Origin of the sequence: Streptomyces sp. NPDC017448, from assembly GCF_044330565.1 — a bacterium.
Classification (GTDB): Bacteria; Actinomycetota; Actinomycetes; order Streptomycetales; family Streptomycetaceae; genus Streptomyces.
Map to the genome: position 1 here is coordinate 148,454 of NZ_JBIRLM010000014.1, position 52,257 is coordinate 200,710.

Annotated in this window: 44 protein-coding genes (1 of these 44 running past the window's edge); 20 read left to right on the forward strand and 24 right to left on the reverse strand. The window is 72.8% G+C overall.

From position 1 onward, the window contains the following. The 3 genes in view from ACH4K1_RS22695 to ACH4K1_RS22705 are tightly spaced (at most 32 nt apart) and all read right to left on the reverse strand, a layout consistent with a single transcriptional unit that may run on beyond the window. Positions 1–31 carry the 5' end (the start) of a 3-oxoacyl-ACP reductase gene (locus tag ACH4K1_RS22695; protein ID WP_398091095.1) on the reverse strand. It extends 755 nt beyond the left edge of the window, so only the first 31 of its 786 coding nucleotides appear in the window; its start codon is at positions 29–31; its stop codon lies beyond the left edge, outside the window. A gap of 5 nt (positions 32–36) precedes the next feature. Continuing rightward, positions 37–1,419: an aldehyde dehydrogenase family protein gene (locus ACH4K1_RS22700; RefSeq protein ID WP_398091096.1), complete on the reverse strand. Its 1,383-nt coding sequence runs from the start codon at positions 1,417–1,419 to the stop codon at positions 37–39. Between the two features lie 32 nt (positions 1,420–1,451). Further along, the gene (locus tag ACH4K1_RS22705) at positions 1,452–2,816 is read right to left on the reverse strand and encodes a glutamine synthetase family protein (protein WP_398091097.1); all 1,365 of its coding nucleotides are present in this window, start codon (positions 2,814–2,816) and stop codon (positions 1,452–1,454) included. Positions 2,817–3,024: 208 nt separating this feature from the next. Here ACH4K1_RS22705 and ACH4K1_RS22710 point away from each other — a divergent pair, with 208 nt between their 5' ends. The 3 genes from ACH4K1_RS22710 to ACH4K1_RS22720 all read left to right on the forward strand — a co-directional run bounded on the left by ACH4K1_RS22710 (position 3,025) and on the right by ACH4K1_RS22720 (position 6,201). Continuing rightward, on the forward strand, positions 3,025–3,723 hold the full coding sequence (locus tag ACH4K1_RS22710) for a FadR/GntR family transcriptional regulator (RefSeq protein ID WP_398091133.1): 699 nt from the start codon (positions 3,025–3,027) through the stop codon (positions 3,721–3,723). A 203-nt stretch (positions 3,724–3,926) separates the two neighbouring features. Beyond that, positions 3,927–5,396, forward strand: a complete 1,470-nt coding sequence (eat, locus tag ACH4K1_RS22715) for an ethanolamine permease (RefSeq protein WP_398091098.1) — start codon at positions 3,927–3,929, stop codon at positions 5,394–5,396. Positions 5,397–5,451: 55 nt separating this feature from the next. Continuing rightward, the gene (locus ACH4K1_RS22720) at positions 5,452–6,201 is read left to right on the forward strand and encodes a gamma-glutamyl-gamma-aminobutyrate hydrolase family protein (RefSeq protein WP_398091099.1); all 750 of its coding nucleotides are present in this window, start codon (positions 5,452–5,454) and stop codon (positions 6,199–6,201) included. Between the two features lie 87 nt (positions 6,202–6,288). On the opposite strand, the gene ACH4K1_RS22725 is transcribed toward ACH4K1_RS22720, so the two are convergent. From ACH4K1_RS22725 to ACH4K1_RS22745, 5 genes are all read right to left on the reverse strand, one after another. After that, positions 6,289–7,476 carry a winged helix DNA-binding domain-containing protein gene (locus ACH4K1_RS22725; protein ID WP_398091134.1) on the reverse strand — a complete coding sequence of 396 codons (1,188 nt, stop codon included), beginning with the start codon at positions 7,474–7,476 and terminating at the stop codon, positions 6,289–6,291. Between the two features lie 216 nt (positions 7,477–7,692). Continuing rightward, on the reverse strand, positions 7,693–9,063 hold the full coding sequence (locus ACH4K1_RS22730) for a geranylgeranyl reductase family protein (RefSeq protein WP_398091100.1): 1,371 nt from the start codon (positions 9,061–9,063) through the stop codon (positions 7,693–7,695). Between the two features lie 177 nt (positions 9,064–9,240). Beyond that, complete coding sequence (locus ACH4K1_RS22735; protein WP_398091101.1) at positions 9,241–10,425, reverse strand: protein kinase; 1,185 nt, start codon at positions 10,423–10,425, stop codon at positions 9,241–9,243. Positions 10,426–10,774: 349 nt separating this feature from the next. Then, positions 10,775–11,479, reverse strand: coding sequence for an HAD family hydrolase (locus ACH4K1_RS22740; RefSeq protein ID WP_398091102.1), 705 nt, complete (start codon positions 11,477–11,479; stop codon positions 10,775–10,777). Between the two features lie 37 nt (positions 11,480–11,516). Continuing rightward, entirely contained in the window at positions 11,517–11,999 is a 483-nt protein-coding gene (locus tag ACH4K1_RS22745) for an Lrp/AsnC family transcriptional regulator (RefSeq protein ID WP_228993541.1), read from the reverse strand. A 265-nt stretch (positions 12,000–12,264) separates the two neighbouring features. On the opposite strand from ACH4K1_RS22745, the gene ACH4K1_RS22750 reads away from it, so the two are divergent. The 3 genes from ACH4K1_RS22750 (at position 12,265) to ACH4K1_RS22760 (ending at position 17,466) form a co-directional block, all read left to right on the forward strand. Then, positions 12,265–13,770, forward strand: a complete 1,506-nt coding sequence (locus ACH4K1_RS22750; protein ID WP_398091103.1) for an FUSC family protein — start codon at positions 12,265–12,267, stop codon at positions 13,768–13,770. Positions 13,771–14,224: 454 nt separating this feature from the next. Then, positions 14,225–14,656, forward strand: a complete 432-nt coding sequence (locus ACH4K1_RS22755) for a hypothetical protein (protein ID WP_398091104.1) — start codon at positions 14,225–14,227, stop codon at positions 14,654–14,656. Next, the gene (locus ACH4K1_RS22760) at positions 14,653–17,466 is read left to right on the forward strand and encodes a tetratricopeptide repeat protein (RefSeq protein WP_398091105.1); all 2,814 of its coding nucleotides are present in this window, start codon (positions 14,653–14,655) and stop codon (positions 17,464–17,466) included. The genes ACH4K1_RS22755 and ACH4K1_RS22760 overlap by 4 nt, the downstream gene beginning before the upstream one ends. Before the next feature lie 268 nt (positions 17,467–17,734). On the opposite strand, the gene ACH4K1_RS22765 is transcribed toward ACH4K1_RS22760, so the two are convergent. The 4 genes from ACH4K1_RS22765 to ACH4K1_RS22780 all read right to left on the reverse strand — a co-directional run bounded on the left by ACH4K1_RS22765 (position 17,735) and on the right by ACH4K1_RS22780 (position 23,506). Then, a complete protein-coding gene (locus ACH4K1_RS22765; RefSeq protein WP_398091106.1) occupies positions 17,735–18,781 on the reverse strand; it encodes a hypothetical protein in 1,047 nt (348 codons plus the stop codon). Between the two features lie 26 nt (positions 18,782–18,807). Next, positions 18,808–20,478, reverse strand: coding sequence for a DNA/RNA non-specific endonuclease (locus ACH4K1_RS22770; protein ID WP_398091107.1), 1,671 nt, complete (start codon positions 20,476–20,478; stop codon positions 18,808–18,810). Positions 20,479–21,143: 665 nt separating this feature from the next. Continuing rightward, positions 21,144–22,658 carry an FG-GAP-like repeat-containing protein gene (locus ACH4K1_RS22775; protein WP_398091108.1) on the reverse strand — a complete coding sequence of 505 codons (1,515 nt, stop codon included), beginning with the start codon at positions 22,656–22,658 and terminating at the stop codon, positions 21,144–21,146. Between the two features lie 482 nt (positions 22,659–23,140). Next, a complete protein-coding gene (locus ACH4K1_RS22780) occupies positions 23,141–23,506 on the reverse strand; it encodes a hypothetical protein (RefSeq protein WP_398091109.1) in 366 nt (121 codons plus the stop codon). Positions 23,507–24,369: 863 nt separating this feature from the next. On the opposite strand from ACH4K1_RS22780, the gene ACH4K1_RS22785 reads away from it, so the two are divergent. Both ACH4K1_RS22785 and ACH4K1_RS22790 read left to right on the forward strand, forming a co-directional pair. Next, positions 24,370–27,729 carry an ALF repeat-containing protein gene (locus ACH4K1_RS22785; protein WP_398091110.1) on the forward strand — a complete coding sequence of 1,120 codons (3,360 nt, stop codon included), beginning with the start codon at positions 24,370–24,372 and terminating at the stop codon, positions 27,727–27,729. 850 nt (positions 27,730–28,579) lie between these two features. Next, on the forward strand, positions 28,580–29,641 hold the full coding sequence (locus ACH4K1_RS22790; RefSeq protein WP_398091111.1) for a lactonase family protein: 1,062 nt from the start codon (positions 28,580–28,582) through the stop codon (positions 29,639–29,641). Positions 29,642–29,840: 199 nt separating this feature from the next. Here ACH4K1_RS22790 and ACH4K1_RS22795 read toward each other — a convergent pair whose 3' ends face one another. From ACH4K1_RS22795 to ACH4K1_RS22810, 4 genes are all read right to left on the reverse strand, one after another. After that, complete coding sequence (locus ACH4K1_RS22795) at positions 29,841–30,764, reverse strand: sirohydrochlorin chelatase (protein WP_398091112.1); 924 nt, start codon at positions 30,762–30,764, stop codon at positions 29,841–29,843. A gap of 165 nt (positions 30,765–30,929) precedes the next feature. Further along, the gene (locus ACH4K1_RS22800) at positions 30,930–32,021 is read right to left on the reverse strand and encodes an N-acetylglucosamine kinase (RefSeq protein WP_398091113.1); all 1,092 of its coding nucleotides are present in this window, start codon (positions 32,019–32,021) and stop codon (positions 30,930–30,932) included. Then, positions 32,018–32,695 carry a uracil-DNA glycosylase gene (locus tag ACH4K1_RS22805; RefSeq protein ID WP_073770582.1) on the reverse strand — a complete coding sequence of 226 codons (678 nt, stop codon included), beginning with the start codon at positions 32,693–32,695 and terminating at the stop codon, positions 32,018–32,020. The genes ACH4K1_RS22800 and ACH4K1_RS22805 overlap by 4 nt, the downstream gene beginning before the upstream one ends. A 103-nt stretch (positions 32,696–32,798) precedes the next feature. Next, entirely contained in the window at positions 32,799–33,884 is a 1,086-nt protein-coding gene (locus tag ACH4K1_RS22810) for a WD40/YVTN/BNR-like repeat-containing protein (protein WP_398091114.1), read from the reverse strand. A 382-nt stretch (positions 33,885–34,266) separates the two neighbouring features. Between ACH4K1_RS22810 and ACH4K1_RS22815 the strand changes: the two genes are divergently transcribed. Together ACH4K1_RS22815 and ACH4K1_RS22820 are read left to right on the forward strand one after the other, a co-directional pair. Then, the gene (locus ACH4K1_RS22815; RefSeq protein ID WP_398091115.1) at positions 34,267–34,779 is read left to right on the forward strand and encodes a hypothetical protein; all 513 of its coding nucleotides are present in this window, start codon (positions 34,267–34,269) and stop codon (positions 34,777–34,779) included. A gap of 83 nt (positions 34,780–34,862) precedes the next feature. Continuing rightward, positions 34,863–35,594 carry a class I SAM-dependent methyltransferase gene (locus ACH4K1_RS22820; RefSeq protein ID WP_398091116.1) on the forward strand — a complete coding sequence of 244 codons (732 nt, stop codon included), beginning with the start codon at positions 34,863–34,865 and terminating at the stop codon, positions 35,592–35,594. A 180-nt stretch (positions 35,595–35,774) separates the two neighbouring features. Here ACH4K1_RS22820 and ACH4K1_RS22825 read toward each other — a convergent pair whose 3' ends face one another. Both ACH4K1_RS22825 and ACH4K1_RS22830 read right to left on the reverse strand, forming a co-directional pair. Continuing rightward, positions 35,775–37,184: an FAD-dependent oxidoreductase gene (locus ACH4K1_RS22825; protein WP_398091135.1), complete on the reverse strand. Its 1,410-nt coding sequence runs from the start codon at positions 37,182–37,184 to the stop codon at positions 35,775–35,777. Between the two features lie 149 nt (positions 37,185–37,333). Continuing rightward, positions 37,334–38,020, reverse strand: coding sequence for a DUF305 domain-containing protein (locus tag ACH4K1_RS22830; RefSeq protein ID WP_398091117.1), 687 nt, complete (start codon positions 38,018–38,020; stop codon positions 37,334–37,336). A 160-nt stretch (positions 38,021–38,180) separates the two neighbouring features. Between ACH4K1_RS22830 and ACH4K1_RS22835 the strand changes: the two genes are divergently transcribed. Next, positions 38,181–39,674 (forward strand): LVIVD repeat-containing protein, encoded by a 1,494-nt coding sequence (locus ACH4K1_RS22835; protein ID WP_398091118.1) that lies wholly within the window; start codon positions 38,181–38,183, stop codon positions 39,672–39,674. 322 nt (positions 39,675–39,996) lie between these two features. Here ACH4K1_RS22835 and ACH4K1_RS22840 read toward each other — a convergent pair whose 3' ends face one another. From ACH4K1_RS22840 to ACH4K1_RS22855, 4 genes are all read right to left on the reverse strand, one after another. Then, a complete protein-coding gene (locus ACH4K1_RS22840; protein ID WP_199876478.1) occupies positions 39,997–40,173 on the reverse strand; it encodes a hypothetical protein in 177 nt (58 codons plus the stop codon). A 289-nt stretch (positions 40,174–40,462) separates the two neighbouring features. Beyond that, a complete protein-coding gene (locus ACH4K1_RS22845) occupies positions 40,463–41,155 on the reverse strand; it encodes a phosphatase PAP2 family protein (RefSeq protein ID WP_398091119.1) in 693 nt (230 codons plus the stop codon). A 156-nt stretch (positions 41,156–41,311) separates the two neighbouring features. Continuing rightward, positions 41,312–42,247 carry a M56 family metallopeptidase gene (locus ACH4K1_RS22850; RefSeq protein ID WP_398091120.1) on the reverse strand — a complete coding sequence of 312 codons (936 nt, stop codon included), beginning with the start codon at positions 42,245–42,247 and terminating at the stop codon, positions 41,312–41,314. A 98-nt stretch (positions 42,248–42,345) separates the two neighbouring features. After that, entirely contained in the window at positions 42,346–42,987 is a 642-nt protein-coding gene (locus ACH4K1_RS22855) for a DUF5134 domain-containing protein (RefSeq protein ID WP_398091121.1), read from the reverse strand. Positions 42,988–43,237: 250 nt separating this feature from the next. Here ACH4K1_RS22855 and ACH4K1_RS22860 point away from each other — a divergent pair, with 250 nt between their 5' ends. Further along, positions 43,238–43,786 carry a GNAT family N-acetyltransferase gene (locus ACH4K1_RS22860; RefSeq protein WP_398091122.1) on the forward strand — a complete coding sequence of 183 codons (549 nt, stop codon included), beginning with the start codon at positions 43,238–43,240 and terminating at the stop codon, positions 43,784–43,786. A gap of 79 nt (positions 43,787–43,865) precedes the next feature. On the opposite strand, the gene ACH4K1_RS22865 is transcribed toward ACH4K1_RS22860, so the two are convergent. After that, a complete protein-coding gene (locus tag ACH4K1_RS22865; RefSeq protein ID WP_398091123.1) occupies positions 43,866–44,549 on the reverse strand; it encodes a glycerophosphodiester phosphodiesterase in 684 nt (227 codons plus the stop codon). A 293-nt stretch (positions 44,550–44,842) separates the two neighbouring features. On the opposite strand from ACH4K1_RS22865, the gene ACH4K1_RS22870 reads away from it, so the two are divergent. The 5 genes from ACH4K1_RS22870 to ACH4K1_RS22890 all read left to right on the forward strand — a co-directional run bounded on the left by ACH4K1_RS22870 (position 44,843) and on the right by ACH4K1_RS22890 (position 49,560). After that, entirely contained in the window at positions 44,843–46,240 is a 1,398-nt protein-coding gene (locus tag ACH4K1_RS22870) for a DUF6421 family protein (RefSeq protein WP_398091124.1), read from the forward strand. Between the two features lie 26 nt (positions 46,241–46,266). Beyond that, positions 46,267–47,034: an SDR family NAD(P)-dependent oxidoreductase gene (locus ACH4K1_RS22875; protein WP_398091125.1), complete on the forward strand. Its 768-nt coding sequence runs from the start codon at positions 46,267–46,269 to the stop codon at positions 47,032–47,034. Next, entirely contained in the window at positions 47,031–48,092 is a 1,062-nt protein-coding gene (locus ACH4K1_RS22880; protein WP_398091136.1) for a threonine aldolase family protein, read from the forward strand. Before ACH4K1_RS22875 ends, ACH4K1_RS22880 begins: the two co-directional genes overlap by 4 nt. Before the next feature lie 76 nt (positions 48,093–48,168). Further along, the gene (locus tag ACH4K1_RS22885) at positions 48,169–48,768 is read left to right on the forward strand and encodes a transglutaminase family protein (RefSeq protein ID WP_398091126.1); all 600 of its coding nucleotides are present in this window, start codon (positions 48,169–48,171) and stop codon (positions 48,766–48,768) included. Positions 48,769–48,867: 99 nt separating this feature from the next. Beyond that, a complete protein-coding gene (locus ACH4K1_RS22890) occupies positions 48,868–49,560 on the forward strand; it encodes a B3/4 domain-containing protein (RefSeq protein WP_398091137.1) in 693 nt (230 codons plus the stop codon). Positions 49,561–49,591: 31 nt separating this feature from the next. Here ACH4K1_RS22890 and ACH4K1_RS22895 read toward each other — a convergent pair whose 3' ends face one another. Beyond that, positions 49,592–50,314 (reverse strand): 1-acyl-sn-glycerol-3-phosphate acyltransferase, encoded by a 723-nt coding sequence (locus tag ACH4K1_RS22895; protein ID WP_228992076.1) that lies wholly within the window; start codon positions 50,312–50,314, stop codon positions 49,592–49,594. 231 nt (positions 50,315–50,545) lie between these two features. Between ACH4K1_RS22895 and ACH4K1_RS22900 the strand changes: the two genes are divergently transcribed. The 3 genes from ACH4K1_RS22900 to ACH4K1_RS22910 all read left to right on the forward strand — a co-directional run. Continuing rightward, entirely contained in the window at positions 50,546–50,872 is a 327-nt protein-coding gene (locus ACH4K1_RS22900; RefSeq protein WP_398091127.1) for a thioredoxin family protein, read from the forward strand. A 196-nt stretch (positions 50,873–51,068) separates the two neighbouring features. After that, positions 51,069–51,578 carry a flavin reductase family protein gene (locus ACH4K1_RS22905; RefSeq protein ID WP_398091128.1) on the forward strand — a complete coding sequence of 170 codons (510 nt, stop codon included), beginning with the start codon at positions 51,069–51,071 and terminating at the stop codon, positions 51,576–51,578. 196 nt (positions 51,579–51,774) lie between these two features. Next, a partial coding sequence (locus ACH4K1_RS22910; protein WP_398091129.1) for an electron transfer flavoprotein subunit beta/FixA family protein occupies positions 51,775–52,257 on the forward strand: 483 nt, incomplete at its 3' end.

Consider the following 52,257-nt stretch of genomic DNA (forward strand, 5'->3'; position numbering starts at 1 on the left):
GGCGGCGGCAGACGGAAGAAGTGTCGGTCATGGTGGTCAGGCCTCCGTGCTGATGAAGACGTTCTTGGTTTCGGTGAAGGCGGCCAGGGCGTCCGGGCCGAGCTCGCGGCCCAGGCCCGACTGCTTGTAGCCGCCGAAGGGGGTCGCATAGCGCACGCTGGAGTGGGAGTTGACGGACAGGTTGCCGGCCCGCAGCCCCTGGCTCACGCGCAGCGCGCGGCCCACGTCGCGGGTCCAGACCGACCCGGAGAGCCCGTAGTCGGTGGCGTCGGCGAGGCGCAGCGCGTCCGCCTCGTCCTCGAACGGCAGGACCACGGCGACCGGCCCGAAGACCTCCTCCACGGCCACCGGGGCGGTGGGCGAGACCCCGGCGAGCACGGTGGGCGGGTACCAGAACCCGGGGCCCTCGGGGGCCGTGCCGACCATCGCCCGTACCTCCCCGTCCCCCCGGCCGCGGTCGACGAGGCCGCGGACCCTCTCCCGCTGGACCGCCGAGATCAACGGCCCCATCTGCGTCTTCTCGTCGGCCGGGTCGCCCACCACCACGGCGGCCAGGGCCGGGGCGAGCAGGTCGAGGAACCGGTCGTACACGGACCGCTCGACCAGGATCCGGGTGCGGGCGCAGCAGTCCTGGCCGGCGTTGTCCAGGAAGGACATCGGGGCGGCGGCGGCCGCGGCCTCCACATCGGCGTCGGCGAAGACGATGTTGGGGCTCTTGCCGCCCAGCTCCAGGGTGAGCCGCTTCACCTGCTCGGCGCAGCGGGCCATGATGCGCTTGCCGGTCCGGGTGGAGCCGGTGAACACGATCTTCGCGACGCCCGGGTGGCCGACCAGAGCGTTTCCGGCCACCGGGCCCTCGCCGGGCAGCACTTGGAACAGCCCCTCGGGAAGGCCGGCGGCCAGGGCGAGTTCGGCCAGCCGGAGCGCGGTCAGCGGGGTCGTCTCGGCGGGCTTGAGGAGGACGGCGTTGCCCGCCGCGAGCGCCGGGGCGAACCCCCAGGCGGCGATCGGCATCGGGAAGTTCCACGGGGCGATGACCCCGACCACCCCGAGCGGCTCCAGGATCGTGAAGTCGATGCCGCCCGCCACCGGGATCTGCCGGCCCAGCAGCCGTTCGGCCCCGCCCGCGCCGTAGTCGAGGAGATCGCGGACGTTGCCCGCCTCCCAGCGGGCGTTGCCGATGGTGTGGCCGGCCTCCAGCACCTCCAGCCGGGCCAGTTCCTCGAGGTGCTCGTCGACGGCGACGGCGAAGCGGCGCAGCAGGCGGGCCCGGTCGGCGGGTGCGGCGGCGGCCCAGGAGCGCTGGGCCGCCGCCGCACGGGCGACGGCGGCGTCCGCGTCGGCGGCGGTGGCGGCCGGGACGGCGGCGATGACCTCGGCGGTCGCCGGGTTCAGGACGTCCAGGGTGGGTTGTGACACGTACGGACCCCGATCAGGGAAGCGGGTGGTGGTCAGAGGCGTTCGAAGGAGCGGCGCAGCTCCCAGTCGGTGACCGCGGAGTCGTAGGCGGCCAGTTCGACCCGCGCCATGTTCAGGTAGTGCGCGACGGCCTCCTCGCCGAACGCCTCCTTGGCGATGGGGCTGGCCTCCCACAGCTCGGCGGCTTCGCGCAGCGTCGTCGGCACCCGGTCGTAGCCGGCGGTGTACGCGTTGCCCGTACAGGCGTCGGGCAGCTCCAGCCGCTGGTCGACCCCGTGCAGTCCGGCTGCCACCAGGCCGGCGACGGCCAGATACGGGTTGACGTCGCCCCCGGGCAGCCGGTTCTCCAGGCGCAGGGAGGGGCCGTGGCCCACGACCCGCAGGGCGCAGGTGCGGTTGTCGACGCCCCAGGCGACGGCGGTCGGGGCGAAGGAGCCGGGCTGGAAGCGCTTGTAGGAGTTGATGTTGGGCGCGTAGAGGAGGGAGAAGTCGCGCAGGGCGGCGAGCTGGCCGGCCAGGAAGTGCCGCATCAGCTCGGACATGCCGTCGGGCCCCTCGCCCGCCATCAGGTTCTCGCCGTCCCCGTCGGTGAGCGAGAGGTGGATGTGGCAGGAGTTCCCCTCGCGCTCGTCGTACTTGGCCATGAAGGTCAGGGAGACGCCCTCCTGGGCCGCGATCTCCTTGGCGCCCGTCTTGTAGACGGCGTGCTGGTCGCAGGTGGTCAGCGCCTCGTCGTAGCGGAAGACGATCTCGTGCTGGCCGGGGTTGCACTCGCCCTTGGCGGACTCGACGGTCAGCCCGGCCCGCTGCATCTCGTTGCGGATGCGGCGCAGCAGCGGCTCGATCCGGCCGGTCCCGAGGATGGAGTAGTCGATGTTGTACTGGTTGGCCGGGGTCAGCCCGCGGTAGTCGCGGTCCCACGCCTCCTCGTAACTGTCGCGGAAGACGATGAACTCCAGCTCCGTGCCGACCTGCGCCGTCCAGCCGCGCTCCGCCAGCCGGTCGAGCTGGCGGCGCAGGATCTGCCGCGGGGCCGCCGCCACCGGGCTGCCGTCGTGCCAGGCGAGATCCGCGACCAGCAGCGCGGTGCCCTCGTGCCAGGGGACGGGACGCAGGGTCGCGGCGTCGGGGACCATGCCGAAGTCGCCGTAGCCGTTCTCCCACGAGGACATCGCGTAACCGTCGACCGTCCGCATCTCGGTGTCCACGGCCAGCAGGTAGTTGCACCCCTCGGTCCCGTGCTCCAGCACCTCGTCGAGGAAGAACCCGGCCGCGAACCGCTTGCCCTGCAACCGGCCCTGCATGTCGGGGAAGGCCAGCACCACGGTGTCGATCGACCCGTCCGCGACACGTGAGCGCAGCTCGTCGAGGGCGAGCGGGGGTGTGCGGTCTGCCACGGGATGCCTCCTAGGGGGAACCGGGAGGCATAAGGTATGACAGAGAACCATTGCTTGGGAAGGGGATCCGCCAGTGGTCACCAGAGGGAGAGCGGACGACACCCGTCCGGCGGTAGCGGCGGCGGAGACGCGGGCGGCGGACGGCGCCGGGGACGGAGGTGCGCGCCCCGCCGGAGCGGGGGCCGCGGGCGGCGCGGCGGCCCGCCCGCTGGAGTCCGTCCTGCGCCCCGTCCGCGCGGGCAACGGCTTCGAGGAGGCGCTGGAGCAGATCCTCCAGCTCCTGCGCCTCGGCCTGGTCCGGCCCGGCGAACGGCTGCCCTCCGAACGCGAGCTGGCCCAGCGGCTGCGCGTCAGCAGGATGACCCTGCGCGAGGCCCTCAAGGCCCTCCAGGACGAGGGCATGGTCGAGAGCCGCCGGGGCCGCTACGGAGGCACGTTCGTCCTGCCGCGCCCCGCCTCCCCCGGCGGCGCCGTCGAGCTGCGCCGCCGCATCGCCGCCGTCGACGTGGAGGACACGCTGCGCTTCCGCGAGGTGCTGGAGACGGGGGCCGCCGGCCTGTGCGCCGAGGGCCTGGGGAGGGGGGAGGAGGCCCGGTTGCGGGCCGCGCTCGACGCCACGCGGGGCGCCCGGCTGGAGGACTACCGCCGCCAGGACACCCTGCTCCACCTCACGCTCGCCGAACTCTCCGGCTCGCGTACGCTCGCCGCCCGGTACGCCGCCGTCCGGGCCGCCCTCAACGACCTCCTCGACTGCATCCCGCTGCTGGTGCGCAACCTGGAGCACTCGCAGCGGCAGCACGCGGCCGTCGTCGAAGCGGTGCTCGACCGGGACGCGGACGCGGCACGCGAGATGATGCGGGAGCACTGCGGCGGCACGGCGGCCCTGCTGCGCGGTTTCCTCGCCTGAGCCCTGAGCCCTGAGCCCTGAGCCCTGAGGCCGGAGACCGGAGCCCGGAGGCTTGAGCCCGCCGCGGCGGCCCCGGGGCGCATCCGTCACCACTCTTTGCCGCACGCCTCTTGCCATTCCCGCAGCCGTTCCACAAAGGTGTGCCGACGAACCTTTGATCGAGCAGTTCCGCCGATGCCGTTGACACACGTCTGGAGCGCCTCATGGCCCGAGGAACCGAAACACCCGCCGGCCCACCCGGGGACGCGGGCCCGGAGGCGTCCGCCACCGACGCGTACCTGCACCGCAGGACCCTGCGCCGGGGCAGCGCCGGCTGGTTCCTGCTGACCGGGCTCGGCGTCGCCTACGTCGTCTCCGGCGACTTCTCCGGCTGGAACATCGGCCTGTCCAAGGGCGGCTTCGGCGGACTCGCCGCCGCCATGGTCCTGATGGGCGTCATGTACGCCTGCCTGGTCTTCGCGCTGGCCGAACTCTCCGCCATCCTGCCCACGGCGGGCGGCGGGTACGGCTTCGCCCGGCGGGCGCTCGGCACCTGGGGCGGCTTCCTGACGGGGACGGCGATCCTCATCGAGTACATCCTCGCCCCGGCCGCCATCTCCCTCTTCATCGGCGACTACGTCGAATCGCTCGGCCTGTTCGGACTCACCTCCGGCTGGCCGGTCTACCTCGCCTGCTTCGCGGTCTTCATCGGCATCCACCTCTGGGGCGTCGGCGAGGCGCTCCGCTTCAGCCTGGTGGTGACCGCCATCGCGGTGGCCGCCCTGCTCATCTTCGCCGCGGGCGCGTTCACCGAGTTCGACGCGGGCAACCTCAACGACATCCCCGCCGACGCCACGGCCTTCGGCTCCTCCTCCTGGCTGCCGTTCGGACTCCTCGGGATCTGGGCCGCCTTCCCCTTCGGCATGTGGTTCTTCCTCGGCGTGGAAGGCGTGCCGCTCGCCGCCGAGGAGGCCAAGGACCCGGTCCGCTCGATGCCGAGGGCGCTGGCCGTCTCGCTCGCCGTGCTGGTCTTCCTCGCCCTCATCACCTTCGTCTCCGCCACCGGCGCCCAGGGGGCCGACGCCATCAAGGAGGCCGGGAACCCGCTGGTGGTGGCCCTCCAGGGCGACGGCGAACCCACCGCCCTGAGCCGCTTCGTCAACTACGCGGGCCTGGCCGGCCTGGTGGCCTCCTTCTTCTCCCTGATCTTCGCCGGATCCCGCCAGCTGTTCGCCCTCTCCCGGGCCGGCTACCTGCCCCGCTTCCTGTCGCTGACCAACCGCCGCAACTCCCCCTACCTCGGTCTGCTGATCCCCGGGGCCATCGGCTTCACCCTCGCCGCCTGGAGCGGCGACGGCGGCCGGATGCTGAACGTCGCCGTCTTCGGCGCCACCATCAGCTACGCCCTCATGGCCCTCTCCCACCTGGTGCTGCGCCGCCGCGAACCGGAGCTGCCGCGCCCCTACCGCACCCCCGGCGGCGCGCTGACCTCGTCCGTGGCCTTCGTCCTGGCATGCTCGGCGCTGGTGGCGACCTTCCTGGTGGACCGCGACGCGGCGTTCATCGCGCTCGGCGTGTACGCGGTGGCGCTGGCCTACTTCGCCTTCTACAGCCGCCACCGACTGGTCGCGGGGGCCCCGGAGGAGGAGTTCGCCGCCCTCGCGGCGGCCGAGGCCGAACTCGCCCGCGACTGACCCCCCTGCCCGCCCGGGCCGCGCCCGGCCCACGATCCACCGAGGAGCCCGTTCCATGCCCCGGCCCGTCATCGGCATCAGCACCTACCAGGACCAGGCCCGCTGGGGGGTGTGGGAGATGCCGGCGGTCCTGCTGCCCGCCGGCTACCCCCGCCTCGTCCGCGCGGCGGGCGGACTCGCGGTGCTGCTGCCGCCGGACGACGCCGAGGACGCGGCCCGGGAGACCGTCGCCGCCCTGGACGGGCTGGTGATCGCCGGGGGAGCGGACGTGGAACCGGCGCGGTACGGGGCGGCCGCCGACCCCCGTACCGGACCCCCGGCCCGTGAACGCGACGCCTGGGAACTGGGGTTGATCAGAGCGGCGGTCGAGCAGGAGGTCCCCCTGCTCGGCATCTGCCGGGGCATGCAGCTGCTGAACGTCGCCCTCGGCGGCACCCTCGTGCAGCACCTGGACGACCACACCGGCGGCCTCGGCGTCTTCGGCAGCCACCCGGTGACCCCGGTCCCCGGCACCGCCTACGCGGACGCCGTACCGGAGACCGCCGTGGTGCCCGCCTACCACCACCAGGCCGTCGACCGCCTCGGCGGCGGCCTGGTGGCCTCCGCCCACGCCCCGGACGGCACGGTGGAGGCCGTGGAACTCCCCGCGCACGGGAGCCTGGTGCTCGGCGTGCAGTGGCACCCCGAGATGGGCGAGGACACCCGGGTCATGGCCGCCCTGGTGCGGGCGGCCGGGAAGCGGTCCCGCCGGAGCCCTCGAACCCGGGACCGGAGGAGTCCGGCCCCCCGCATGCCGGTGAGCTGAACCGGGAACCGTATGCCCCGCGTCGGCGGGCCGGTGGTACGGACCGCTGCCGGGACGGGCCGTCCCGTCCGGCCGGGCCCCCTCGACCTACCGGCCCGTGGACCTTTTGTTCACGAGATCCCCGCCGTGCCGCCTGTCCCGACCGCCGGGCAACAGCCGGACGGTGGCAGCGGGGAGGCGGCTCCACCAGTGGCCGTAGCGCCGGTAGACCTCCGGTTCACGATCGGAGAGGAACGCCGTGAGGGACCGGGCCTCGGCGGCCAGCGCTTCCCAGACCTCCTCGGGCAGCGGATGGAACGCCGTCGCCTCCACGCCCCCGGGGACCGGCCGCCACACTCCGGCCACGTACCCGTCGACCAGCAGCGTCGGCAGCACGTCCCCGTTGGCGCGGATGACGGTCCTGCGGTACGCGGGCGGCAGGACCCGGCCGCGGTCCGCGTACGCGAGCAGGACGCTGTCCCACATCGCCATCAGCCGGGGCGGCGCGGGCGTCGCCGCATCCGGGCGCGGGGAGCCCGGCAGGTCGAACAGCTCCTCGCCCGCCGGGCCCGTGAGCCGCTCCAGGCGCCCGGCGAGGTCCGCGAGCGCGGCCCGTGCGTCGGTCCGCCGGACCATGGCGAACTGCGCCACGTCCGCGACCGACGCCGGCCCGAACCCTTCGAGGTAGCGCACGACCAGCTTCCGCAGGGACGCGGCCGACGCCGCCGGTTCTGTGCTCGGCGGACCGGCCGGGGGCGCGATGTAGGAGGGCCGGTGACCGAACGACCACGGTGGCGCGGTGGGCGCGTGGAGCAGCGGCGTGTACTGCCTCAGCCCCCACCAAGCGCCCGGCTCCGGCGGCGCGCCCAGGCGTTCGCCCAGCCACGCTTCGCACGCTGCGGCGGTCCGGGGCCGGTCCGCGAACTCCAGCAGCCCGGGGACCAGCGCGTCGGCGTCGGCGGCCGTCAGCCCCGAGGCGGTGAAGCGGGAACCCAGCCGGGAGGCGCGCACCACCGGATGCATGGCTTCCCGGAAGGCCGGGTGGTCGTCGGCGTGCACGGCGTGGAGCGTCAGCCGCATCAGCGTCGCCTTGACGACGGAGTGGTCCGTGAACGCGGCGTCCAGCCCCGCCGGATCGAACTCCACGAGCCGGTTCCAGAGGGCGAGGTAGGGGGAGGCCGGCTGCTGCGCCTGGAGCGCCACCACGCGCCGCACCCCCTCGGCGGCGTCCAGCGGTTCGCGCCGCAGCAGCAACTGCCGGGCGAGCGTCGAGCGGTTGAGCCCGCGCGCGGTCATGCTTCTGCCGTCGTCCACCGGTTCCGTCCCTTCGCCGACTGCCACTTCGCGTGGTGGCTGACGGAACCGTACGCCGTCCGCCCGGTCTCCCGGGCACCGCCTGCGGGCATGCCCGCAGGCGGTGCCCGGGGCCGTACCCGGGGTTCGGAGAGGGGTGGGCCGGTGAATCGGCAGGGCCGCGCGGTGAGGGCCCGCGCGGCCCCCGCCCCGCGGCTGTCAGCGCCGGCCGCCCCGGGCTCCGCGCCGACCCGGACGCCGTCCCGGCCCCGGGGCCGGGACGAGCCGGAACACCGTGTTGAGCACATGGTCGGCCACGTCGCGCGAGGGCTTGTCCGTGAGGTCGGTGAGCAGCCGGGCCAGCAGGTCGAGGAGGAACGGCGAGCCCATGACGTACCGGTTGAGCACCGGCTGGAAGCCCGCCCGGCTGAAGACCAGGTCGGCGGCGGCGTTGCCCAGCCGGTAGTAGCGACCCCAACGGCGGTTCATCTCCACCGGGTAGCCGCGCAGCACCTGTTCGCGGCGCGGCCCCCGGGGGTGGGCGAGAGCGAGCGCCGCGCTCTCGGCGGCGACCTCGCCCGCCTCCATCGCCTGGGCGATGCCCTCGCCGTTCCAGGGGCTCACCATCCCGCCGGAGTCGCCGACCAGCAGAAGCCCCCGGGCGTACAGCGGATGGCGGTTGAAGCCGAGCGGCAGGGCCGCGCTGCGCACCGGCCCCTCCGCGTTCTCCTCGCGCAGCCCCCACTCCTGCGGGGTCCGGGCCAGCCACTGGTCCAGGGTCGCGCGCAGATCCGCCGTGCCGTGCCGCCGGTGGGGCAGCGCCCCGAGCCCGACGTTGACCCGGCCGTCGCCCATCGGGAAGATCCAGCCGTACCCGGGGAGGTACGGGCCGCCGTCGGGGAAGCGGAGGTCGGCCCACAGCTCCAGGTACTCCTCCCGGGAGCGTTCGGGGCTGCGGTAGTAGCGCCGGGCGGCCGTCGCGATCTGCCGCCCGGGATCCCGCTCCAGGCCCAGCGCCAGGGCGAGACGGGCGGAGGCCCCGTCCGCCGCGACGACGATCGGGGCGCGGAAGTCGACCGTCCCGGGGGCGTCCGGCGAGTCGGAGGACGCGGCGACCCCGGTGACCCGGCCCGCCCGGTCGGTCAGCGGCCGTTCCGCCTTCCAGCCGCTGTACAGCCGGGCCCCGGCCGCCACGGCGTGGCGCGCCAGGATGTCGTCGAAGTCGTGCCGGCTGCGGGAGAGCCCGAAGTCCGGGTAGCGGCCCAGCGCGGGCCACTCGATGTGCACCCGGTGCTTCCCGGCCACCCAGCGCATCCCCCGCGAACGCGTCCACCCCGGCGCGGAGACGTCGACGCCCATCCGGATCAGCTGGTGCACCGCGCGCGGAGTGAGACCGTCGCCGCACACCTTCTCCCGGGGGAAGCGGGCCTTCTCCAGGAGGACCACGTCCACTCCGGCGCGTGCCAGGTGGTACGCGGCCGAGGAGCCGGCCGGCCCGGCCCCCACCACGATCACCTGGGCGTCCTCACCCGTACGGGGAACCTCCCGTGCGTCCGCGTCCGTCGTCGGGTCCGTGGGCAGTTCCCGCATGACAGGCCTTTCGTCCGACGGCTGGTGCTCCTGCCGGGGCGGAGGGGCCCCGGCCGCCATCATCGACCAGTACGGGCCGGGGCGGTACCAGGCGTCCGACGACCGCGGGCCCCCCGCCCCCGGCCCGTACACCGAGGGCGCCGTCCCGGCGGGACGGCGGGCGGGGCGGGCCGTGGCTCAGCCGTCCTGCTCGTCCCCGCTCCCGCCGCCGTTCCCGACGTCCTGGGAGGGGCCCGAGGACGGGACCTGGTCCGGCGTTCCGGCGGAGCTGGAGTCCGGCGAGAACAGGATCATCCCCAGGTAGACGGCGGCCAGGAACGTCGCCGTCCCCGCGATGGCGCTGGCCACCCTGGGGCGCCGTCGTATCGCCTCACGGGTGCTGCGACGGCGGACCGGGGCCGAGCGGGTCGCATTCGATCGGGCCGCATTCGAGCGGGTCGGGGCAGATCGGGTCGGCGCCTGCCGTCTCCGCCCGGTGGGGGCCGGGAGCCGGTACGTCGTCGGGCCCGCCGGTACGGCCGGCCCGGCGGGGGAGGGTTTCGGCGTCCCGGCGGCGGGGGCCCGGTGGGAGGCGGGCGTCGGCATCGGGAGGGGCTCCGGCCGGCCGCGCCAGGCGTCCGTGCGGAACCAGTCGGAGACCTGCTGGGCGGTGGGCCGGGCCTCGGGCTGTTTCGCCAGCAGCCCGAGCAGATACGCGTCGAAGGCGGCGGAGATGTCCACCCCCCGCTGCCGCAGCGGGACCGGCGGGGTGTCGACATGCTGGTACAGCGTCGCGGTCGCCGTGTCGGAGCGGAACGGCGGCTCCCCCAGCAGCAGTTGATAGACCACGCAGCCCAGGGAGTACATGTCGGACGCGGAGTCGGCGGTACGCCCCAACGCACGCTCGGGGGCCAGGTAGAGGCTCGTGCCGACGATGTGGCCGGCCGTCGTCAGCGCGGTCGAGGGGTCGTCGACGAACTGGGCGATCCCGAAGTCGCCGATCTTCACCGAACCGTCCGCGTCCAGCATCAGGTTGCCCGGCTTGATGTCGCGGTGGACGATGCCCTGGCGGTGCGCGGCGGCCAGCCCGGCGGCGGCCTGGCCGGCGATCCGGGCGACCTGTTCGGGATGGACGCGCTCCTGGGCGGCCAGCAGGTCTCCGAGGCTCTGCCCCTCGACCAGCTCCATCACCAGGAAGAACCGGTCCTCCCACGCCCCGAAGTCGAACACGGCGACCAGGTGCGGGTGGCTCAACCGGGCGGCGGTCTGCGCCTCCAGCCGGAACCGGGCGGTCGACGAGGCGTCCGCCTGGTCGCCCAGCAGCAGCTTCACGGCCACGGCGCGTCCCAGGACCTCGTCCGTGGCGCGCCACACCTCGCCCATGCCGCCACGACCGATGGGGGATACCAATCGGTACCGACCAGCTACCAGCACCTGTACACCTATCTCGAATGGCGGCCCGCACCGGCTGTCCGCCTCCGGGGTCTCCTGTCTCCGGCCACGTCCTGGGCCGGTGAGACGAACGACATGATCAGGATATCTGTCCGGCGGGCCCCGCACGCCCCGACGGGCCTTTCTCCGAACCCGGCTGACGGGCCGGCACACCCGCCCGGCCGGCCGGCCTCCGCGTCGGAGCGCCCGCACGGCGGACCACCCTCCGCGCCGGGGGCCCGCGCGGCTGACGGACCCGCGCACGCGCCGCCGCCCGGGAGGGGCCCCCGTCGCCTCCGCTTCAGCCGTACAGCCCGCGGCAGGCGGCCTCGGCCGTGAACGCGGACTGCCCGCCCGCGAACAGCAGCTCGGCGGTCTCGAACGCGGGGTCGGACGCCGTCTGCGGCACGTAGGGCACGGCGAAGCACCGCATCCCCGCCGCGTGCGCGGCCGCCGCTCCGGGGGGTGCGTCCTCCACCACCACGCAGTTCCCCGGCTCCGCCCCCATCCGCCGGGCCGCCTCCAGGAACACGTCCGGCTCCGGTTTGCCGTGGGCGACCTCCTCGGCGGAGACGTACAGCGGGATGTACGCGTCGAGTCCGGTGACCGCGAGCACCGCCCCGATCGCGGCCCGGGACGAACCGGAGGCCACCGCCATCGGCGCCCCGGCCGCGTATAGGCGCTCGACGAACTCCCGCATCTGCGGGAAGACCTCCGTCGAGGCCCCGGCGAGCTCCAGGTACAGGGCGTTCTTCCCGGCGAGCAGCTCCTCGACCGGAGCGTCGATGCCGTACTCCGCGCGCAGGACGGTCAGCGTCTCCCGAGTGCCGATGCCGATGAACCGGGTGTGCTCCTCCCAGCCGAAGTCCCGCACCCCGTAGCGGGCGAGCAGCCTGCGCCCCGCCTCGTAGTAGTTGGGCTCGCTGTCCACCAGGGTTCCGTCGAGATCGAAGATCACGTGCGGAGGCGGAAGGGGCGCGGACGAGGTGCCGGGGAGGAGCGTCATGGCCCCAGCATGCCGCAGCCGCGACCGGCGGGTCCGGTCAGGCGGGAGGCGCCGCCGCCCGTCCCACGGCCTCCACCAGCGGCAGCACCCGGTGCGCCACCCGCTCGCGCAGCGCCACGTCGGTCCGGGTCCGGACGACCCCCGGCAGCTGGATCAGCCGCTGGATCACGTCCTCCAGATGGCCGTTGTCCCGGGCGACGACGCGGGTCAGCAGATCGCCGCCGCCCGTCGTCGAGAACGCCTCGATGATCTCCGGCACGGCCGCCAGTGCGTCGCCCACCTCGTCCAGGCGCCCCTGGGTGACCTCCAGGTGGACGAAGGCGAGCACGGGGTGGCCGAGCGCGGCGGGGGAGAGGGCCGGACCGGTGCCGGTGATCACGCCCTCGCGCTCCAACCGGTCGAGCCGGGCCTGGAGGGTGCCGCGGGCCACGCCGAGGATGCGCGCGTACTCCCGGACGCTGGTGCGCGGCTGCTCGATCAGCAGGCGCAGGATCCGGGTGTCGAGAACATCCACCGCCATGATCCGCCGATCTCCTTCCGAACCGCTCCGCGCTGCCCCGGCCGTACCCGGCGGGGGAAGGACCGCCCCCGTGGCGCCGGGACTGGTCCGTTGGCCTGCTGTTGGCCGAACAACCGAGGTATTCACCGGGCCATTGGCCCATAGTATTCCTCTTCGTTTGTTCCAAGGGCCCGGCGAATGCTGCAATAGAGCGGTCGATGGCGCTGCGGACTTCCGCGGCGCCTTTTTCATGCGAGTTCTGCGGCGACGCGGAAGGGGTGGAAGCGTGCTGAAGAGGGTGTTCGTGGCGCCGGACCCGGGACGGGTACGGCTGCGCTCCGCCTCCCGTGCCGTGATCGGCATCGGCCTCGCGGTCGCGCTGTGCGGGCTCGTCGGGCATTCGCTGGAGGCGGCCGTCACCGGCGGACTCGCCGCTCTGCTCGCCCTCTTCACCGTGAACGACCCGACGGTGCGCGGACAGGCGCTCACCACCGCCCTCCTCCCCGCAGCCGGGCTGCCCGTCCTCGCCCTCGCCGCCGTGCTGCACGACGCGCCGGTCGCCCGCGACCTGAGCTTCCTCGCCGTGATCGGTGCGGGAGTCTTCGCGCGCCGGTGGGGGCCGCGGGGGAACGCGCTGGGGATCTTCGCCTTCATGATGTTCTTCACCGCCCAGTTCCTGCACGCCGCCCCCGCCCGCTTGCCCGAGCTCTCCACCGCCGTCGTCCTCGCCCTCCTGACCTCCTCGGCGGTCCGTTTCGGCCTGTGGTGCTTCGAACGCCGCTACCCGCCGGCGGCGGCGCCCGCTCCGGCGGGAGGACGAGGTCTGGAGCGTGCCACCACCCGCCAGGCGATACAGGCGACCGCGGCCTGCGCGTTGGCTCTGGGGGTGGGGCAGGTGCTGTCGCAGGACCGCTGGTACTGGGCGGTGGGCACGGCCTGGTGGATCTTCGTGAACACCACGTCGCGCGGTGAGACCCTGGTGCGCGGCTTTCGCCGGGTCCTGGGCACCGTCCTGGGCATTCCCGCCGGACTGCTCATCGCGATCCCCCTCCACGGCCACCTCACGGGCACGGCGGTCCTGGTGGCGGTGTGCGTCTTCGGGATCTTCTACACCGCGGCGGTGTCGTATTCCTGGATGATCTTCGCCGTCACGTTGATGGTCTCCCTCCTCTACGGACTCCTCGGATTCCTGAACCCCGGACTCCTCGTACTCCGGCTGGCGGAGACCGGGGTCGGGGCGCTCGGGGCCGGTCTCGCCGTACTGGTGGTCCTCCCCGTCACCACCCACGCGACGACCCACTCCTGGATCCAGCGCGCGCTGAGCTCTGTCCACGCCTGCACCGCCCAGGCCGCCGCGCGGCTTGCCGGCGCCCCGGGCGCCGACCCCGAACCGCACATCGCCGAGCTCGAATCCCTGCTGGGCCGGGTGCGGCTCTCCCTCGCGCCTCTGGTCCACCCGCTCAACCCCTTTCGTGCCCGCAAGGCGCGCGCCCGCAAGGTCCTGGCCCTGCTCGACGACTGCGCCCGCGAGGTCCGCAGCCTGGCCTCTGTCGCCGCCGACCCCGCCGCTTCCCACGACGCCCGCCTCGCGGCCGCCTGCTGGCGGGTCCAGGCCGCGGTCGAGATCCTCACCGCGCCCCGCCCCGGCGCGATCCCCGCGGCGCCCGCCCACGCGCATCGCTCCCCTGCGGCAGAGCCCGCCCTCGCCCACCTCCACGACCTGGAACGCGCCCTCGCCGAACTCGTCAGCCCGCTCAGCCACGCTCCTTACGCAGCGTCGACCACCGCCTGAAGACCGGGGCCCGGGGAGAAGGCGCCACGCACCGGCCGAGCGCCGGCCCCTCACGGAAAGCGCCGGTCCCTCCCGGGAATCCGCCCGGCGTCGTCGGCGCGGCCCTCCACGCAGAACTGGGCGTACGCCACCGGTGACCCACCGTCGTCCACCGTCTCTCCCGGCAGCCCCTCTGGTGCGGCTCGCCGTCCTCGCGGTGCGTACCCGATGACGGCCACCCCCGGTCGGCCCCACCGGTGTCGCGGGGTGGGACGAGGCCGTCCACGCCGGTCGTCGGCGGCCCTCCTCCGGACCCGTGTTCCCCGTGCGGCTGCCCTGCCCCGAGCGAAGGAAGCGGGGGGTTTCCGTGCTGTGGGGCTTCGTTTGCACGGGAGTTCGGGCGGGGAGGAGGACAGGGGTTGTTCAGGACTCTCAGGTACTCAGGTACTCAGGTACGAGGAAGGGTGTGCGGGGGATGTGGCCCGAGACGTTGACGGCGCTGGCCGCGGCCGGCGGGACCGCCGTGGTGCAGGCCGCCGGGACGGAAGCCTGGGGGAGCGTGAGCCAGGGCGTGGCCCGCATGTTCCGCGGGCGCCCGGCGGACGGCGGGGAGGAGGGGACGCAGCGCGAGCTGGAGCGGACGGCGCTGGTCCTGGCCTCGGACGACGCGGAGGGAAGCGGTCGTCAGGCGAGCCTGTGGGAGCAGCGCTTCACCGCGCTGCTCCATGACGCCGACGCAGGGGTCCGGCAGCAGGCGGAGGCGGAGCTGAGGCAGGTGGTCGCCCTGGTTTCCGGCGTGGCGGATCGCGGTCAGGTGCTGAACGTCCACGACAACACCTATGACAAGTCCCCCCACCAGTACGGCAACCACAACCACCAGCAGATCCATTTCGGTCCCGAGGCGTGAAGCGCGGGCCCGGCGCCCCGGTCGGTCCGGGCGGGGACCGGTCGGACGAAATGCGCCTGACGGGCAACGCCTACCGCAACAGCCCCCATCAGATCGGGGACGGCAACCTGCAGGTCAACACCTGGAACCTGCCCCGCGAGGGCAGGGCCCAGGTGGTGGGCTGGATGCCCGACGTCGGCCGCTGGATCGACCGGGAGACCGCGACCCGGCAGGTGCTGGCCGGGCTGGACCCCCGCCGCAGCGCCCCGGGCCCGGTGGTCGTCCACGGACCGGCGGGTGTGGGCAAGACCCTGTTGGCCCGGGCGGTGGCGCAGGAGGCGAGGCGGGCCGGACGCCGCTGGTTCAGCGGCGAACTGTTCATCGACGTGGACAACCGGCCCGGCGACGTGAGGACCCCCGGCGACGTGCTGAGCCGGGCGCTGCGCCTGCTGGCGGTGGTGCTGGACCGGCCCGTGCCGGGGGCGGGGGCGCTGGAGGAGCAGCGGGGGCTGTTCTGCCGTTATCTGCTCGACCACGCCGAGGCGCACGGCAAGCCGATGCTCATCGTCGTGGACGGTGCCACCACCGCCGAACAGGTCACCCCGTTCCTGCCGCCCGGAGGCACCGGGCGGCTGCTGGTCACCAGTCGCGGGCAGATGGCCGAACTGCTGGACGAGCACGCCGGATTCCATGCGCTCGACCGCCTCGCGCCGTCCGACGCCGTCGCGCTGCTGGAGTCCGTCGTCGGGCACGCGCTCGGCGGGGACCGGCGGATCGCCGACGACTCCGAGGCCGCGCTGGCGGTGGCCGACCTCTGCGACCGCCTGCCGTTCGCCCTCATGCGGGCGGCGCACCTGCTCGTCACCCGCCCGGGCATGTCCGCCGGCGCGCTCCGCGACCGGCTCGCCGACTCCTCGAACCGGCTCGGTGAACTACGCTCCGGGGACCGGAGCGTGCGGTCCACGCTGAACGAGACCTACCGGCTCCTCTCGACCCCCGCGCAGCGCATGCTCCAGCTGCTGCCCCTCCATCCCGGGGCCGACATCGGCGTCCACGCCGCCGCCGCGCTCGCAGGGGTCTCACCGGCCCTGGCCGGCGATCGGCTGAGCGAGCTGCACGGTCTGCGCTTCCTCGAACGCGGCACCGGCTACGACGGCTACCGCTTCGAATCCCTGGTCCTGCTCTACGCCCAAGAGCGCTGCCGGGAGGTCGCCGCCGTAGAGCGGGAGGCCGCGTTCGCCCGGCTCGTGGACCACTACGACGTGACGGTGGGCGCGGCCGTCACGAGGCTGCCCGGTGAGGCTCGCCGCGCCCGCAGACCGTACGGCAAGACGTCACGGCGGGGCCGGGCTCCGCACTCGGCCGCGCGTGCGGCCGAAGGCCTGAGGGCCACCGGCTCCGCGCTCGCCTGGCTGGACGCCGAGCGGCCGAACCTGGTGGCCGCGATGGTCCGCTCCCAGGACCACCCGTCCTCGCGGAACCGTGCCGTCTCCCTGGCTTTGGCCCTCACGCCCTACTTCGACCTGCGCAAGCACTGGGACGACTGGGTGCTCTCCCACGAGGTGGCGGCCCATGCCGCGGAACGCCTCGGCCTCGCGGAGCGCCGCAGCGACCTGCTGCGGGAGACCGGCAGGGCCTACCACCAACAAGGGCTGCTCGAAGAGGCGTTGGGCTACTACCGGAAGGCGGTGGACGCCTGGCCGTCCCGGAAGGGCCACCACCCCGAGGAGGCCGTCTCCCTGCTGTACCGGGCGCTGAGCGAGCTGGACGCACCGCAACGGGCGGGCGACGAGGGCGTCGCCGCGCTGAGCACCGTGCTGGAGCAGTGCGAGCGGCCCCCAGGGCACTGGCAGGCCCAGGAAACCGGGAGCGGCATCGCGGCGATTCTCAACAACCTCGGTGTCGTCGAGGCCCGCCGGGGGAACGACCGGCGGGCCCTCATCTGCCACGAGCGGGCCGTCGAGCACAGCGAGCGTGCCAGGGACCGCGGCAGCGAAGGCCGGTCACTGCTGCACCTGGGGAACGCGCACATGCGGAGCGGCGATCCGCGGGCCGCATGCGACTCCTACGAGCGGGCGTTGCGGGCCTTCCCGGCCGAGGATTCGTTCGGCCGGGGCCAGGCCGCCTACAACCTGGGGCTCGCCCGGGCCGCCTCGGGCGACGTGCGTGAGACGCGTCAACGACTGGAGGCAGCCGCCCGGTACTTCTCCGAGGTCCACCCGGGTGCGGCCCGGCACACGGCACGGGACCTGGAGCGCCGGGCCCGGGAGGCGCACCGGAGCGTCCGGCGCCTCTTCGGCCGCCGCGCCTCGCTGCGGCGCATCCCGCTGAAACCGCTCAGCCCGCTTGTCGCCCTGCCGCCGGCGGCCGCGCTCCTCCTGGACGACGTTTCCCCCCACACCCCTGACATGCTCGCCCTCGGACGTCCGCTGCCGGACGGCCACACCGCTTCGCACGGCCTGGTCGAACCCTCGCCCCCGGACGACGCCGCCCTCGCCGCCCTCCCGGTCGGAGGCGTGGCCGACGCCACCGGGCCCGCCGCCTCACCGCTGCCCGTCGACGCCGCCGAGGAACGGCCCCCGTCCCCGCTCAGGGCCACGTACTCCGGCACCGGTGGATCACGCACACACGGCAGAGCCGGCGGTCACCGACCGTCGGCGGTCGCGAGCGACGAAGCCCCGTCCTCCAGCGACTACGGCTCCTCCAGCGACTGCCACTCCTCCTCCTCCTCGTCCAGTGACAGCCATGGTTCCTCTTCCTCCTACGACGACGACTCCTCGTCCGGCAGCGGTGCGAGCAGCTCCTCCGGCTACGGCGACGATCCCTACTAGTCCGTTTCGCGGCTCGGGTCTTCGCAGCTCGCCGTCGACGGGTCGGGGCGGCGAACCGCCCCTACGAAGGACGGCTCCTGTGACATGGCGTGTCTCCTTTGTCGATCCCCGCCAGGGCGGGCGGGGTGAACGGGGGCGGTCGCTTCTCCCTGATCGGACGATGCGTGGTGCGGAGAGAACACCACCGCGACGACCAGGAGCCTCGTCTCGTCGCACGCCCCCGCTGACCTGCCGTTTCACCCACAGAGACAGGATGGGGACAGCCCGGTCATGGGATGAGCTCGATGTGCGGGTGGTCCGGGGAGGCCGGGCAGGTGTGAAGCTGCAGGTCGTAGCCGCTGGCGATGTCGATCATGGTGAAGTTGGCCGGGGGGCTGCCGGGGAGGAGCGGGGTGGGGTCGGTCTGCTCCTCTTCAGGAATCCAGCTCTCGTTGCTGTCCCATTCGGTGGTGGCGATGGTCAACAGGGGTTCGGTATCGCAGCCGCATTCGGGGCAAGGCCGGGGGACGGGATCGGTGAGGCCCCACCGGGTCCAGCCGCCGGTCTTCCAGCCAGGGGCCGTGGACAGCATGTCCATGTAGCGTTCCTGGGGGGCGATCCGGTAGGAGCCGTCCAGCGCTGGGCCGGCGGCGGCCTGCCACTGGCCTAGGTCTCCCAGTTGTTCTTGGAGCTCCTTGCTCAGCTCCGAGTAGTGGGGGTATTCGGTGACCGTTTCGGGCGTGAGCAGGCACGGTTCCGGCAGGTAGGTCTCGAACCGGACGGCCGACGGCTCGGGCGGTGCAGCCAGGGGGGTGGTCACCGTGGCTGCCGAACGCCAGAACAGGGCTGTCTTGGGATGCCCAGGATGGTCGAAAGGGCACCAGAGCACCTGGAGCAGATCCGCTTCGGACTGCGCAGGGCGGGGAAGCAGCGGGACGTCGCGTAGGTACAGCTGAGCGACGGGCAGCATGGCGATCGGGCCTTCGGGCCAGGGACGGCCGGCCAGGATCTCCTTCTCCGCGGCCAGTTCTTCGGGCGTGATCCAGGGGCCTTGCGGGTCGAGAAGCCGCCGCTCTTCGCATGCGCTTCGGTGCCGCCGCCATGCTCGGACGTCGTCCGGCGAGAGGAGGGGTTTGGTGGTCTCTCGCTCATGCGGTGCTTCGCAGTGCGGCCACGGCTCGTCGGCGGGCCAGAGCAGCGGCCCGCCGACAGAGCTGTCGTGCGGTGTGGGGGATCCTGGGCGGGGGTGCAGCCGGGTGGCTGTGCGGGCCAGCGGGGCCAGCTGCGGAAAGAGCGCCGCCACGTCGAACGGGCGTGGTGGTGTGGTGTAACGCATGCTGGCTCCCGCTGGCACTGACTTGACTAGTTACCGAGGTTGAGTGTCCCCGTGTCCTTCAGGGAGTTGGGGACGTAGACGTTGGGGAACAACTCCTCCGTCGTACCGTTCGCCCGTTCGATGGTAGCGCTCATGGTCACTCCCACCGGAATCGTGCTCGTGTCGTCCCGGTAGACGGGATTCACCTGGTAGAGGATTGCGTCGTTCGGCCCGAAGCTGCTCTCCTTCACCTTCTCCTGCGCCTCGTACTCGAACGTCCTCATGCTGGGCGTTCCGGTGTTCATGCCCACCTGCCAGCAGGGGACGAGATTGTCCTGGCCGCCGTCTTCGATCTGCCCCGGTCCGCCGAGGATGTTGGCGATCAGGTGACAACGGGCCTGTCCGGTGCCGGGAGAGAAATCGTCGCGGAACTTCTGGGCATCCAGCCAGCCTGTGATGTTGCCCGAGGCGGCTTTGCCCTTCCCGGGCGTCTTGCCGAGGCAGGCCTGGGCCAAGGAGGGCCGGGTACCGGCCGGGCCCTTCGGAGTGATCATCTTGTTCACGTGGTCGACCGGCTTCGTGGTGTTCTTGCGCCACCCAGTACCGGAAGGAACCGCCCCGGTCGGCCAATTCCGCAGGCATGCGGCCTGCGCTGCCTGGGCCGGCGTGCTGATGTCCAGCTTGAACTGCTCCGCGTCGATCACCCGCTGGCTTTGAAAGCCTTCGGCCAGCTTTCGGTCGGCGAACTGTTTGTCAGCCGGCAGGAGGTGGGCCCGCACGCAGGGGGCGGCACGGTCGAGTTCCAGGCTGTTGCCGAGGACGTAGGTGTCCCAACCGCCGCTGCTGGCATTGGGGATGAGCTCGACGCAGCGGGCCCCGTCGGTGCCTCCCTCCTTGACTTCGGCAACGGGGAAACCGCCGCATGTATCGTTCTCGACGAGGTCGCCCCTGGCGACGAACGTTCCGCAGGTTCGGCTCGAACGGTCGGCGATGCCACTCTTCTGCCGGGTCAGCGGCTTGGTCTTCCCCCAGCCGTCGTTGAGGTTTTGCTGAGCCCATTGGTAGGCGGCGACTGCACCACCCGCATCCGAGCTCTGGGCATGCATCGGCACGACAGCCATTTCCGAAGGGATGACGCAACCGGGCGACGGAGGGGCCCCGACGTCTCCCACCGCGTCGTCACAGCGGATCGTGCGCGGGTTGGTCCACGAAGCGTTCGGGTCGGTGATCGTGGCGCCGGGAGTGGTCACGTACATCTGGTACGAGGTGCTGAATTCCGCGACGGCGCCGGCGGCGGGGGTCGAGGAGTACGTCACAGGGCCGGTGAGGGACTGTCCCACCGTCAGGTTGCCGGTGAACCACGGTGCGGCCTTCGTCGCTTTGCAGCCGGCGGTGCAGGCAGCCCGGAACTTGGCGCTCAGGGAAATGACGTCGCCCCGAGCCTCGGTCATCTTTACGGTGACCTGCTCGCTCCATGTCGTACCGCTGGCAGGAAGCGATGCACTCGTGGCGACCTCCAGCGTGCCTCGCCCGATTTCCGCACCGTTGCCGTCGCGCAGGATGTAGAGGACGTTCAGGCCGCTCACGCAGTAGGAGAAACGCTCGTAGGAGTAGTTGCCGGCCCCGCTGACCGAGCAACCGGCATCCGCCGCCGACGCCTGCGAGGTGACGGACCGGGGCGCGGCGGCGAATCGGGCCGGGGAGGGGCTGAAACTCACGCAGGCTTCGACCGCTCCTCTTCTGCGTTCCTTCGACCCGGCCTTGACAGGCTCACAGCGCTCCGCAGACCGCTTCGGGAGGTTGTCGGGCGCCATCACGGGCGAGACGGCGTCCGCCCGTTCGGTGCTCCCTATTCGCTCGGATGCCGTCGCATCCGACTGAGCTGAGGCGGTCCCGGTCGCGGTGAGTCCTAGTGTCACCGTAGTCAGCACTGCGAGCACGGTCGACCGCGCGCGCAGCCTGATGGCGACCCGCGAACGTGTTCTGGGCATGCTTGTCAGATCTCTCTTCTGTCGGGATGGAGGGGAGAACACCAGACGCATGGCCACCCGCCGTCCGACTCGGGCGCCTTGGTGATCACAGCGTTCAGGAGCTTGGCGGTCGGGCCGGGTGCCCGGATCTTCTGCCTGACGGCGGCCGGCCATGCCCGCACGGAAATGGCCGATCCGGCTGTGATCCCCACGTGCGCCATCCCTGAGCCGTCCGTTGTCCGGCGCGCTCTGCTGGATCGGGCGGCTCAGCGTCCTCCCTGGTGCGGGCGGTCCTGCGCACCGGATGCGAAGCCGCAGGGCTCCGCTCCCTGGGCTTTATGTGGTTCACCCCCGCCCCCGAGGTGAAGGGAACGAGGGTGAACCATGGAGTACGAGATGGGTGGCGTCGCTGGTCAGCTGATGGACTTGATGGTCTGCCAGCCGCCGGTGCCGACCTGGATGCTCGGGCCGTCGATGGGACCGTGGATGTCGGCGCCGCCCTTGTAGAACTTCAGGGTGCCGTCGCCCGCGGTGGTCCAGGTGTCGGCGACGCCGTTGCGGTCGGCGTCGGCGGCACCGGCGATCAGGGGCCGGAAGGAGGTGGTGTATCCGCGGCCGTACTCGGTGCGCTCGCTGAAGTTCTTTCCGTCGGGCAGTCCGGCGTAGTGGTACAGGATGCCGTCACGGGTGTCGCGGGCCAGCAGGTCGACGCGGCCGTCCTTGTTGGCGTCGCCGGGCGCGGCCAGGTCCATGACGCCCCAGCCGCCGGTGCCGATGGTGAGAGGGGCGGCGACGGCCGGCTTGGCGCCGCTGGTGCCGTTGTACAGGTAGAGCTTGTTGTCGTAGGCGGCGACGATGTCGGGGTGCCCGTCCTTGTTGACGTCGCCGGGGACGACGATCTGGGCGCTGGTGGGCAGGGTACCGATCTTGACCGGGGCCGCGAGGGTACCGTCGCCGCGGTTGGCGTAGACCATCAGCTGGCCGGCGACGACGGCGACGATGTCCTCCATGCCGTCGCCGGTCCAGTCGCCGCGGTGTGCCACCGAGGCGCCGCCCCAGCCGCCGGTGCCGATCTGGATCCTGGTGCCGAGCGCGCCGGTGCCGGTGCCGGGGTACAGCCACAGCTTGCCGTCGTCGTCGACCGCGACGAGGTCGGGCTTGTTGTCACCATTCATGTCGCCCGGCACGGGAGCGGCATGGCTGGTGATCCAGGCGCGGACATCGTCGGTGCGAGTGGCGACGGCCCCGGTGCGGGTTTCGGTGGCGGGGGTGCCGAGGCAGCCGCCCTGCCAGGACCTGCTGGCTATGCCGACCAGCTCCTGGGTGGTGCCGTTGGCCCGCAGGACCGGGCCGCCGGCGTCACCCTGGCAGATCACGGCGGAGTCGGTCGGCGTCAGGTTGATGTTCGCCGAGCTGTCACCGGTGGCGTTGAACGCGCCGGTGTGCAGGGTGTCCGGAACCCAGGTGGTGTTCGTCCGGCCGAAGCCGGCGGCCGTGACGGCCTGGCCTGCCGAAACCGGAGTGCTGGCCAGAGCGACGGGCTTTACGCCCGCGACGCCGGTGTTGAGCTTGACCAGAACGAGGTCGCGGTCGGGCGAGGGTACGAGTTCGACCGCAGTGCGCACGGCGCCGGTCGAGACCTGGGCCAGGTCGGTGCGGCCGACGGTGACGGTCGTGGCGACAGGGGGCTTGCCGGCTGCGGGGCGGCCGTTGTCGGCGAAGCACGAGCCCGAGGTCAGCACCCAGCGCTGGGATACAAGGACCCCCGAGCAGGAGCGGTCGGAGTCACCGACGACGATGCGGGCGGTGAAGTTGTGGCTTGCGGTGGCGGGGGCGCCTTGCAGGGCCAGGGCGGGGGAGCCGAGCAGGCTCAGGCCCACGGCGCCGGCGAGGACCGAGGCCTTGGCGCTGGTGTTGAACGATGACATGTGTGGTTCTCCAGAAGGGGAAGGTGAGGAAGGCGGGGCGCGATCAGCGCATCGGGGCCTGGAGCGGGTGGCCGGGAGAGTCGAAGTAGCCGTACAGCCGCAGGCCATGGCCGTCCATGACCTGTGCCTGCGGTCCACGTGACGGTTGTCGCATCTCCCTCGGACGAGGCGATGGCCGGCGGCGGGCTCATCTCGGCGCCGGAGGCTCTGCATCGCCCTGGGCCCGGCGTGTCCAGCCGTCGTACTTCCAACCGGGGCGACGGACAGCACCCCGTCGTGGTGCTCCGCCGGAGTGGCTTCGTCCGAGAGGTGGACGGCCGGCGGTTCGGGCGGTGTGGCGATGACGTCGGTGACCTCGGCGGCGGTTCAGCCGGTGGGGGTCACCGCCCTTGACGGGCTCCACGCCCGCGGTCGGGCGCCTGTGTGCTCACCCATCGGTTCGGTCCGACGGGGAGAAGCTCTGACCGTCTCGTCCGCAACGGCTACTTGGAGGTCCTGATCTCGACGAGCATGTGGTCGCGGCCCTGCTCGTCCGCGCTCTCACCTACGGGGGTGAAGATGTCCTTGGCCACGTCGAAGGTCCTCTCCTCCGTCCCCACCGTCATGTCGACCTGAGCGGTCTGCGTCGCACTTCCCCGGATGCCGTAGACGGCGGGGATCTCCATGGTCAGCCAGCCGCTGTTGCCGGTGACCTTGAAGCAGATCTTCTCCTTGCTGCGTGCCCAGACCTCCAGGAGACCGGGCTCACTGGCGCAGTCAGCCAGGGTGATGTGGCCGTCTCCGCGCTTCAGGAGAATGTTCTTCTCGGCAAGGATCTTGTCGGCCAGCGGGTATTCGTAGGTCTCCACCGCGTATCCCGGACCCTCGTCCGCAACGGGTTCCGCCGCAATATCGCTGCCGTTTCCGGTGGTCGTCAGCAATGCCGCTGTGGCCAATGCAGTACAGGCGACTGCGAGGGCGCGCAGAGAGTTCTTCACTGAAGCTCCAAAGAGTGCTCTAAATCACTGCGCGAACGCAGAAATCACCCCGAGTTCCCCCTCTGGCGGATGATCCAACGCGGCGCAATGGTGTGCGGATTCGTGTGTAGGCATGCTTTTGGGCGCACCTACGAAGGGGAATGAATGCGTCTCGGCTGCGCTCATGTTGAAGATCGCCCCCCGCATTGATTACAGCCATGACCTCGTCAGATGTCCACACGGGTAAATCACCCATACAGGCCAGACGGTGCCAAAAATGCATGCCGGCGACTTGGATTCGATGGTCTCCTGCAAAGGATTCGAGGAGCTTGAGTCGCAATTCGTGAAGGTTGTATCGACCTGAATAACGAATTGATCACCATGCGGTCTCGGCGTCATCACGGCCCAGCCGGCTCCGGATGGACTCGTGCGGCAGTGGTATTGCGTTTGCTTTGATCTGATGCGGCACTAAGATGACGCCGACCGGGGGAGGGGAATGTCGTCGTGCTTACTTTTGAAGCGCACACAGTGGTTCGGAGAGTTGATCGGGGAACGGAGTTTCCGATCCTTTCGCGCAGATTCACTGTCCCGTGATGCTGAACAGCGCTGCGTCCGCCCGCCGGCGGCGGCGACAGGCCCGGCACCCCTGACCTCGCGCCAAAACACCCGAGGCACACCCCGCGCTTCTGCCCCAGGCAGCGGCTGCCGGCAACCTCGGCAACTCGCCCACCAGCCTGCCTCCTTGAGGAACACCCATGCAGATGACCTTCATGAGCAGACGCCGACTCCTCGGAGTGCTGGCCGCCGCCACCGCCACTGCGGCCCTGCCGATCTCCCTCACGAAGCCGGCCCAGGCCGCCGGAAGCGCCACCCCTATATCGCTGCCCGACACCGACCGCGCCAAGGCCCTGACCGCATGGCTTTCCGGCGGCAGAGGGACTCGGGCCTTGGCCGCCCAGGCACTGACCGGTACGGACGCCGAAGTCACCACGTTCCTCACGGAGCGACTGGCCAAGGTCACCGCGGAGGACAACCGGGTCGCAGCCCTCGCCTACATGGCCGGCGCGGGGAAGGGCATGCGCCGTGAGGGGACCGCGGCCCTGCTCGGCGGAGACGCTGCCATCGCCACCTTCATACAGAGCGGCTACAAGGCGGCCGTGACCGAAGACCTGCGGGTGGCCACCGCCGCGGTCATCAACGTCGGCGGCCGGGCCGTCAGGCGCGACGGCACAACCGCTCTGGACGCGGGTACCGACCAGGCGCTGGAACGCTTCATCATCGACGGCCGCTGGAAAGCGGACGAGGAGGACATGAGGGTCGAGGTCGCGACGCTCATGTTCGGAGCGGGCCCGGAGGTGTCCAAGTACGCCGACCGTGCGTTGAAGGGCACGGACGCCGACCTGGGCTGGTTCCTGGAGGTCGGGCAGCACCTCGCCCGCGCCCGTGACCTGGAGAAGGCCACCATCAAGGAGCTCGTCGCGGTCGTCGAGCGTGAGGGCAAGCGGGCCCAGGCGAGCACCGACCTTGCCGTCGAGGCTTCCCAGCGAGCCCAGACCGCCGCCGAACGGGCCAAGGAGGCGGCCCTGAAGGCCGTGGCTGAAGCGGAGGCCGGCAAGAACGACGTGAAGTTGTCCGGCGAGGCGGCTCGCAAGGCCGCTGCTGCCGCCCGCGGGGCGGCTGACGCAGCCCGTATCGCCATCCGCGCATCGAGCACGGCTGTGGAAGCCTCACGCCGAGCCGCCCGAGCCGCCACGGGCGCCTCCCAGGCTGCGGCAGTCGCCGGGTTCGCCGCCTCGGCCGCCTACAACGCAGCTATCGCCGCATCCAAGGACGCCTCCAAGGCCGAGGCGGCGAAAAACGCCGCCGTCGCCGCGCGTAACGCTGCAGCCAAGGCCAAGAGCGCCGCCGCCGCCGCCGACCAGGCCGGCGCCGCCTCTGCCGCCGCCGCAGCGGCAGGCGGCAGCGCCGCCTCCGCCGCGCGTGAGGCCGCCAACGCCGCCAAGGCCTCCGCCCAGGCGGCCACTGCCGCGGGCGTCGCCCAGTCGGAAGCAGCCGAAGCGCAGCGACAGGCGTCCATCGCCGGCACGGCGGCCAACCAGGCCACCAACGCGGCCTCCACCGCCCAAGCCCTCGCCAACGAATCGGCGAAGGCCGCCCGAGATGCGCGTGACGCAGCTAATTCCGCGGCACGCCACGCCGAGGAGGCGGCCAAGGCCGCGGAGGACGCGGTCAAATTCGCCGGTCAGGCCATCGACTACGCGAACAAGTCGACCGCGCACGCCGCCGAGGCCGTCAAGGCCGCGGACACGGCGACCAAGACCGTCGCCGAAGCCGTCGAGGTCGCCAAGAAGGCACGCGACGCGGAGTGGGCCGCGCTGGAGGAAGACCGCAAGCAGGCCCTGGAGGAGGCCAAGGAGCTGGCCGCCCTCGACGCCACCCAGCGCGCTGCCGCGCTGAACAAGCGCAGCCAGGCCGAGCAGACCAGCCAGGCCACCAAAGAACTGATCAGCAAGGCCGAACAGGCCTTGGCCGCACAGGACTACGAGCTCGCCGTCACCTACGGGCGCAAGGCAGCGGTTGCTCTGCTGGACTCCAAGGGCACCTGGACCCGTGAAGCAGCCCAGTTCGCGCTGGCGGGCTCCGAGTACGACGTCCTGTCCTGGATCGACCTCGACCGCGCCCTGGCCCAGTCGCAGGACGACCGCGAGACCATCCTGTACCTCGCCCAGGTCTCCAGCCCCGCAGTCGCCGAAGGAGCGGTCCAGGCTCTGACGAGCGGGAGCGACCAGGCCGAAGGCGACTTCACCACCGGCGGCATCATCAAGCGCCGGGCCGAGGAGAACAGGGTCCTCATCTTCCGGCTGCTGAACGAAGGGCCCGGGGCCGCGGTCAAGAAGGCCGCCGACAACGCCCTGAGGATCAACACTCCGCAAGCTCTGCAGCATTTCTTCGACGAGGACCTCGGACGCGCCATCGAGGAAGACGCCCAGGTCAAGATCGCCTCCCTCATCCACACCGGCGGCCCCTACACCAAGGCCTTCGGTGAAGTGGCCCTCGCCGGCCCGACCTGGATGAAGCTGCACTTCGTCGAGGTCCTGTGTTTCAAGACCGCCCAGCTCGACTTCGACTCGGCCAGCCACGCCGCGGCCATCCAGGCGGCCATCTCCGCAGCCGCCAAGATCGCCCAGGAAGCGCAGCGCGACGCCGCCCGCGCATCCAAGGCCGCCGCCGACGCACGCAGCGCTGCCACCGAAGCCTCGGAGTGGGCGGACAAGGCGATCAAGGCCCAGGAGAAGGCCTCGGAGTACGCCGCAGAGGCCAACAACAACGCCGACGCCGCCGAGAAGTCCGCCAACGAAGCGCAGGCACAGGCCGACAAGGCCAAGGCCGCGGCGAACGTGGCCCAGGGAGCAGCCAGGATCGCCAACTACCAGGCGAACAAGGCTGTCGACGCGGCCCGCAGGGCCTTGACCTCAGCCCGGTCGGCACGGGCCTCGTCCGCTGCCGCGCACAGCTCGGCGCTCAGCGCCGGGAAGAGCGCGAGCGAGGCGGCCGCAGCCGCCACACAGGCCCGCCGCATCGCCGTGGCCAAGCGACAGCAGGAGCTGGTCGACCTGGCTCGCAAGGCCGTCGAAGAGGCGCTGGAGATGGTGCAGGGCCAGCGCAACCCCGCCGACACTCCGCAGAACGACAAGGTCAACCCCAACGGCACGGGTGGCGAGGAGGACTGGTGGTCGGACGCCGGCTGGTGGGCTGACGCCTTCGAGGTCACCAGCGGTCTGGCGGCCATCGGTTCGATAGGCTGCGCGGCAGGCATCGTGTTCTTCCCGCCGGCGGCCCCGGTCCTGGGCACCGTGTCCACAGCGCTCGCGGCCGGCTCCGTCGTCACCTCCGGGCTCAGCACGGTCTTCAACGGCATCGAGTACGGCTGGACGAGCAAGGAGTTCGCCGGATCCGCCAGCCGTTTCGCTCTCAGCCTGGTCTCGCGTGGTCGGGGCGGATTCTCCGCCGCACGCCTGCCGGTGAAGGCGGGAAGCGTGTTGACCCCCGTGGTCAAGACCACTGTGGACGCCGGTTCCAAGATCGTGAAGGAGTTCTACGACCTCGTCTCCTGATCCCCGTACGTCCGCCGCTGCCGGCGGCGCCACCTGACGGTGAGGCCGTCTGATGCCGGCCCTCGTGCACTCCCGTCGCAGGTGCCGAGGGCGGCATCGGAGGCAGCGCCGGGCGTCACGACCATGGTCACGACGAGGACGCCGGCAGGCCGGGCGGCCCCGTTCACGCCCTCGGCACGGGAGGGGCTGCGGGGCGGCCCGGCCACCGTTCAACCAGGGACGGTGCCGGGCCGCCGGTGGCTCCGAGCGCTCCCCGGACCAGGCAACCCTCTCCGGCGATTGCGCGAAGGCCCGTTCTCCCGGCGCTCTCGGTCGGGCGCGGTCGCGGTTGAACCGCCGGTAGTACTCGGGCTGTTCGCGGGGGTGGTAGCAGGGTGTGCGGACGGTGGCGTCGGCCCTCTGGTGGGCGCGGTTCGCGAGGACGAGGAGCTGCGTGGTCGGGCAGGTCCGCAAGATGCCGTGGGCCCGGGCGGCGGTCAGCTGCGTGCGCGGGCCCCGGGCTGCGGACGAGGAGTCCCCGGCACCACAGTGGGAAGGGAACCCCCTCCGTCTACGTCATCTGCGCAGAGGGCCGGCCCATCGACCCCGGCCTCCAGTGGACGACGGCCTCGCGCTGCACCGACGTGCGCGAATGGCGGGCAGGCCGCTCCCCGACTGCCGGGCAGCCGGCTCTCATCGTGGAACCCCCGCGAGAACTGCTCCCGTCGCCCGGGTCCGCCTCCGGACGGCCGGATCAGGGCCTCCCCCGTACGGCCGCATTGGTCTGGACCGCAGCGGGCCGCCTGCTACCGTCGGCCGTGAAGATCGCCGCGAGGGCGGACGCGCGGCGACGGTGGAGAGGGGTAACGCGATGATCGGCGACAGCGCCGGACGGGCATTCTTGGGATCGTTCACCTCGGCGGGCGGACTCGGCGTCACCGCCGCCGCCGTCGACCGGGACACCGGCGCGCTGACCGTGCTCGGCTCCACGGACGCGGTGCCCGACCCGTCCTTCCTCGCCGTCGGCCCCCGAGCGGGCGGAACGGTTCTGTACGCGGTCGGCGAGAGCGAGCCGGGCGTCGCCGCCGCCTTCGCCGCCGACGGGGACGTGCCGGCCCTGCTGGGCTCCGTACGGGCCGTCGAGGGCGATGCGCCCACCCACCTCGCGGTCGCCGCGAACCACGTGGTCACCGCCAACTACGCCTCCGGCAGCGTCACCGCCCTGCCCCTCCTCGACGACGGATCGCTCGGCCCCGCCTCCTCCGTCCTGCGGCACGAGGGCAGCGGCCCGGACCCCGAGCGGCAGGAAGGCCCGCACGCCCACCAGGTGCTCGCCGACCCCTCCGGGAACTGGGTGGTCAGCGTGGACCTCGGCACCGACTCGGTCCGCGTCTGCGCCCTGGACCCCGCGACCGGCGCGCTGAGCCCGCACGGCGAGACGGCGCTGCGACCGGGCACCGGCCCGCGCCATCTGGCCTTCCACCCCTCGGGTTCGCTCGCCTACGTCCTGTGCGAGCTGGAGCCGATCGTCACCGTGTGCCGCTGGGACGCCGCGGCGGGCCGGCTCGACGTGCTCGGAGAGGTGGCGGTGCTGCCCGAGCAGGAGAGGGCCGGTGACGCGGTGCGCACCTACCCCTCCGAGGTGGTCGTCGCCCACGACGGCCGCTTCCTGTGGACCGCCAACCGGGGCCACGACAGCATCTCCGTGCTCACCCTGGACGAGAGCGGCGAGAAGGCCGCCCTGGCGGCCACCGTCGGCTGCGGCGGACACTGGCCGCGCGACCTCACCCTCGACCCGAGCGGCCAGTGGCTGTACGCGGCCAACGAGCGCTCCGGGAACGTCAGCTGGTTCGCCGTGGACGCCCAGACGGGCGTCCCCCGGCACGCGGGCTCCATCGAGGTCCCCGCGGCCTCCTGCGTCGTCCTCGTCTGACGGCCGCCCCGGACAGGGGGGGGGGGGGGGGGCGGCCCCCCAAGGAAGGGCGGGCGGGGCGCGGGCCGCGCGCGGGCCCCCCACCCCCCCCCCCCCCCCCCGGGCGCCCCCCCCCCCCCCCCCCCCGGGGGGGGGCCGCCCCCCCCCCCCCCTGTCCGGCTTCCCGAGCCGCCGCCGCTCCGCGGTGACGGCGTCCGGATCAGTGAACCCGGGCGCCCTGCGGCGTCGCCGGGGTGATGCCCAGCGTCGTGGCGTACAGGGACAGCACGAGCTTGCCGATCGCCGGGTACGCGCCCAGCGGCTCGGCCGTCGCGCAGCCCGCCTCCTTCGCGGCGGCGTCCAGCAGCCCGGCGTCGACCTCCGGGCCCACCAGGTACGGCGCCAGCGCCAGCTGCGCGGAGCCCGAGCCCTGCAGCTGCTCCGCGACCGAGGCGACCGAGCCCTCCACGTCCAGCGCGGCGGCCATCACCGGGACCGCGAGCCGGGCGGCCAGCAGCATGCCGGTGATCCCGGCGGCCTGCACGGCCTCCTCGCCGCCCACGGTGACCAGCACGATGCCGTCGGCGGCGGTGGCCACGGTGAACAGCCTGGCGCGGTCGGCACGCGCCAGCCCGGCCTCCGACAGCCGTACGTGCAGGGCCTCGGCGAGCAGCGGGTGCGGGCCGAGCACATCGGTCAGCTCGGCCTGCGTACCGCTCTCCATCACCGCTTGCCGTATCCGGCGGAGCAGCGCGCCGTCGGGGCCCGCGAGCAGCGGGACCACCACGGCCGGCGGACCGGCGGGCTCGGCGACCTCGCGGCCGGCGGCGAGCGCCTGCTCGTAGCGCGCGACGCGCTCGGCGGCGGTGTGGGCGAGGATCGTGGCGAGAGTCGGGTACTCGGCGTCGTCGCCGTCCACGTAGCCGATCAGGGCGTTGAGGCCGGGCAGCTCGGAACGGGCGATGCTGATCACCTCTTCGGCCAGGCTGCGCGTGGCCGAAGAGGGGGTACCGGGAACGGCGAGGACGAGCGCGGCCGCGCCCTCGGGTGCGACCACGGGCTCCGGGCGGCGGTGCCGTCCGGACTGGCGAGGTCGCGGCATTCGTACAGGCAGGCCGGAAGCGGGCCCAGTGGGGGTGCTCATGGCGCCGCATGCTACTGGTTTTGCCTGCCCCTCTGTTCGGGGAGGGTCCGGTCGAGCGTTAACTATCCGCTTATGTCCGATGAGTGGTGTACAGCCGGAGTATCCCTGTCTGTCGGCCGGTTGTGCCCCGGTCTCCTCCCGTCCTCCTCCTCCGCGCCGCCGCTGTCAACCCGCCCCCGCCCCGTCGAGCGCGTCCGCCCGGCCGTGCCGCCCGGCCGGGCCCTCCCCGGGGACGAACAGCATCGTCGGGTGGTGCGGCAGAAGCAGCTCTCCGGCTGCCAGGGCGCGCGCGATCCGGAGCGCACCGGTCAGCGGATCGCCCTCCGCCGCCGTCACCCGAGCCCCCGGCGCCAGCCGTGCCAGCTCCTCGCGTACGGGGTTGACCAACGGCTCGCCCATCCGGAACAGGCCGCCCGTCAGGGCCACTTCACCGCCGGTTTCGGTTTCTCCGGCCGCCCCGGCAGCCGTCGGGCACACGGCGGCCGCCGCCTCGGCGATGTGCCCGGCGGCCTGCCGGAGAATACCGGCCGCGACCGGATCCACTCCGGCGCACGCCGCCACCTCCGGGGCGAACGAGGCCAGCACGGCCGGCCGGTCCGGGCGCGGGTAGAGCAGGCCCGGCAACGCCTCCGCCGGTCCGAACACCGCCCGCAGCCGCTCCAGCAGTGCGGGGGAGCCCCCACGCCGTCCGTCGTGGGCCCGCATCGCGGCGTCCAGCCCGGCACGGCCGATCCACGCACCGCCGCCACTGTCACCCAGAAGATGACCCCACCCGTCGGCCCTGCGCCATTCCTTCAGGTCCGTACCGAGGGCGATCATGCCCGTGCCGCCCGCCACCACCGCCCCGGGGCGCTGCCCCACCGCGCCCGCGTAGGCCGTCACCGCGTCGGCCGCCAGCGCCAGCCGGCGTACCCCCAGCGCCTCCGCGAGCGCTCCGGGCAGCTCCGCCCGCAGCCGCTCGCCCAGGGTGGCCATGCCCGCGGCCCCGATCGCCACCGCCGCGACCTCGCCACCGCCCTCGTCGTCGGTCGCGGAGGCGGTCGCCTGCTCCAGCAACTCCCGGGCGGCGGGCACCAACTGCTCCAGCAGATGCCCGGCGTCGATGCCGCCCGCCCCCGTCCGCACCGGTTCCGCGCAGACCGTCGTCGACAACGGCCCCGACGTCCCCACCCGGCCCACCGCCACCCGCAGCCCGGAACCCCCGGAGTCGACTCCGAGGACGTGTGCGCCGGGGCGGGACGGGCGGGTGTGCGTCACGGGAGCCGCCAGTCCACCGGCTGCGCCCCCTGGCGCGCCAGCAGTTCGTTGACGCGGCTGAAGGGCCGCGAGCCGAAGAAGCCCCGGTCGGCGGACATCGGGGAGGGGTGCGCGGATTCGATCGCGGGGTAGTCGCCCAGCAGCGGGCGCAGATTACGGGCGTCACGCCCCCACAGGACCGACACCAGCGGCGTGCCCCGGGCCACCAGCGCCTTGATGGCCTGCTCGGTGACCTCTTCCCAGCCCTTGCCCCGGTGGGCGGCGGGCCGCCGGGGGGCCGTGGTCAGCGCCCTGTTGAGCAGCAGCACCCCCTGCCGGGTCCAGGGGGTGAGATCGCCGTTGGACGGCCGGGGCAGCCCCAGGTCCCCGTGCAGCTCCCGGAAGATGTTCTCCAGGCTGCCCGGCAGCGGCCGGACGTCGGGGGCCACCGCGAAGCTCAACCCGATCGCGTGCCCCGGGGTGGGGTACGGATCCTGGCCGACGACCAGCACTCTCACCTCCTCGAACGGCTGCTGGAACGCCCGCAGTACATGGGCCCCGGAGGGCAGGTACGTGCGTCCCGCGGCGATCTCCGCCCGGAGGAAGTCGCCCATAGCGGCGACGCGTTCGGCGACGGGTTCGAGGGCCTCGGCCCACCCCGGCTCGATGATCTCTTTCAACGGTCGTGCTGCCACGGCCCGCACTCTACTGCTGATACGAACACTCCGATCAACTGCCGTCGGCGCTGGGCCGACCGCCGACCGCCCTCCGGCAGCCGTCGGCGCTCGGCCGACGCCCTCAGCCGAGCGCCACCGCCCGTACGCACAGGACGTCCGGCAGATGCGAGGCGAGCTGCCGCCAGCTGTCCCCGTCGTCGGCGCTGGCGTACAACTCGCCGTTGCGGTTGCCGAAGTAGACCCCGGCGGGGTCCGCGTCGTCGGTGCACAGCGCGTCCCGCAGCACCGTGCCGTAGTGCTCCCCGTCCGGCAGCCCCTGGGAGAGCGGCTCCCAGCTGCCCCCCGCGTCGGTCGTACGGAACACCCGGCAGCGGTGTTCGGCGGGAACCCGGTCGGCGTCGGCGTTGATCGGGAAGACGTACGCCGTACCACCGCGGTGGGGGTGCGCGACGGCGGTGAACCCGAAGTCGGAGGGCAGCCCCGCGCCGATGTCGCTCCAGTGGTCGCCGGAGTCGTCGCTGCGGAACACGCCCCAGTGGTTCTGGAGGTAGAGCCTGTCCGGGTCGGCCGCGTCCCGGGTGACCTTGTGGACGCACTGGCCGAACTCCGGGTCGGGATCGGGCAGGAAGACCGCCGAGACGCCCTTGTTCGAGGGGGTCCAGCTCGCCCCGCCGTCCTTGGTCCGGAACACCCCCGCCGTGGAGACGGCGACGGTGACGACCCGGGGGTCCCGGGGATCGGTCAGCACGGTGTGCAACCCCTCGCCGCCTCCGCCCGGAACCCACCGCGAGCGGGTCGGGTGCTCCCAGAGCGGCCGGACCAGCTCGAACGACTCACCCCGGTCCTCGGACCGGAACAGCGCGGCGGGCTCCGTGCCCGCGTAGACCACGTCCGGCGCTTCCGGACCCGCCGGATGCAGCTGCCACACGCGCTCCAGCGAAGCCCCGGTGAACTTGGGGAACTTCACCGCCGGCCGGCGCGGCTCGACCCAGGTCTCGCCGAGGTCGTCGGAGTGGAAGACGGAAGGGCCCCAGTGCGCGCTGTCCCCGCCGACCAGGATCCTCGGGGCGTCCCCGCGGGTGTCCACGGCCACCGAGTAGATCGCCTGCGCGTTGAAGTGCGGGCCGGTGATCTCCCACGTCCCGCCGCGTCTGCGGCCGATGAAGAGCCCTTTGCGGGTACCCGCGGTGAGCAGTACGTCAGTCATGGTCCAGGACCTCCCGGGAACGCCGTTGTGCCGGAACACGGACAGTCTGCACCCCGCCACTGACAGTGGCCCCCGCACACGCCCGACGCCCCCGCGCGGCGGACGCCGGGGAGACCGTGCCGAAGCGGGCGGCGCGGGCCCGGTGCGACCGCGCCCCGGACGGGTCCCTCGCCCCGCGCGACGCCGTGGAGGGCGGGGAACCCGGACCGCCGGCCGGCCGGGCGTCCACCGGGCCCGACCCCACCGCACCGCGTCCGCCTCCCCCCGGCGGCCCCGCCCACGGCCCGGCCCGACCGGTGCTGACATGCTGGCGGAGGCCGGACGACGGCCGGACGGGACCGGCGCGCGCCCGGCCGGTGGCCGGGGACACGAGGAGACGACGATGGACAGCGGGATCACGGACGCCGACGGCCGCCCGGCGGTGGTCACGGTCACGGCGCGGGAGTCGGGACCGGCCGCGGCCGCCCCGGGGGAGCCGGCGGGGACGGCGGCGTCCGCGGGCGTGTCCGGCCCGGCCACCGCCGCGGCGGGGGAGCCCGGTACGGCCGCCGGCGCCGCGCCGGCCCTCCGCGTCGGCATCCGGTTCTCGCCCCCCGCCGGTGAGGCGGCTTGGTCCTGCACCCCTGGGGCGGCCCGGGAGCTGGCCGCCGCACTTTTGCGGGCCGCCGAGGAGACCGAGAACGCCCCCGGGGAGCATCCGGTGACGGTCGAGGCGGCCGGACTGCGGCGCGGCGACGTGCGCGACGGCGACCGGGCCATGACGGTGGAGAGCGCCCGCGTCGACGGCTCCACGGTCCATGTCACGTGGCGGTCCGGGGCGGGGCGCAGCTGGACCCAGGCGTACGCCGCCGATGCCGCCGTCACCCTCAAGCGGCGGGGCCCCGAGGGGCGTTGACGCGGGTGGCGCTCCCGCCCGCGGCGGGGGCCACGGCGGAGCGCGGCAGCGACGGGCGCGCGGCGTCGGTAGGGTGAGCCCCGATGTTCACCAAACAGGGGCCCACCGTGCGCGAACTGGCCGTTCAGGCGCTCTCCTCGACGGAGCGCGGGTACGACCTCCTCGCCCCGAAGTTCGACCGGACGCCCTACCGCACCCCGGACCGGGTGCTCGACGCCGTCACCCGGGCGGTGCGCGGGCTCGGCCCCTTCGACACCGGCCTCGACGTCTGCTGCGGCACGGGCGCGGGAGTGGGCGTACTCCGAGAACTGTGCCGGGAGCGGGTGACCGGGGTCGACTTCAGCGCGGGCATGCTCGCCGAGGCCCGTGCCGCTTTCCCGCCCCGGGAGACGGGGCCGGCGGTGCACTGGGTGCGGGCCGACGCCCGCTCGCTGCCCTTCGCCCCCGCCTTCGATCTCGCCCTGAGCTTCGGCGCGTTCGGCCACTTCCTGCCCTCCGAACGCCTCGGCCTCTTCGCCGGGGTCCATGGCTCGCTGCGGGCGGGCGGGCAGTTCGTCTTCCCGATCGGCGCGCCGCCCCCGGTGGGATCGCGCGCGTACTGGACGCTGCTCGGCTTCGACGCGGCCATGCGGGTGCGCAACGCCCTGTGGCGTCCGCCGTTCGTCATGTACTACCGCACGTTCCGGCTCGGCGACGTGGTGGAGGACCTGTCCCGGGCCGGCTTCACCGTGCGGCTGCAACCCCTGCCCGGCCTGGGCGTCCGCCCCGACGGCAGCCCCCGCGCCCGGCTGGTGGTGGCGGCCCGGGAGCACTGAGGGAAGCCGCCTCACGGAGGGGCGTGCCGGCCTGGCCCGCCGCCCGGTCGGAGCCCGCGGGCGCCCGCTGCGGCCAGAGCCCGGGCCGCCCCGGCGCGCGGCCCGCCCGCCGGCCTCGCCCCCGCCCCGCCGCCCGGACGCCCCCGGGGCGGGCTCGCGGCCGGGGTTCCGTACCCCCGCTCAGCGGTCCTCGTCGCGGGCCGCCGCCAGCAGACCGGGCCAGTCGGGGATCTTCACCGGGCCGCGCCCCAGCGAACGCCCCAGCTCCGCCTCCGCGCGCTCGATCGACAGCCAGCCGCTCCACTCCACCGGCCGCAGCCCCCACCCCCGCAGCACGGCCAGCGGATCGTCCGCCGCCGTCCGCCGGGTCAGCGCGGGGGCGTCCGCCAGGAGCGAGGCCACCGTCTCCTTGGCGCAGGAGCGGTTCGAGCCGATCACGCCGGTCGGCCCCCGCTTGATCCACCCCGCCACGTACTCGCCCGGCGAGGGCGACCCGCCCCGCAGCACCCGGCCCGCCGCGTGCGGCACCGTCCCGCGCACCGGGTCGAAGGGCAGCCCCGGCAGCTCCACCCCGCGGTAGCCGACCGCCCGCAGGACCAGCCGCGCCTCGACGTCCTCGTACGCCCCGGTGTCCAGGATCCCGCCCGCGCCGTCCGGGGCCGTCCTGGCGAACCGCACCCCGGCGACCCGCCCACCGCGCTCCAGCAGCTCCACCGGCCGCAGGAAGAACCGCAGCCGGACGCGGCGCGCGGCCCCCGCCCCGCCCGGCGCCGCCGCCCCGCCCACCGGGCCGCCCTCAGCCGACCAGCCGCGCAGGACCTCCAGGTTCCGGCGCACCACGGCGGGCGGCACGGGCGCGCCCGGCGCCTCCTCCGGCGCCGTGTACGCCGGGTCGAGAGCGAGCTCCGCCGGGTCGACGACGACCCGGGCGCCGGGCAGCGCACCCAGCTCCCGCAGCTCCTTGGTGGTGAACCGGGCCTGGGACGGGCCCCGGCGGCCCACGATGTGCACATCGCGCACCCGGCTGCGCTCCAGGGCGCCGAGCGCGGCACGCGGCATGTCGGTGCGGCGCAGTTCGCCCGCGCCGCGCGCCAGGATCCGGGCCACGTCGACCGCCACGTTCCCCATGCCGATCACGACGGCCGAACGCGCCTCCAGGGCGTCCCGGGCGAACGGGTCGGCGCCGATGTCCGGGTGGGCGCTGTACCAGGAGACGAAGCGGGTGGCGGAGTAGCTGCCCGGAAGGCCCTCGCCCGGCACCGCCAGCGCGCGGTCCGCCGACGCCCCGACGCAGTAGACGACCGCGTGGTACAGCTCGGCCAGCCGGGCGGGGGAGACCCCGTCCGGGCCGCCGACGCCGACGTTGCCCACGAAGGCGACCCGGTCGTCCTCCAGCACCGTCCGCAGACTGTTCTGCAGCGACTTGATCTTCTCGTGGTCGGGCGCGACCCCGTACCGCACGAGTCCGTACGGGGTGGGCAGCCGGTCCAGGACGTGCACCCGCACGTCGGGCACGAGGGACTGCTGGAGGAGGGCCTGAGCGGTGTAGACCCCGCTGGGACCGGAACCGACGACGGCGACGGAGAGCACGGCGCACCCCTTCCCGGAGTTCCCGGAGGTTGCTTCCAGCATCGCACCGCCGGGCGGATCCGCACCGTTGCGCAAGCCGTCCGAGTGCTCGTCGCCGGAGGCCGGACCAGGGCATCGGGGAGGCCGAAGCGCACCGGAGCCCGGGCGGCTCAGCCCATCAGCCCGCGCATCCGGTTGATCTCCACGGTCTGCTGGGCGACCACGTCGCCGGCCATCTCCTCGACGAAGACGTCGTTCCCCTCGGTGAGCGCCTCCGTGGCCATGGTGATCGCCCCCTGGTGGTGAGTGATCATCAACTCCAGGAAGAGCCGGTCGAACGCCTTGCCCTCGGCGGCCCGCAACTTCTTCAGCTGGGCCTCGGTCGCCATGCCCGGCATCCCGCCGTGGTCGTGGTGCCGCTCGCGCTTCTCACCGTCGTTCCTCTTCAGCCAGCCTTCCATCGCGCCGATCTCCGGCTTCTGCCCCGCCGATATGCGGTCCGCGAGCCGCTTGACGGTGTCGGCGGAGGCGCGGTCCGGGACGAGTCCGGTCATCACCAGCGCCTGCGCGTGGTGCTGGATCATCATCCGCGCGTAGCGGAAGTCCGCGGAGTTGGCGGTGTCCGCGCCGGCCTCCTCGACGGCTTCCTCGGCGGAGAGCGTCCGCGCGGGTTCGCCCGGTCTGCCGGGCGCCACCACGCCCGGACCGGTGGCCTCGGCCCTGCCCGACGCCCCGTCACCTTTGTCCGCGTCACAGGCTCCCAGGGCGAGGACGGCGGCAACGGCCGCCGCCGCGAGAGCGGTTGAGCGCGAAGCTGCGGACCGGCGATGGATCAACACGGCGACCTCCTGTGCCACAGGGTTTGTTGCAGACCGTCCTAGCACGCTTCCACCGGCCGAAGATCAAAAACTTTTATTACATCTGCGTTGCCATCTGTTGATGTGTACATGGGAGGGACGATACTGCCGGAGATTCATGAACCGTTCGATCCCGAACGGGGATACAAGGGAGGACGCAGTGACCTCGTTGCACACCACCCGCGTGCGGCGCAGACGTCTGGGCGCGGTGGCAGCCGCGGCCGGACTCCTCGCCACGCTGCTGACGGCCACCACGGCGGCCGCCACCCCCGACCCGGGCGACGCCCCGGCCGAGCGGGGCTCCGTCACCAAGAGCGAACAGGCCGAGGCCAGGGCTGCGATAGCCGGCGGTGACATTCCCGGCGTGGACGAGATCGTCCACAGCTCCAACATCAAGCACCTGACGAACGTGCCGAAGGGCGCCCTCCAGGGCCTCAACACGGACCTCGCCTTCCAGGGCAAGTACGCGTTCGTCGGCAACTACGACGGCTTCGTCATCTACGACATCAGCAAGCCGAAGAAGCCCAGGACGGTCTCCCAGGTCCTCTGCCCCGGCTCCCAGAACGACATCTCCGTCTCCGGGAACCTGCTGTTCCTCTCCACGGACTCCTCGCGCAGCGACGACTCCTGCTCCAGCACCTCCCAGCCCGCCACGGAGAAGTCCTCCTGGGAGGGCATGAAGATCTTCGACATCAGCGACAAGCGGCAGCCGAAGTACATCGCCGCCGTGGAGACCGCCTGCGGTTCCCACACGCACACGCTGGTGCCGGACGGCAAGAAGAACGTGTACGTGTACGTCTCCTCGTACTCGCCCAACGAGGCGTTCCCGGACTGCAAGCCGCCGCACGACGGGATCTCCATCATCAAGGTGCCGGTCAAGGCGCCGCAGAAGGCCCGGATCGTCGACTTCCCGGTGCTCTTCCCGGACGGCGGCAACCCGGGAGCGCCGCAGAACCCGGGCGTCTCCAAGACGACCGGCTGCCACGACATCACGGTGCTGCCGTCCAAGGACCTGGCCGCCGGCGCCTGCATGGGTGACGGCCTGCTGTTCTCCATCGAGGACCCCGAGCACCCGAAGATCATCGACCGGGTCCAGGACAACGTGAACTTCGCGTTCTGGCACTCGGCCACCTTCAACCAGGGTGCGGACAAGGTCGTCTTCACCGACGAGCTCGGCGGCGGCGGCGCGGCCACCTGCAACGCGGAGATCGGCCCGAAGCGCGGCGCCAACGGCATCTACGACATCGTCGGCAAGGGCGACAAGCGCAAGCTGGTCTTCCGCAGCTACTTCAAGATCGACCGCCACCAGGCCGACGCCGAGGTGTGCGTGGCGCACAACGGCTCGATCATCCCGGTGAAGGGCCGCGACCTGATGGTCCAGGCGTGGTACCAGGGCGGCGTCTCCGTATGGGACTTCACCGACTCGGCGAAGCCCGAGGAGATCGCCTTCTTCGAGCGCGGCCCGGTCACCCTCGACCAGGTCACCACGGCCGGCCCCTGGTCGGCGTACTACTACAACGGTCACATCTACTCCAGCGACATCGCCAAGGGCTTCGACGTGCTGAAGCTGGAGGACCGGCGCACCGACCCGGCGAAGCGGGTCGAGATGGACGAGCTCAACGTGCAGACGCAGCCGGACTACTTCGACCGCTGATCCGTCGGCCGGTCCTGCGTCCCACGCGTTCCGCGCAGCATTCCGGGGCCGGTGTCTCCGGGCGGTCAGCCGCCCGGAGACACCGGCCCCGGTGCGTGCGCCGCCGGAAATTCATTGACCGGTGAGCCGGGTGGGGACATGCTGGACCCCTGCGACGGCGGGCTCCGCACCACCGCCCCCGACGCGGTCCACGGCCGTGTCCCACGGGGTACGCCGAGGGCGTGCCCGGATCCGGCGACGCGGGGGATCGTCGGATCCGGCGCGATGTCTTCCCGGCCTCCGGCCGGGGGGCCGCCGGGTTCCGGCAGCGGGAGTGCGCCGGTCAGGCGGCGGTGCGGGCGCTCCCGCCGGTGGCGGCGGCCCACTCCACCAGCAGCCGCTGGTACTCCGCCTCGTCCTGCGGCGTCAGGCAACCGCCCGAACGCTGCCACAGGTCGCGGATCTCCGCGTTGACCTCGGCTGCGGAACGGGCGGACACGGACGACGGCATCGGGGACATGCCCACCAGGCTACGGCCACGAGCGCTCCCCGATCCCCCTTTCGGGGCGGGATATGCCTCACACCACGGCCCGGACTCGCCTCCTCCCGGCGGCTCCTCGCCCGGGCCCGGCCCAGGGAACGCAGGCCGTCGGGGAGTTCGGGCGCCGGCCCCGGTGAGCCCGGTCACGTACCGCTCGGAATCGTCCGGTGGAGCGCTGAGGCTCTTCTCACGCAGCACGTCCGCACGCCCCTCCCCGACCGGATCGATACGGAACAGGGCCCGGCGAAACCGGACCGGACGCCTCTGCTCACCAGGAAGCGCTGCTCCTCCGGGGCGCCCCGTACCGGGCGTACCCCAGGGCGCAGCACGCGACGACGGCCACCCCCAGCAGCGCGCCGCCCACGACATCGGTCAACCAGTGCACCCCCAGGTAGACCCGGGTCGCGGCCACCCCGACCGCCGAGACCACGGCGACGGCCAGGGCCGCCCGCCGGATCCCCGCGCCGGCGTCGTACAGCCGCAGCAGCCATACCAGCAGTCCGCAGCTCACCACCGCCGTCATGGCGTGCCCGGAGGGGTACGCGGCGTAGTGGGCGGAGTCCACCGGATCGGGCCACTCGGGGCGCTCGCGGCCCACCACGGCCTTCAGCCCCTGCTGGAGGAGCGAGCCGAGCAGGCTCGTCGCGGCCGTCCAGAGGGCGAGTGCGCGGGCGCCCCGCCACCACAGGACGACCACGGCCACCGCGATCAGGGCGCGCATGGTCCAGGGATCCCACACCCAGTCCGTCAGCACCCGGCTCACCTTGACCAGGCCCGGATCGGTCACCGCGTGCCGGTGGAGGGCCTCGGCGACGGCCCGGTCCAGAGCCATCAGCGGCGACCAGCGCGCCGCCACCACGAGGAGCAGGGCCAAGGCCGCCGCACCGCTGAGGGCCGCGGTCCACGGGGCCGCCGCCGGGCGGGGGGAACGGGCCGGGGAGGGGGAGTGGGGGGAGGACATGGGGTGATCCTCGCGGAGGACCCCGCCGCGGGGCCACCCCCACGACCGGACGCACCGGTGTGTCCCGGTTCCCGGAGTGCTGTCCCGGCGTGGGCCGGGGCCCGGATCGCGGAGCGCCGGGAGGCCGTCGCACGGCGGCCGAGGCGCCCGGGCGCCTCAGCCCAGGGCGCGAAGGCCCGGGACGAAGGCCACGACCACGGGAACGACCGGAACCAGCGCGGCGGCGGCCGTCAGCCGGAGCCTGCGACCCGCCGTCAGCCGATCGACCGGGGTGAGCAACCGGTTGACCCGGCGGGGCACTTCGGCCTGCGGGGTGGGGCAGGGGCCGAACACCCCGCGGTCCTCGTTGAGTCCGACCAGGGCGAGGGCGGTGGTGAGGCGGCCGAAGCGGCGGGAGGCCACGTCGTCGGCGGCCAGTTCGACCAGCCGGTGCATCTCGTCGCGGAACGCGGCGAAGACCGGAACCTGCGGGAAGCCGTTCGCCAGCGCCGAGGAGCAGTGCAGCAGCCAGTCGTGCCGGGCCTGGGCGTGACCCTGCTCGTGGGCGAGCACGGCGTCGAGCTGGCGGCCCTTCAGGCGGCCCAGCGCCGCGGTGGTGATGACGAGTCGCGGAGCGGCCCCGGGCAGCCACCAGGCGTCGGGGCGTTCACCCTCCAGCACCACGAGACGGTCCGCACCGGGCTCCTCACCGGGCATCAGCGGGGCGCGTACCAGCAGCTCCGTCCGGCGCCGCTCGCGTCGCCGCCGGGCCCGCCGGACCTCCCGCAGGAGCATCGCGCCGCTCCACAGCCCGCCGAGCGCCAGCAGCACCGCGATGACCGCCGACCACGGTCCGTACGCGGCCAGCGCGTACGCCTCGACCACGGCGTGCGGGGCGGGGGCGAAGACATGGCCGCGCACCGCCTGCCAGGCGGCGGCCGCGCTGAACGTCATGGAGAGGGCGAACGACACGAGGACCCCCGCCACCACGCACTGCCACACCCACAGGGCCACGACCGGCTCGCGTTCCGGCCACCGGGCGCGTGCCATCACGCGCGGGGTCGCCAGGGCGGTCAGTGCACCGAGCAGGAGCAGCGCGAGGGAGACCAGCATGGCCTCACCCTATGAGCGGCCCGCCGCCCCGGGGTACGGCCCCGACCGGCAAGTGACGCAAGCCACTGCCGTACGGGGCTTCTGTCCCATACTCCGTCTCACAGAGTGAGCAGCATGGCGAACATGCCGATCCCCATCGTCAGCCGGCAGGCGGTCGCCATCTCCGGCCGGCCGCCCACCCCGCCTCCGAAATCTCCCGCGCCGCGCTTCCCGGGGCCCGCGCCACTCGCCGGGCCCGCGCCGCCCGTCGGGACCGCGGCGCCCGTCGGGACCGCGGCGGCCCCGGGCAGCAGGCGGCCGGCCGAGCCCAGGACGTAGAAGACGTAGTAGACGAGCAGCGCCCCGGTCAGCAGAGGTATGCCCCCGGCTCCCGCCGCTCCGTGCCCGGTGTGCTGGCTCCCACCGCTCCCCGCCGCCCCGGGGGCCATCGCCACCGCCATGTAGACCATGGCCAGCGAGCCGACGAGGTGGTGCAGGTGGTGGCCGCCGCGCAGGGCCGGGCGCAACGCCCGCAACGCGGCCGCGCCGAACAGCGCCGCGTACGCCGCCCACGCCCAGTCGGGGGGTGACAGCGCCGCCGCCGGAACGGCCATCGCCGCCATGCCGAACCCCATGAACGCCTCCGAGCGCGCGGTGCGGCGCTCCTGGGGCGTCCCCGTGCGGGCGCGCAGCAGGCAGTAGGCCCCGCTCACCGCGCACAGCGCCATCAGCAGCCAGCCGGCCTGGGCCCCTCCGTGCACGCCGCGCCCCCCGATCCGACGTTCGGCCTTGTTGCAGGTCGACCGGATCGATGCCCGCCGGACCGCCGATGAACCGGGCGCACGGGGGTGTGAAGGAGGTGCGCCCGGTGTGTACCGGGGGCGCTCCGGGTCGCGTTACGCTCAACCGCACGCGCGACGGCGCCAACCGCGACCGTACGTGCGGCAGGGCGAAAGCCCGTACGGCAGCAGAGAAGCAGCGCAGGAACAGCAGAGGAACGGAGCGCCCACCATGGACACCGCCACGCCCCGCGACGCGGCCCGGCTGACCTTCCGCGACGCGACCGGGGACGACGCCCCGGCGTTGGCGGCCCTGATCGAGTCCGCCTACCGGGGCGACTCCAGCCGTGCGGGCTGGACCACCGAGGCGGACATCCTCCAGGGGCAGCGGACCGACGAGCAGGGGGTGCGCGAGGTCATCGACGCGCCGGGGAGCAGGTTGCTCGCCGTCGAGCGCGACGGTGAGCTGATCGCCTGCTGCCAGCTCGAACACCGGGGCGCTGCCGCCTACTTCGGCATGTTCGCGGTCCGGCCCGGCCTCCAGGGCGGCGGACTCGGCAGGCTGATCCTCGCCGAGGCGGAGCGCACCGCGAAGGAAAGCTGGGGGGCCACCGAGATGCACATGACGGTGATCTCGGTGCGCGACGACCTGATCGCCTGGTACGAACGGCGCGGCTACCGCCGTACGGGACAGCTCACGCCCTTCCCGTACGGCGACGAGCGCTTCGGCGTCCCGCAGCGCGACGACCTGGCCTTCGAACTGCTCGTCAAGGAGATCTGAGGCCGGCTCCCCCGGGCGGCCCGGGGCCGGCTCACCGGGCCGACGGGACCACGCGCCCCCGCCCTGACCGCCCGGGGTCTCAGGCCGTGAAGCGTCCGGTGCGGCGGACCTCGGGGAAATCGGTCGTCGCGCCGTCCAGGCCCAGCGCCCGCGCGAGCCGCAGATGGTCCTGGGTGTTCACCACCCAGCCGATCACCTTCACGCTCTCCGCGTGCGCCTGCTCGACCACCTCCAGGGTGAGGCGGCGGATGTTGAGCGCGAGCGTCGCCGCGCCCGCCGCCTTCGCCCGGTCCACCACGTCCGCCCCCCAGCGGCTGGCGATCAGGACCGTCCGCACCCCCGGCACCAGCCGGGCGATCTCCACCACGGCCTCGTCGTGGAACGAGGAGACCTCCACCCGGCCGACGAGGTCGCGCTCCCGGATCACGCCCGCCAGCGCGCGGGCCGCCGCCACGTCCTTGATCTCCGCCTGGAGCGGGGAGGAGACGGCCTCCACCACCTCCTCGAAGACGGGGATCCGCTCGCCCTGACCGGCGTCCAGCCCGCGGAGTTCCGCCAGGGTCATGCCCGCGATCGGCCCGGTCCCGTCCGTGGTGCGGTCCACGTCGGCGTCGTGCATCACGACGAGCGCGCCGTCCTTGCTGAGGTGGAGATCCAGCTCGATGGCGTCCATCCCGCACGCCTCGGCGCGGACGAAGGAGCGCAGCGTGTTCTCGGGCTCGACGCCCATCACTCCGCGATGACCCAGGGTGAGAAATGACAAGGCGACCTCGTTTCCGTCGGCGGTTCCCCGTCGACTGCTCCTGCCCGCGCTGAGGTACGGCGATACGGCACCGGGAAGGGTAGCGGCACCGGACCGTGATGTCCCCCGCCGTGCGGGCCGGGTCGCCCGGCCTCGGGCGGTCCTGCGGGAACTATGGGCCCACCCGGGATACGGCAGGAAAAACAGCGGTGAACATGGGGGTGTGCAGGATGATTTCCAGGGCTGCACTTGTCGGCGGGAGCCCCGCGAGGCTACGGTGAGCCCACGCGAGGTTCTCCCGTGGAGGAAGTGTTATGACGGAAATTCTTGTGCACGACGCCGCCGACGGCGCGATAGCTACGGCCCAGCGGGTGGTCGAGCACCCTGCCTGGCCCGTGCTCAAGGATGCCGTCGAGGAGATCCGTCCCTGGCAGTCCAAGGACGGGTCCATCGACTTCGAGGCCGAAGGAGCTCCCTCCCCGGCCACCGTCGAGAAGACCCTCGACCGGGTGATCGGCGCGGTCGAGGAGCTGTCCCCGCTCCTTCCGCACGACGCCGCCTACCACCGCGCGCTCGTCGCCGACCTGCGCCGCTGGGCCGCCGACGGCTTCCGCGTCCCGGACTTCCTGGACTCGCTGCTCGCCTTCCAGCCCGCGCAGAACCGGATCGACGGCCTCCAGCACCTGGTCGTCTTCGCGATGTACACGCAGAACGGCAACCCCGACCGCAACCTCGAAGCGGTCGTCCTCACGATGGTCTGGCCCGATTGGCTCGCCGAGCTGGAGGCCACCCGCTACGACAACCCGCTCTTCTGCGGCATCGCCTTCGAGGACTTCACCTCCGGCTACGACACCCACTCCGCGGTGCTCTTCCCGGAGACCATCGCCGTGCGCGAGGCCCCCGAGCGGTTCACCTGGGGCGGCATCTTCTGCGACCGCGAGGCAGCCCGCTTCCGCCGCGTCACCGAGGCGGCCGTCGACCTGCTCGGCCTGGAGCTGCCCGACGACATCCGCGAGATGATCGGCGACCAGCGGCGCTGCGAGCAGGCGTTCGTCCTGTGGGACATGGTCCACGACCGCACCCACAGCCACGGCGACCTGCCGTTCGACCCGTTCATGATCAAGCAGCGCCAGCCGTTCTGGATGTACGGACTGGAGGAGCTCCGCTGCGACCTCACCGCCTTCAAGGAGGCCGTGAAACTGGAGTCCGAGGGCAACGCCCACGGCCGTGACGTGCAGTACGCGGTGCTCTTCGACCGGATGTTCCGCTTCCCCGTCTCGGGTGAGCGCGTCCGCAACTACGACGGCCTCGGCGGCCAGCTGCTCTTCGCGTACCTCCACCAGCACGACGTCGTCCGCTGGACCGACAACACGCTGAAGATCGACTGGGACCGGGCCCCGGAGGTCACCAACCAGCTCTGCGGCGAGATCGAGCAGCTCTACCGCGACGGCATCGACCGGCCCAAGCTGGTCCACTGGTTCGCCGCCTACGACCTCGTCTCCGCCTACCTCGCCCCGCACCCGGGATCGCGCTGGGCCAAGGGCCCCGACGCCCTCGACCTCACACTTCCTCCCCGCAAGCTCGTCGACGACGTGCTTCCGGACGAGTTTCCCCTGAGCATGTTCTATGAGGCGCTCGCCAAGAAGCTGAAGCACGTGATTGCCTCTGCCAAGGGAATCACCGCGGCGAACGACGAGCGGGCAGCCGCGTGAACCATTCTCCCGAGGAGGCGGTGGCCATGAACGGAAACGGTACGGGCGAAGGGACGGGTGCGCTCGAAGGGGCCGTCGTCGCGGTCGCCGGAGCGGCCGGCCCCGCCGGACGCGCGACGCTGCTGCGACTCGCCGAAGCGGGCGCGACGGTCGTCGGCTGTGACGCCCACCCCGAACGGCTCGCCGAAGCGGTGGACGCCGCGCGGTACGCCCACGGGGGCGCGACCGTCACCGGCGAGACCGTCGACCTGCTCGATCTCGCCGCCACCCGGGACTGGGCCAAGCGCACCGAGGCGGAGTTCGGCCGCATCGACGGCCTGGTCCACCTCGTCGGCGGCTGGCGCGGCAGCCCGTCGTTCCAGGAGACGGCGCTCTCCGACTGGGACGCCCTGGAGAAGCTGCTCATCCGCACCGTCCAGTCGACCTCGCTGGCCTTCCAGGAGGCCCTGGAGCGCAGTGACCGCGGCCGCTACCTCCTGATCAGCGCCGCCGGAGCCAGCAAGCCCACCGCCGGCAACGCCGCCTACTCCGCCGCCAAGGCCGCGGCCGAGGCGTGGACCCTCGCCCTCGGCGACGCCTTCCGCAAGGCGGGGGGCGAGGACGGGCCGCGTACCGCTGCTGCGATCCTGGTGGTCAAGGCGCTGGTGAACGACGCCATGCGCGCCGAACGCCCGAACGCCAAGTTCGCGGGTTTCACCGACGTCACGGAGCTGGCCGAGGCCATCGCCGCCGTCTGGGACCGACCCGCCCCCGAAGTGAACGGAAAGCGCCTGTGGCTGACTCCGCAACCGTGAGGACCGACGCACGACGGCACCACGATCCGCAGGTACGCGGCTTCGCCAGCGACAACTACGCCGGCGCGCACCCCGAGGTCCTCGCGGCCATCGCCCTCGCCAACGGCGGCCACCAGGTGGCCTACGGCGAGGACGACTACACCGGCCACCTCCAGCGGGTCATGCACAGCCACTTCGGCCCCACCGCCGAGGCGTTCCCGGTCTTCAACGGCACCGGGGCCAACGTGGTCGCCCTCCAGGCGCTCACCGACCGGTGGGGCGCCGTCATCTGCGCCGAGTCCGCGCACATCAACGTGGACGAGGGCGGCGCGCCCGAGCGGATGGGCGGGCTGAAGCTCCTCACCGTGCCCACCCCGGACGGCAAGCTCACCCCCGAGCTGATCGACCGGCAGGCGTACGGCTGGGACGACGAGCACCGGGCCATGCCCCAGGTCGTCTCGATCGCCCAGAACACCGAGCTGGGCACCGTCTACACCCCCGACGAGATCCGCGCCATCTGCGACCACGCCCACGAGCGCGGCATGAAGGTGCACCTCGACGGAGCCCGGATAGCCAACGCGGCCGCCTCCCTGGACGTGCCGATGCGGACGTTCACCAACACGGTCGGCGTGGACGTGCTGTCCTTCGGCGGCACGAAGAACGGCGCGCTGTTCGGCGAGGCCGTCGTCGTGCTCAACCCGGACGCGGTCCGGGCGATGAAGCACCTGCGCAAGCTCTCCATGCAGCTCGCCTCCAAGATGCGCTTCGTCTCCGTCCAGTTGGAGGCGCTGCTCGCCAAGGACCTGTGGCTGCGCAACGCCCGGCACGCCAACGCCATGGCGCAGCGGCTCGCCGAGGGCGTCCGGGCGATCGACGGGGTGGAGATCCTCTACCCGGTCCAGGCCAACGCCGTCTTCGCCCGGCTGCCGCACGCGGTCAGCGAGCGGCTCCAGCAGCGCTTCCGCTTCTACTTCTGGGACGAGGCGGCCGGGGACGTCCGCTGGATGTGCGCGTTCGACACCCGCGAGGACGACGTCGACGCCTTCCTCCAGGCGCTCAAGGAAGAGATGGCGCGGTAGCGCTCAAATAGCATGATTATGCGGCCGACCGGAAATCGATAGACTCCCGGTCGGCCGCTTCGTACGCTCTGCCGTCATGGAGCTGACGCAGCAATACGCGGACCTCGGCGCGTACCTGGCCGCCGACGAGGCCATCGACCACCACCACCCGCGTGTCGAGGCCGCGGCGGCGCGCCTCGCCCTCGACGCCCACGGCGCATACGCATACGCGCGAGCGGCCTTCGAGTTCGTCCGCGACGCCATCCCGCACTCCGCCGACTCCGGAGACGGGCGCGCCCCCTGGCGCGCCTCCGACGTGCTCGCCGCCCGTACCGGCATCTGCCACGCGAAATCCATCGCCCTCGCGGCTCTGCTGCGCACCCGCGGCATCCCGGCCGGCCTCTGCTACCAGCGGCTCGCCGACGACGACGGAACGAACCCGGTGCTCCACGGCCTGGTGGCGCTGCGACTCCCCGAAGTCGGGCGCTGGGCCCGCGTGGATCCGCGGGGCAACAAGCCGGGCGTCGACGCGCGGTTCTCCCTGGAGGGGGAGCGGTTGGCGTGGGCGGTACGCGCAGAGTTCAACGAAGTCGACTATCCGGTAGTCTATGCTGCACCACCCGCGGTGCTCCTCGCGGCGCTGCAAGGCGCCCGGGACCGCTCGGAACTCTGGCGGAACCTCCCCACGGGCCTCTGAACCCGCACGCCCGTGGGCCCGCGCGCCCCGGGCCCCGCGCCACCGCTCGGGACCACCGCACCGGCGCGGCCGCCCCGCCGCAACGCAGTAAGGCAGATGATGACCCTCACGCTCACCGTGTCCGACGAGGTGCGCACGATCGCACCGGGCTTCACCCACCTCGCCGTCGAGGCGCACGGTCTTCGCAACGGCCCCAGCGACGCGCGCAGCTCCGCCCTCCTGGACGACGCCGCCCGCCGACTCGCCGGCCGTCTGAACGGCCGTGCCCCGCACGAGGACCCGCACATGGCGGCCTGGCGCGCCGCCTACACGGCGTTCGGGGCCAAGCCCTCCCGCACCCGCAACTCGGCCGAGGCCCTCGCCCGCCGGGCCCTCACCGGCGACGGACTGCCCCGCGTCAACCGGCTGGTCGACGCCTACAACGCGATCAGCGTCGCCCATCTCGTCCCGGTCGGCGGCGAGGACGCCGACCACATCAAGGGCGGGATGCGGCTGATCCGGGCGACGGGCGACGAACCGTTCCCCACCGTCGCCGGCGGCGAGGAGACGGTGGAGCGCCCCGAGCCCGGCGAAGTCGTCTGGTGCGACGACGAGGGCGTCACCTGCCGCCGCTGGAACTGGCGCCAGGGCGTCCGCACCCGGCTCACCGAGGAGTCCGTCAGCGCCCTGTTCCTGCTGGAGGGCCTCACGCCCATGACCGACGGCGAGCTCGACGCCGCCGGCGCCGAACTCGCCGCACATCTGGAACAGCTGAGCCCCGGGGCACGGATCACCGTCCACGCCCCGAGGTGAGACGGGGCGCGGGCCTGCGGCGGGGCGGCGGTCAGCCCAGCTCGCGCGCCTCGGCGGGCGTCGGGGCCGTACCGCCGAGATGGGCCGGCACCCACCAGGTGTCGCTCGCGTCCTTCGGGCGTACCGGGTAGGCCCGCTGCGCCGCCTCCAGCAGCTCCTGCACCCGCTCCCGCAGCCGCCGGGTGATGGCGCCCGCGTACTGGTCGGCGGGCGCCTCCACGGGCTCGCCGACGCGGATCGTGACCGGGATGTGGCTGCGCCTGAAGTTGCGCGGCCGGCCCTTCGTCCAGATCCGCTGCGTACCCCAGAGCGCCATCGGGATCAGCGGAACCCCGGCCTCCTGGGCCAGACGCGCCGCACCCGACTTGAAGCTCTTCAGCGTGAAGGACTGCGAGATGGTGGCCTCCGGGAAGACCCCGACGATCTCACCGGAGCGCAGCGACCGCAGCGCGTGCGCGTACGCGTCCTCACCCTGCTTGCGATCCACGGGAATGTGCTTCATGCCCCGCATCAGCGGACCGGAGACCTTGTGCCGGAAGACCGACTCCTTCGCCATGAACCGGACGAGCCGCTTCTGCGGAAGGGCGCCGAGCCCGGTGAAGATGAAGTCGAGATAGCTGATGTGGTTGCTGACCAGCACCGCACCACCGGTCTTCGGGATGTGCTCCGAACCCTGAGTGTCGATCTTCAGGTCGAGCGCCTTGAACAGAGTGAGAGCGGCGCCGATGACCGGTCGATAGACGAGTTCTGCCATCGGGGGAAGACCCTTCATTCAGTGGCTGGGGAGGGTTCTCCCCGCGGAAGTTACGCAGCCGTAGGTTTTCGGCATTGTGGCGATGGTGCCCCATGCGCGGGCCGCTGGCCAGTCCCGACGGACGTGGGAGGCGAGATTCTCGTCACGTGTGTATCCGCCGGGAGCTGCGGGAATGCGGGAGGGGCCGCCGGTGCTGACCCGTGGTGAAGAGCTCTGATCAGGAGGCACCAGGTGGACGGCCGGACACATCGGCAGCGGCTCGACGCGGCCCGACTCGGCGCGGAACTCGGGGAGCGGGCGACGCTGGTCCAGTTCTCCAGCGCCTTCTGCCAGCCCTGCCGGGCCACGCGCCGCACACTCGAGGAGGTGGCCGGGATGGTCGAGGGCGTCGCCCACGTCGAGATCGACGCCGAGTCCCATCTCGCCCTGGTGCGGCAGCTCGGCATCACGAGCACACCGACCGTCCTGGTGCTCGATGCCGGGGGCGAGGTGGTCCGCCGGGCGTCCGGCCAACCCCGTACGGTCGACGTCGTCGCGGCGCTGGGCCACGCCGTATGACGGGCCGTGACGCATCTCCCACATTTCGGGACGCCCTTGACCGGGCCCGCCGCGCATCGTCAGTCTGACGTTATGCTGCCAGAACTCCTTCTCCACGGCCGGGTCCATGTGGACCTCGGGCGCTGTGCGAGCGCGCGCTGTCCGGGTGGTTGAGCCCCCGCGGACCCGTACGCCCCCCTCGCAGAAGGTCACCTCCATGACGGCAACACCGGACCTCGCCCCCGCCTCGGCGGCCGCGACCCCCGAACTCCTCCGCTCCGTCTTCCGCCGCCACGCCGCCGGCGTGGCCGTGATCACCGCCGCGGGGGACCGCCCGGTCGGCTTCACCGCCACCTCGCTGACCTCCGTCGCCGCCGAGCCCCCGCTGATCTCCTTCGGCGTCGGCACCTCGTCCTCCAGCTGGCCCGTGCTGTCCCGGGCCGAACACGTCGGCGTCCACATACTCGGTGAGCACCAGCGGGAACTGGCCGCAACCTTCGCCCGCAGCGGGGCCGACCGCTTCGGCCCGTCGACCGACTGGAGCAGTGGCCCCGACGGCGTTCCGCTGCTCGCCGGCGTCTCCGCCTGGCTGGTCTGCCGCGTGGTGACCCGCGTTCCCGCAGGGGACCACCGCATCGTCATCGCCGAGGCCGTGGCGGGCTCGCACACCGGTCCGGGCCGCCCCCTCGTCTACCACCAGGGACGCTTCACGGCTCTGCGAGACTGAGGTCGCGCACGCACAGGTCTGCCGCGTTGGCAAGGTCACAGTGCACACCGCTTGCCCAGGGGCGGGACACTGGATGTACTGGCGAGTAATATCGGCCTCGGAGCCTCGGTCGTCCTGACCGGATCCGGCCCGACAAGGCGCCTATGCTGCGTGCAACAAGGCAGCCCGGAAAAGACGATGCAGTAGGAGAGCCGGCGTGAGCTTGAGGATCGTTGTCTGTGTGAAGTACGTGCCCGACGCGTCCGGTGACCGGCGTTTCGCCGATGATCTGACGGTGGACCGTGAGGATGTCGATGGTCTGCTCTCGGAGTTGGACGAGTACGCGGTCGAGCAGGCGTTGCAGATCGCGGACGGGGCGGACGATGCGGAGGTCACCGTGGTGACGGTGGGTCCGGAGGATGCCCGGGACGCGTTGCGCAAGGCGTTGTCGATGGGTGCGGACAAGGCGGTTCACGTCGAGGACGACGATCTGCACGGCACGGATGTGATGGGTACGTCGCTGGTGCTGGCGAAGGCGGTGGAGAAGAGCGGTTATGACCTGGTGGTCTGTGGGATGGCTTCCACGGACGGGGTGATGGGTGTGCTGCCGGCGTTGCTGGCGGAGCGGTTGGGTGTGCCGCAGGTGACGCTGTTGTCGGAGGTCGCTGTGGAGGGTGGTGTGGTCTCCGGGCGGCGTGAT

Bases quoted from the DNA above. Each gene is read 5' to 3' on its own strand.
- eat (WP_398091098.1), top strand. From the start codon at position 3,927: ATGGCCCGAGGAACCGAAACACCCGCCGGCCCACCCGGGGACGCGGGC.
- ACH4K1_RS22815 (WP_398091115.1), top strand. From the start codon at position 34,267: ATGGACAGCGGGATCACGGACGCCGACGGCCGCCCGGCGGTGGTCACG.
- ACH4K1_RS22735 (WP_398091101.1), bottom strand. From the start codon at position 10,425: ATGGGCGAGGTGTGGCGCGCCACGGACGAGGTCCTGGGACGCGCCGTG.
- ACH4K1_RS22765 (WP_398091106.1), bottom strand. From the start codon at position 18,781: ATGCGTTACACCACACCACCACGCCCGTTCGACGTGGCGGCGCTCTTT.
- ACH4K1_RS22755 (WP_398091104.1), top strand. From the start codon at position 14,225: ATGTGGCCCGAGACGTTGACGGCGCTGGCCGCGGCCGGCGGGACCGCC.
- ACH4K1_RS22785 (WP_398091110.1), top strand. From the start codon at position 24,370: ATGCAGATGACCTTCATGAGCAGACGCCGACTCCTCGGAGTGCTGGCC.
- ACH4K1_RS22775 (WP_398091108.1), bottom strand. From the start codon at position 22,658: ATGTCATCGTTCAACACCAGCGCCAAGGCCTCGGTCCTCGCCGGCGCC.
- ACH4K1_RS22885 (WP_398091126.1), top strand. From the start codon at position 48,169: ATGGAGCTGACGCAGCAATACGCGGACCTCGGCGCGTACCTGGCCGCC.
- ACH4K1_RS22790 (WP_398091111.1), top strand. From the start codon at position 28,580: ATGATCGGCGACAGCGCCGGACGGGCATTCTTGGGATCGTTCACCTCG.
- ACH4K1_RS22725 (WP_398091134.1), bottom strand. From the start codon at position 7,476: ATGACCGCGCGCGGGCTCAACCGCTCGACGCTCGCCCGGCAGTTGCTG.
- ACH4K1_RS22845 (WP_398091119.1), bottom strand. From the start codon at position 41,155: ATGTCCTCCCCCCACTCCCCCTCCCCGGCCCGTTCCCCCCGCCCGGCG.
- ACH4K1_RS22875 (WP_398091125.1), top strand. From the start codon at position 46,267: ATGAACGGAAACGGTACGGGCGAAGGGACGGGTGCGCTCGAAGGGGCC.
- ACH4K1_RS22820 (WP_398091116.1), top strand. From the start codon at position 34,863: ATGTTCACCAAACAGGGGCCCACCGTGCGCGAACTGGCCGTTCAGGCG.
- ACH4K1_RS22840 (WP_199876478.1), bottom strand. From the start codon at position 40,173: ATGTCCCCGATGCCGTCGTCCGTGTCCGCCCGTTCCGCAGCCGAGGTC.
- ACH4K1_RS22870 (WP_398091124.1), top strand. From the start codon at position 44,843: ATGACGGAAATTCTTGTGCACGACGCCGCCGACGGCGCGATAGCTACG.
- ACH4K1_RS22850 (WP_398091120.1), bottom strand. From the start codon at position 42,247: ATGCTGGTCTCCCTCGCGCTGCTCCTGCTCGGTGCACTGACCGCCCTG.
- ACH4K1_RS22720 (WP_398091099.1), top strand. From the start codon at position 5,452: ATGCCCCGGCCCGTCATCGGCATCAGCACCTACCAGGACCAGGCCCGC.
- ACH4K1_RS22740 (WP_398091102.1), bottom strand. From the start codon at position 11,479: ATGACGCTCCTCCCCGGCACCTCGTCCGCGCCCCTTCCGCCTCCGCAC.
- ACH4K1_RS22905 (WP_398091128.1), top strand. From the start codon at position 51,069: ATGACGGCAACACCGGACCTCGCCCCCGCCTCGGCGGCCGCGACCCCC.
- ACH4K1_RS22810 (WP_398091114.1), bottom strand. From the start codon at position 33,884: ATGACTGACGTACTGCTCACCGCGGGTACCCGCAAAGGGCTCTTCATC.
- ACH4K1_RS22890 (WP_398091137.1), top strand. From the start codon at position 48,868: ATGACCCTCACGCTCACCGTGTCCGACGAGGTGCGCACGATCGCACCG.
- ACH4K1_RS22895 (WP_228992076.1), bottom strand. From the start codon at position 50,314: ATGGCAGAACTCGTCTATCGACCGGTCATCGGCGCCGCTCTCACTCTG.
- ACH4K1_RS22730 (WP_398091100.1), bottom strand. From the start codon at position 9,063: ATGCGGGAACTGCCCACGGACCCGACGACGGACGCGGACGCACGGGAG.
- ACH4K1_RS22745 (WP_228993541.1), bottom strand. From the start codon at position 11,999: ATGGCGGTGGATGTTCTCGACACCCGGATCCTGCGCCTGCTGATCGAG.
- ACH4K1_RS22795 (WP_398091112.1), bottom strand. From the start codon at position 30,764: ATGAGCACCCCCACTGGGCCCGCTTCCGGCCTGCCTGTACGAATGCCG.
- ACH4K1_RS22860 (WP_398091122.1), top strand. From the start codon at position 43,238: ATGGACACCGCCACGCCCCGCGACGCGGCCCGGCTGACCTTCCGCGAC.